At 68.5% G+C, this 57181-nt stretch carries 52 protein-coding genes, 2 tRNA genes and 1 pseudogene; 18 read left to right on the top strand and 37 right to left on the bottom strand.

The genetic code is table 11. From position 1 onward, the window contains the following. Positions 1–183: 183 nt before the first annotated feature. The gene (locus NS283_RS01155) at positions 184–1134 is read right to left on the bottom strand and encodes a DUF2726 domain-containing protein (protein WP_081317185.1); all 951 of its coding nucleotides are present in this window, start codon (positions 1132–1134) and stop codon (positions 184–186) included. A gap of 292 nt (positions 1135–1426) precedes the next feature. Here NS283_RS01155 and NS283_RS01150 point away from each other — a divergent pair, with 292 nt between their 5' ends. Further along, a complete protein-coding gene (locus NS283_RS01150) occupies positions 1427–3163 on the top strand; it encodes a DUF4209 domain-containing protein (protein ID WP_058595045.1) in 1737 nt (578 codons plus the stop codon). 154 nt (positions 3164–3317) lie between these two features. On the opposite strand, the gene NS283_RS01145 is transcribed toward NS283_RS01150, so the two are convergent. Together NS283_RS01145 and NS283_RS01135 are read right to left on the bottom strand one after the other, a co-directional pair. Further along, on the bottom strand, positions 3318–4259 hold the full coding sequence (locus NS283_RS01145; RefSeq protein ID WP_081317184.1) for a DUF4238 domain-containing protein: 942 nt from the start codon (positions 4257–4259) through the stop codon (positions 3318–3320). Positions 4260–5719: 1460 nt separating this feature from the next. After that, positions 5720–8809 (bottom strand): class I SAM-dependent methyltransferase, encoded by a 3090-nt coding sequence (locus tag NS283_RS01135; protein WP_153003242.1) that lies wholly within the window; start codon positions 8807–8809, stop codon positions 5720–5722. Between the two features lie 190 nt (positions 8810–8999). On the opposite strand from NS283_RS01135, the gene NS283_RS01130 reads away from it, so the two are divergent. The 4 genes and pseudogenes from NS283_RS01130 to NS283_RS19410 all read left to right on the top strand — a co-directional run. After that, positions 9000–9578: a hypothetical protein gene (locus NS283_RS01130; protein ID WP_193752606.1), complete on the top strand. Its 579-nt coding sequence runs from the start codon at positions 9000–9002 to the stop codon at positions 9576–9578. A gap of 166 nt (positions 9579–9744) precedes the next feature. After that, positions 9745–10599: a replication-relaxation family protein gene (locus tag NS283_RS01125; protein WP_058595041.1), complete on the top strand. Its 855-nt coding sequence runs from the start codon at positions 9745–9747 to the stop codon at positions 10597–10599. Then, complete coding sequence (locus NS283_RS01120) at positions 10596–11048, top strand: hypothetical protein (RefSeq protein WP_058595040.1); 453 nt, start codon at positions 10596–10598, stop codon at positions 11046–11048. The genes NS283_RS01125 and NS283_RS01120 overlap by 4 nt, the downstream gene beginning before the upstream one ends. Further along, positions 11024–12328, top strand: a pseudogene (locus NS283_RS19410) (recombinase family protein); the annotation flags it as partial. The gene NS283_RS01120 and the pseudogene NS283_RS19410, both read left to right, overlap by 25 nt. Before the next feature lie 601 nt (positions 12329–12929). Here NS283_RS19410 and NS283_RS01115 read toward each other — a convergent pair. The 4 genes from NS283_RS01115 to galU form a co-directional block, all read right to left on the bottom strand. After that, positions 12930–13005 (bottom strand) — tRNA-Ala (locus NS283_RS01115). A 91-nt stretch (positions 13006–13096) separates the two neighbouring features. Further along, positions 13097–14146, bottom strand: coding sequence for a hypothetical protein (locus tag NS283_RS01110; protein ID WP_058595104.1), 1050 nt, complete (start codon positions 14144–14146; stop codon positions 13097–13099). Between the two features lie 191 nt (positions 14147–14337). After that, positions 14338–14961 (bottom strand): GNAT family N-acetyltransferase, encoded by a 624-nt coding sequence (locus NS283_RS01105; RefSeq protein WP_058595039.1) that lies wholly within the window; start codon positions 14959–14961, stop codon positions 14338–14340. 4 nt (positions 14962–14965) lie between these two features. After that, on the bottom strand, positions 14966–15856 hold the full coding sequence (gene galU, locus NS283_RS01100) for a UTP--glucose-1-phosphate uridylyltransferase GalU (RefSeq protein WP_058595103.1): 891 nt from the start codon (positions 15854–15856) through the stop codon (positions 14966–14968). Positions 15857–15918: 62 nt separating this feature from the next. On the opposite strand from galU, the gene NS283_RS01095 reads away from it, so the two are divergent. From NS283_RS01095 to mscL, 3 genes are read left to right on the top strand one after another with little or no spacing between them, the layout of a single operon-like run. Then, positions 15919–16515 (top strand): 5-formyltetrahydrofolate cyclo-ligase, encoded by a 597-nt coding sequence (locus NS283_RS01095; RefSeq protein ID WP_058595038.1) that lies wholly within the window; start codon positions 15919–15921, stop codon positions 16513–16515. 17 nt (positions 16516–16532) lie between these two features. Next, positions 16533–16832 carry an FmdB family zinc ribbon protein gene (locus NS283_RS01090; RefSeq protein ID WP_058595037.1) on the top strand — a complete coding sequence of 100 codons (300 nt, stop codon included), beginning with the start codon at positions 16533–16535 and terminating at the stop codon, positions 16830–16832. Positions 16833–16878: 46 nt separating this feature from the next. Next, positions 16879–17298 (top strand): large conductance mechanosensitive channel protein MscL, encoded by a 420-nt coding sequence (gene mscL / locus NS283_RS01085; protein ID WP_058595036.1) that lies wholly within the window; start codon positions 16879–16881, stop codon positions 17296–17298. A 46-nt stretch (positions 17299–17344) separates the two neighbouring features. Here mscL and NS283_RS01080 read toward each other — a convergent pair whose 3' ends face one another. Next, positions 17345–17602, bottom strand: a complete 258-nt coding sequence (locus tag NS283_RS01080; protein WP_058595035.1) for a hypothetical protein — start codon at positions 17600–17602, stop codon at positions 17345–17347. 5 nt (positions 17603–17607) lie between these two features. After that, complete coding sequence (locus NS283_RS01075; protein ID WP_153003241.1) at positions 17608–21315, bottom strand: AAA family ATPase; 3708 nt, start codon at positions 21313–21315, stop codon at positions 17608–17610. Between the two features lie 199 nt (positions 21316–21514). On the opposite strand from NS283_RS01075, the gene NS283_RS01070 reads away from it, so the two are divergent. Further along, positions 21515–22048, top strand: a complete 534-nt coding sequence (locus tag NS283_RS01070; RefSeq protein WP_058595033.1) for a methylated-DNA--[protein]-cysteine S-methyltransferase — start codon at positions 21515–21517, stop codon at positions 22046–22048. Between the two features lie 143 nt (positions 22049–22191). On the opposite strand, the gene NS283_RS01065 is transcribed toward NS283_RS01070, so the two are convergent. Both NS283_RS01065 and NS283_RS01060 read right to left on the bottom strand, forming a co-directional pair. Beyond that, entirely contained in the window at positions 22192–23808 is a 1617-nt protein-coding gene (locus tag NS283_RS01065; protein WP_058595032.1) for a solute symporter family protein, read from the bottom strand. After that, on the bottom strand, positions 23805–24158 hold the full coding sequence (locus NS283_RS01060) for a DUF485 domain-containing protein (protein WP_058595031.1): 354 nt from the start codon (positions 24156–24158) through the stop codon (positions 23805–23807). Before NS283_RS01060 ends, NS283_RS01065 begins: the two co-directional genes overlap by 4 nt. Positions 24159–24302: 144 nt before the next feature. On the opposite strand from NS283_RS01060, the gene NS283_RS01055 reads away from it, so the two are divergent. Continuing rightward, positions 24303–25154: a helix-turn-helix transcriptional regulator gene (locus NS283_RS01055; protein ID WP_058595030.1), complete on the top strand. Its 852-nt coding sequence runs from the start codon at positions 24303–24305 to the stop codon at positions 25152–25154. A 136-nt stretch (positions 25155–25290) separates the two neighbouring features. After that, positions 25291–25575, top strand: a complete 285-nt coding sequence (locus NS283_RS01050) for a Fe-S cluster assembly protein HesB (protein ID WP_058595029.1) — start codon at positions 25291–25293, stop codon at positions 25573–25575. 57 nt (positions 25576–25632) lie between these two features. Here NS283_RS01050 and NS283_RS01045 read toward each other — a convergent pair whose 3' ends face one another. The 7 genes from NS283_RS01045 to paaA are packed head-to-tail and all read right to left on the bottom strand — an operon-like array spanning position 25633 to position 30996. Further along, positions 25633–26367, bottom strand: coding sequence for a hypothetical protein (locus tag NS283_RS01045; protein ID WP_058595028.1), 735 nt, complete (start codon positions 26365–26367; stop codon positions 25633–25635). 33 nt (positions 26368–26400) lie between these two features. After that, on the bottom strand, positions 26401–27171 hold the full coding sequence (locus tag NS283_RS01040; RefSeq protein WP_058595027.1) for an enoyl-CoA hydratase/isomerase family protein: 771 nt from the start codon (positions 27169–27171) through the stop codon (positions 26401–26403). 7 nt (positions 27172–27178) lie between these two features. Next, entirely contained in the window at positions 27179–28318 is a 1140-nt protein-coding gene (paaE, locus tag NS283_RS01035) for a 1,2-phenylacetyl-CoA epoxidase subunit PaaE (RefSeq protein ID WP_058595026.1), read from the bottom strand. After that, complete coding sequence (gene paaD / locus NS283_RS01030) at positions 28318–28803, bottom strand: 1,2-phenylacetyl-CoA epoxidase subunit PaaD (RefSeq protein WP_058595025.1); 486 nt, start codon at positions 28801–28803, stop codon at positions 28318–28320. Before paaD ends, paaE begins: the two co-directional genes overlap by 1 nt. Beyond that, positions 28797–29669: a 1,2-phenylacetyl-CoA epoxidase subunit PaaC gene (gene paaC, locus NS283_RS01025; protein ID WP_058595102.1), complete on the bottom strand. Its 873-nt coding sequence runs from the start codon at positions 29667–29669 to the stop codon at positions 28797–28799. The genes paaD and paaC overlap by 7 nt, the downstream gene beginning before the upstream one ends. A gap of 50 nt (positions 29670–29719) precedes the next feature. Continuing rightward, positions 29720–30025, bottom strand: a complete 306-nt coding sequence (paaB, locus tag NS283_RS01020; protein WP_058595024.1) for a 1,2-phenylacetyl-CoA epoxidase subunit PaaB — start codon at positions 30023–30025, stop codon at positions 29720–29722. Beyond that, positions 30025–30996 (bottom strand): 1,2-phenylacetyl-CoA epoxidase subunit PaaA, encoded by a 972-nt coding sequence (gene paaA / locus NS283_RS01015; protein ID WP_058595023.1) that lies wholly within the window; start codon positions 30994–30996, stop codon positions 30025–30027. The genes paaB and paaA overlap by 1 nt, the downstream gene beginning before the upstream one ends. Before the next feature lie 103 nt (positions 30997–31099). Here paaA and NS283_RS01010 point away from each other — a divergent pair, with 103 nt between their 5' ends. Next, positions 31100–31762 carry an HAD family hydrolase gene (locus tag NS283_RS01010; RefSeq protein ID WP_058595022.1) on the top strand — a complete coding sequence of 221 codons (663 nt, stop codon included), beginning with the start codon at positions 31100–31102 and terminating at the stop codon, positions 31760–31762. A gap of 37 nt (positions 31763–31799) precedes the next feature. On the opposite strand, the gene paaK is transcribed toward NS283_RS01010, so the two are convergent. From paaK to NS283_RS00975, 7 genes are all read right to left on the bottom strand, one after another. Further along, positions 31800–33110, bottom strand: coding sequence for a phenylacetate--CoA ligase PaaK (gene paaK / locus NS283_RS01005; protein WP_058595021.1), 1311 nt, complete (start codon positions 33108–33110; stop codon positions 31800–31802). After that, positions 33107–33622, bottom strand: a complete 516-nt coding sequence (paaI, locus tag NS283_RS01000; protein ID WP_342632869.1) for a hydroxyphenylacetyl-CoA thioesterase PaaI — start codon at positions 33620–33622, stop codon at positions 33107–33109. Before paaI ends, paaK begins: the two co-directional genes overlap by 4 nt. Further along, on the bottom strand, positions 33619–35670 hold the full coding sequence (gene paaZ, locus NS283_RS00995; protein ID WP_058595020.1) for a phenylacetic acid degradation bifunctional protein PaaZ: 2052 nt from the start codon (positions 35668–35670) through the stop codon (positions 33619–33621). Before paaZ ends, paaI begins: the two co-directional genes overlap by 4 nt. Continuing rightward, on the bottom strand, positions 35667–36512 hold the full coding sequence (locus NS283_RS00990; RefSeq protein ID WP_058595019.1) for a 3-hydroxyacyl-CoA dehydrogenase family protein: 846 nt from the start codon (positions 36510–36512) through the stop codon (positions 35667–35669). Before NS283_RS00990 ends, paaZ begins: the two co-directional genes overlap by 4 nt. Beyond that, positions 36509–37303: an enoyl-CoA hydratase/isomerase family protein gene (locus NS283_RS00985; protein WP_081317183.1), complete on the bottom strand. Its 795-nt coding sequence runs from the start codon at positions 37301–37303 to the stop codon at positions 36509–36511. Before NS283_RS00985 ends, NS283_RS00990 begins: the two co-directional genes overlap by 4 nt. Continuing rightward, positions 37296–38486, bottom strand: coding sequence for a thiolase family protein (locus tag NS283_RS00980; protein WP_058595018.1), 1191 nt, complete (start codon positions 38484–38486; stop codon positions 37296–37298). Before NS283_RS00980 ends, NS283_RS00985 begins: the two co-directional genes overlap by 8 nt. A gap of 148 nt (positions 38487–38634) precedes the next feature. Beyond that, a complete protein-coding gene (locus NS283_RS00975) occupies positions 38635–39498 on the bottom strand; it encodes a DUF4436 family protein (RefSeq protein ID WP_058595017.1) in 864 nt (287 codons plus the stop codon). 153 nt (positions 39499–39651) lie between these two features. Here NS283_RS00975 and NS283_RS00970 point away from each other — a divergent pair, with 153 nt between their 5' ends. Further along, the gene (locus NS283_RS00970) at positions 39652–40617 is read left to right on the top strand and encodes an NAD-dependent epimerase/dehydratase family protein (protein ID WP_058595016.1); all 966 of its coding nucleotides are present in this window, start codon (positions 39652–39654) and stop codon (positions 40615–40617) included. A 56-nt stretch (positions 40618–40673) separates the two neighbouring features. Here the strand turns inward: NS283_RS00970 and NS283_RS00965 are convergent, their stop codons facing one another. Genes NS283_RS00965 through NS283_RS00930 form a run of 8 tightly spaced genes read right to left on the bottom strand, consistent with a single transcriptional unit; the run spans position 40674 to position 50670 of the window. After that, positions 40674–41930, bottom strand: a complete 1257-nt coding sequence (locus NS283_RS00965) for a ribulose-bisphosphate carboxylase large subunit family protein (RefSeq protein ID WP_058595015.1) — start codon at positions 41928–41930, stop codon at positions 40674–40676. Then, positions 41927–43678 (bottom strand): hypothetical protein, encoded by a 1752-nt coding sequence (locus NS283_RS00960; RefSeq protein WP_058595014.1) that lies wholly within the window; start codon positions 43676–43678, stop codon positions 41927–41929. Before NS283_RS00960 ends, NS283_RS00965 begins: the two co-directional genes overlap by 4 nt. 19 nt (positions 43679–43697) lie before the next feature. Further along, a complete protein-coding gene (locus tag NS283_RS00955; RefSeq protein WP_058595013.1) occupies positions 43698–44531 on the bottom strand; it encodes a phosphogluconate dehydrogenase C-terminal domain-containing protein in 834 nt (277 codons plus the stop codon). A gap of 29 nt (positions 44532–44560) precedes the next feature. Further along, complete coding sequence (locus NS283_RS00950) at positions 44561–45928, bottom strand: four-carbon acid sugar kinase family protein (RefSeq protein WP_058595012.1); 1368 nt, start codon at positions 45926–45928, stop codon at positions 44561–44563. Beyond that, positions 45925–46911, bottom strand: a complete 987-nt coding sequence (locus NS283_RS00945; RefSeq protein WP_058595011.1) for an ABC transporter permease — start codon at positions 46909–46911, stop codon at positions 45925–45927. Before NS283_RS00945 ends, NS283_RS00950 begins: the two co-directional genes overlap by 4 nt. Beyond that, positions 46908–48464, bottom strand: coding sequence for a sugar ABC transporter ATP-binding protein (locus NS283_RS00940; protein WP_058595010.1), 1557 nt, complete (start codon positions 48462–48464; stop codon positions 46908–46910). The genes NS283_RS00945 and NS283_RS00940 overlap by 4 nt, the downstream gene beginning before the upstream one ends. Continuing rightward, positions 48461–49570 (bottom strand): ABC transporter permease, encoded by a 1110-nt coding sequence (locus tag NS283_RS00935; protein ID WP_058595009.1) that lies wholly within the window; start codon positions 49568–49570, stop codon positions 48461–48463. Before NS283_RS00935 ends, NS283_RS00940 begins: the two co-directional genes overlap by 4 nt. 32 nt (positions 49571–49602) lie before the next feature. Then, a complete protein-coding gene (locus NS283_RS00930; RefSeq protein WP_206542527.1) occupies positions 49603–50670 on the bottom strand; it encodes a sugar ABC transporter substrate-binding protein in 1068 nt (355 codons plus the stop codon). A 187-nt stretch (positions 50671–50857) separates the two neighbouring features. Here NS283_RS00930 and NS283_RS00925 point away from each other — a divergent pair, with 187 nt between their 5' ends. Together NS283_RS00925 and NS283_RS00920 are read left to right on the top strand one after the other, a co-directional pair. Further along, the gene (locus tag NS283_RS00925; protein WP_058595008.1) at positions 50858–51577 is read left to right on the top strand and encodes a FadR/GntR family transcriptional regulator; all 720 of its coding nucleotides are present in this window, start codon (positions 50858–50860) and stop codon (positions 51575–51577) included. Beyond that, on the top strand, positions 51574–52320 hold the full coding sequence (locus tag NS283_RS00920; RefSeq protein ID WP_058595007.1) for an SDR family NAD(P)-dependent oxidoreductase: 747 nt from the start codon (positions 51574–51576) through the stop codon (positions 52318–52320). Before NS283_RS00925 ends, NS283_RS00920 begins: the two co-directional genes overlap by 4 nt. 27 nt (positions 52321–52347) lie before the next feature. Here the strand turns inward: NS283_RS00920 and NS283_RS00915 are convergent, their stop codons facing one another. Further along, positions 52348–52842, bottom strand: a complete 495-nt coding sequence (locus NS283_RS00915) for a MarR family winged helix-turn-helix transcriptional regulator (RefSeq protein ID WP_058595006.1) — start codon at positions 52840–52842, stop codon at positions 52348–52350. Positions 52843–52959: 117 nt separating this feature from the next. On the opposite strand from NS283_RS00915, the gene NS283_RS00910 reads away from it, so the two are divergent. Both NS283_RS00910 and NS283_RS00905 read left to right on the top strand, forming a co-directional pair. Further along, entirely contained in the window at positions 52960–53766 is an 807-nt protein-coding gene (locus NS283_RS00910) for an MBL fold metallo-hydrolase (RefSeq protein ID WP_058595005.1), read from the top strand. Further along, positions 53757–54170 (top strand): nuclear transport factor 2 family protein, encoded by a 414-nt coding sequence (locus NS283_RS00905; RefSeq protein ID WP_058595004.1) that lies wholly within the window; start codon positions 53757–53759, stop codon positions 54168–54170. Before NS283_RS00910 ends, NS283_RS00905 begins: the two co-directional genes overlap by 10 nt. A gap of 83 nt (positions 54171–54253) precedes the next feature. Here the strand turns inward: NS283_RS00905 and NS283_RS00900 are convergent. After that, positions 54254–54329 (bottom strand) — tRNA-Arg (locus tag NS283_RS00900). A 14-nt stretch (positions 54330–54343) separates the two neighbouring features. Next, positions 54344–55078, bottom strand: a complete 735-nt coding sequence (locus NS283_RS00895) for an NRDE family protein (RefSeq protein WP_058595003.1) — start codon at positions 55076–55078, stop codon at positions 54344–54346. 132 nt (positions 55079–55210) lie between these two features. Here NS283_RS00895 and coaBC point away from each other — a divergent pair, with 132 nt between their 5' ends. Continuing rightward, positions 55211–56413, top strand: a complete 1203-nt coding sequence (coaBC, locus tag NS283_RS00890) for a bifunctional phosphopantothenoylcysteine decarboxylase/phosphopantothenate--cysteine ligase CoaBC (RefSeq protein WP_058595002.1) — start codon at positions 55211–55213, stop codon at positions 56411–56413. A gap of 13 nt (positions 56414–56426) precedes the next feature. Here coaBC and NS283_RS18800 read toward each other — a convergent pair. Then, positions 56427–57181, bottom strand: a 755-nt coding sequence (locus NS283_RS18800) for a hypothetical protein (RefSeq protein WP_058595001.1), incomplete at its 5' end; no start/stop codon positions are given.

Here is a 57181-nt window from a genome sequence, read left to right as displayed (position 1 = left end):
CCAAGCGAGCCAGTTCACCGGTGCACTTGCCCGTTGGCTCCCGTCCGCCGAACGACTGTATCAGCCCACCTCCATCGCACGGGTGTCGAAAGGATAGTCCATGGGCGAGTAGCGACGAAAAGCAATCGGACGTGACGATGTCTTCGCTGTGCTGGCAGAGCCGCTCGTGAAGCTGTGCAATGTTCAGTGTGATTCAAGAAACTCGATCTTCAGGCCCTCCGCTCGGAACGGTGGATACGGAATCCGCGCCAGTCCATTCGGGTTTGATGAAGACGTGTAGCAGCGAGCCGAGTGTTCGCGGACAAACGCCCGGAAGTGAGATTGGAACTCGGGGCGTCCCCACGCCACACCCTCGCCAGCGAGCCAGCGGTCGACCTCCTGGCGAAGCTCCAAAATCGCCAGCTCCTCGGAAAGTTCAGCCGCCGAGATCCCGAACCCGCCGAAGTCCCGAACGGTCGCCGATCCGACGAGGGTCAGCTCCTTCCCCACGCCAAGGTAGACATCGGTACGCAGGTCGCCCCACCCGTCAACTTCGCCGCCCCAGGTGTCCGGAACGAAGTGCGGGATGCGCTTCTGGCGATAGAGCAACTCAAGCTCTGCGCGGGCCTTCATGTCCAGCCCGCTAAGAGAGATGCAGCCCGAATCGGGATCCGTTTCCATGTAGGCCCAGTGGATGAACACCTCATCCATCGGAATATGCCCGGCCTCTTGCGCCGCCTCGAACGCGATGCTGCGGTAGTACGCCTCGCAGAGGTAGTCGAGCAGCACCACACGACCTTCGCGCCGGGCGAAGTCGCTACCGACTCTAAGCAAAGGCAAGCCTGCCTCTTTGCAGAGTTTGTCCTTCAGCACGTCGCGCCGGCGCTGGGTTCGGCCGCTCCTGTGACGAGCACCATCGATCTCGACGGCAAACAACGGCTCCGACGTCGCGACGCTGATCATGAGGAAATCGAGGTGCGCGCGCATCGCGAACTCCTGGTACGGCGCGCCCCAGTTTCCGACGTCGACCGCATCGGCGAGACGGACCTTCGCGAGCAGGCGGTCACCGTTCGCCGCCGCGGTGCGCTGAAGCAGCTCATCGGCCTGATGTTCAACACGATTCACCAAAACACGAACGCGATGCGGTCCATCCATCGTCCCCCCTGTCTCGCAGCGTCCGCCGAGCTACGGTGACGATATCGGTAGAGGGCCCGCCCCACTGCTTCAGGCGTCAACTTCGAGGCGATGATCGGCGCGGAGGCAGCCTGTGAGATGCCCGCTGCGCACCCGCCGGAGTCCCAGCGTCACGCCCTATAGCCGGTTGCGCAAGACAGACCCGTGGGGCAGACCGCCCGCGATCCCGAGATCATCGCGTCATCTCGTCGCACCTCGACAAACCGAGATGCAATCAACTCCGGTGACGAGACCGTGCCGCTAATCTCACGGGATGGGCGATGACCAAGGCGTTGACGAGCGGGGCGGTGCCGTCCACCGAGTGCGGGCGTCGGAGGTCAACGCCGAACACCCCGCCGCGCAGCGCGCGAAGAAGATTGCCACCTCGGTGGAGGACTATATCTTCGACCCGTCTGATCGCTCCGTGCCCTACAAACCGTGGTTCCCCGGCGACATTGGCCCCGCAGATCTCACCGAGGACGATATGCAAATCGTCGCCAATCTCGCCGACATGACCGACAATTGGCGGCTGCGGGCCCGCTGCTTGGATCTGATCGCGCTGCGAAGCTCGGGTCGTGCACGTGCGAACGCCGCACTCATCATGCTCGAGAGCCTGCGAGAAGCTATAGCGGACCCGACCTTCAAGCCGCGCGACATGGACTTCCTGACCCGCGCCCTGGAGCTGGGTGGCTTTGGTCCCGCGCATCGCGCGGTGGTGGAGCAACTTGAGGACCGGGTGGTAGAGCTCATCCTCGCTCCCCTCCCGGATCTGCACTACATCTCATTCAGTCGACGCCTACGTGAGGACAAACGCACCCACCGCCATGCGAAACGGCTAGCCTGCCAGTTCTCATTCACCGCACAAAGCAGCCGGTCCGCCATCGAGCTTGAGGAGGCAGCGGGATGGGCTGCCATCGCAGGAGATCGCAATCGTTCAGACGACCTGCTGCTCGATCTTGCATTGACGCTCCAGGAGGAAGCACGAGGGCACATCGCAGATGCTCGTGTCGACAGCGCTTTCTACGCGTCGGAACTTCTCCACCGTGCACACAGAAACTACCTGCGGACCTCAATCCGCGCCCGCACCGCCCGGGATCTCGTAGACCTAGGCAATGAACTCGCTGCCGACATCCGCGGCGCCGGGAAGATCATCGTGTCCCACAGCACTCGTAGAAGCACCCCGCTCCCCGACCTGAGCACCGCGCGGGATCATGCGCTCTCTCAGATCGCCAACGCCAAGGACGACGATGCCCAAGCGATATTCCTGCGCCTCATAGACCTCACGGACTACGCAGCAGAGCTCGCCGACGCGGAGAACATCCGCAAGAACTTCGCGCTTCTCACCGACGCACCCCGCCGGACCATCGAAAAGGACGGCCGGGTGAGCGCAGTCACCGGCGACACCAAGAGACAGGTCTTCGGGGTCCCCTCCCCTGTGTGGCACCAGATGATGCGCAGCCATGAATTTCGCGTCCACACGACCGTGCCCCAGCTTCTGCACCCGGTCTGGCAGCACCTCCACGAAACACAGCACTGGTCCCACTCGGACTTCGTCGACATCGCCTCCCAGAGCGACATGACTCCCAAGGACAGGACGACATCCGTCGGAACAGCACTGTTCTACGGGTTCACAGGCGACTTCTTCACCGCCTTCCAGCTCCTGATCCCACAAACCGAGCACCTCGTCCGCGAACAGCTGAAGACCATCGACGATCGAACCAGCCGCTACGCCGACGGAGTGGAAGACGAGACCAGCCTGCCTTCGCTTCTCAAATCCGGGAAGCTCGAACAGGTCTTCGGGGTCTCGTTGGCCTTCGAGCTTCGCGCTCTTTTCGGCGATGTGGGGGGTCCCAACCTTCGCCATCGCGTAGCCCATGGCCAGGTTTCCGACGAAGAAGAGCGCTCTCCGTACCCCTTTTACGTGTGGTGGCTGGTTTGGCGAATCGTTGCAACCCCTACTAGCGGCTGGGCGGATCCCGCGTCCGGCTGGAATGGCAAACTGATTGAGTAAACTCACGCGGCGTCAGGTAGGCGATACGCCACTGTACGTGAGCGGGGGCGCTGGGAGATTCGTTTCACCGGCTGCATGGCGTCCGTTTGGCAGCGGGGTAAGGGGATTCGGCGCGCCGGCGAAGCGTTTGGGCAACCGCAGACGCGAGACCGTTCTACTTCTCCCGAAAATCGAACGGGACAAACTGAGAGTCGTCGGGATGATGATAGATGTTGCTCGCTGCGCGGGCCGCCGTACACGCATTCATCGTCCTTTCGATTTCTATGGTCCCGAATGAGCGATCGTCGAGAAGACCCGAGCGAGTATTCTCTACGAGCGCGCTAAGGTCGTCCTGGGTTGGGTAGCGGCCGTCGAACGGGTTCCGCATGATGAGACCGATTCTCCGAGTCATCGGGTACAGCACAAGCCGGGCATCCCGGACACCAACGCCCATCCACGGACCGGCCTGCTCGTGAGCGACCAGCGATACGGGAGCGTCGCTGGTGATGAGCGCGCGGTCCGTGAACCGCACTAATGTCCACGGACGACACGCAAGGAACCCAGCGATCTCGCCGGTAGCCTCGCCCATCAATTGGATGTGGTCGCGGGCTGTCTGCGGCAGCCGGAAGCCACCGGGGTTAGTGACAGCAGACCACATCTCGTCGACATCTGCCTCGCTGAGTGGTCGCCCAACGATATCCGACGCCAACTCTCCAAATTTCTCTCGACCCAATTGGCCCGCCGCTTTGGAGAACAGCCCTCCCGCGACCGACTCCATCTGTCGGCGCCGCTCGGGTCCGCGCAACATCTGCAATGCGACGAACTCCGCGAGAGTGTCGCGGTCGGTCTCAGGCAGCGGCCACTCACCCCCGTCAACGCGTTCGAACAGGAGCGCAGTCTCGGACTCGATACCCTCACCCAGTCGTTTCTCAAACACATCGGAGCCACTCGGATGGCCAGGTATCGAGTTCAGGTGGTTCTCGCCGCCTGTCTTCTCAACCAGCGAGGTGCGGCCCTTCCGTTCAGGTAGTCGAATGGTCCTGATTCGCTCGTTCTCGTCCGCGAAGCCGCGAAGTACGAACTGTGGGTTGATGTGGTGATACTTCGCAACGCTCACTCCGACAACCTACTGCGAACCGGTGAGCGGAATCTCCCTCGCAAGCGGTACACAGAACCGCCTGACTCATCCGCTTGGGCGCTTCGGACATGGACCGACACCCCTATGGGCAGCGCGTGTCTGATGAACTGTAGGCGCGACGTGAGATAGGCGCGACACGCCGGGCATCACTCGTAGGCGTACGGAGCCAAGGGGCTGAAAAGCTGGGCCCGAGCACCGGGTGCGTTCATGCATCACGTCAAGCCAGAGAGCGGGGTCGGGTGGGGTACCAAGTTGCAATACACGCGCAAGATGTCTCGAGCGGGCGAGTTGAGGCTGTACTGAGAGCGCTGACGCGTGCCGCCTCAGCTGCGGACGATTACACAATCGTCGATGTCGCGGTCGCCTACGCGAGCACGGCCGGAGTTCGACTGCTGGACGGCGCGCTCACCGACCCACGATGGGACCGCGCCTCGAAAAGATTCCTGGTCAGCGTCGACTTCGGGATCACTCAGCCCCAGGCATTGGACCGGATCGCGCAGCTGTCCAACTCCGAAGTCCGGATACCCAATGCGTCTCAGGTTCTAGCGTCTCCGGGTTTATTGCCCCAGTCGACCTTCCATGCCAAAGCATTCATCTTCCGAGGCACGTCGTGGAGCGAGTCTTGCGCGTCAGTAATGGGCTCAGCCAACCTCACCGCCAGTGCGCTCGCGACCGGATCAGAGATCGTCGTTGGACAGTCTTGGTCGAGCCGTCCCTCACGATCAGAGCGTCGCCAGCTCCAGACATTGAGGAACACCATTGCCTGGTTCGATGACGCGTGGGCGACCGCTGTACCTTGGTGCGATATCCGCGATGCGTACCGTGACGCCTACCGCGGGAAGCCGCGGCCCCGAAAACCGCCAGAGGAACGCACCGCCGCCACAAGACAGTACCTCAGGCCTACGGCGGGTCCGGACGTGTCGAGCTCACTGACGATTCAGCTTGCTAACGCGAGACACCTCTGGATTGATACCGGCGCCATATCGAAGAACCGGGGGCCGCAAAAGCCGGGGAACCAGCTAGACACCCCAAGAGGTACACGCGTCTTTTTCGGGTTCGAATCCATGCGTGTCCCCAAGAACCACAATTTCGGGAAAGTTCAGATGCGAGTGCGACGGCCCGGCACGCAATTCGTGGAACGATCAGTGCGCTTCGGCAACAACGAGATGGATAAGATCAACCTTCCAATCCCCGAGCAGAACGGTCTTGACTCGTACGATCACTCGTATCTACTCTTCACTCGCCTGGCACCGGACGCCGAGGCCGCAGATAGGTTCGAGTTAGATGCGACAGATGAAAGAGCAGTTCGCGACTTGAAAAGCGCCGCCGTCAACTCACTCGACCTGACGATGGCGTCCGGGAGAAGGTACGGACTAATTTTCTAACCCACAGCCAAGTACCGGCAGATTACGTGCAAACAATTGCTGGCTGGGTCACAACTACGCAAGCGATGATGACTTGGCAGGGGCCTCGGGAACCACTTGCAGAACGAGATCCTCAATGTCCCGAAGTATCTCCTGACGCTCAAGTTCGGACCGGACCAGTTTTCGAGCCGTCTGAAACGTCTTAGCACTCGAGATATCGACCGTACTTGCTACACCCTCAGCGCTACCGACTGCTTTTACCAGGTCGACGTGCAAGGTGTCCGTCGGGTCGTAGGGCATTATCAGCGCCCGGAAGACATTCTTGTCGAAGTGTCGCGGGCCGAAAAGACCGACGGCCATAAACGGTTTGACTCTCTCAAGCACGGCCGCCGAGTTGAGTATGCCAACCAGGTACCGCGCTTCGTCTACCGAGCTTGCGGCCGCCCAGTACAACATGTGATCAATGACCGCGTCGGGGTCGGCGACTCGTGCGGCGGCGATCGAGTTCCCCGCCTTTGTGTACACCACACGCTGGCTCGCAGCAGGAAGCTGGGCGCTGAGCTGCCCGATGTAGTCGATTCGATCGAGGAATCCGCCAGAATCGTTCGCCGACTTGTTCTCAGCCCATATCTCTTCGGCAGCAGACCACCAACGCGAGAGGCCCTCATGCTCCGCGATCTCGCCGGATGTGAGAAGCTTCCCGGTCTTCGGTGAGATCGGCAGTACTGCCTTGAGTGGCACCGTCGTCCGGAACGGAAGTGTGGTCTCACCCAGATGGACAGGGCGGACAAACGTCTTCTCGACTACGTCTGAGATCGCCGGCAGCGACTTCCACGGCGGCTTGTCCTGGTTCGTCTTCCGGGAGACGACGGGAACACGCCCAGCGCCAGCTCCTAGCGGGCTCGACTTTCCTTCCTCGACGAACGTCAGCATTCGAGGAGCGAGCACCGCCCCCTGACGGAACCTCTTCCGATAGATCGAGAACGTAACTGCTGCGTCTTCTTCGCTTGTCACCCCGACCGTGGTCACATCTCGTGTTAAACGCGGGAGCATTTCATCCCAGGTGACGTTGGACTTTGCGCCCTTCGTCGACCATGACTCCACCTCTGCGGTCATCGCCTTGGAGGTCGTTCCGCGGTTGCCGACGACGACGGCTGCGTGGTTGGGGAACCCGGTGGCAGCATGCTGCAGGTCCCACGCGCGGTCAAACTGCACGCGCAGGTCAAGAATCGTGCTCCCCCACCGCCCCGACCGGAACTCAGCGTGGGGTTGGCGGGTGAGAATGCCGTGGGGAACGATCATGGCGAACCTGCCGCCTGCCCGAAGGTATAGCTCGGTGGCCCGCACAACGAACAGCGGAGCGAGGTCCCTGCCGGTCGCGCCGGCTCTGCCGGTGATAAGGCCGCGAGCTCTAAGCATGGCGGTGAAGCGCGTCTGCATCGGGCCGGTCATCGCTCCGTACCGAAGCCAGGGCGGATTGCCGACTAGGACATCGACCTTATTGTCGTCCGCGGCCAGCCACGTGGGACGAACGAGATTTCGGACGTAGTAGCCCCAGATGCTGTCGCGTCCATCGGCATGCAGTCTGCGCATGGTGTCGTAGGTGGCGACGAGGACATCCATGTCCCGCTCGGGGATGCCGAACTGCCGTAGTGTCGGCGAGATCACCGTCTTGCTGGTCCGATTGCTTGTGTCCGACGCCTTGTCTGACATCGCGTTGACGAGCCGATCGAAGTTCGCCGCGTCCTGCAGGACCGACTTCGGGAAGACGAGATCGTCGTGGAAGAGCGCCGCACCAGCCTCCACAAGGTCGGCACCTGATGTTGCGATGGTGAGCTGCTCTTCTGACGCGAAGATATCCGTCTGCTGCTCCCATTGCAGGGAGTCGCCGAGGTAGACAGGAACGACGAGTGGACCACGGTCGTCGGCGGTGAGCCGTTCCACGCCAATGGCGAGCAGGTACGTGACACGGGCAATGGTGACCGCCACCGGGTGGACGTCCATACCCGTGACGTGCGACGTGACCCCGCTGATTGCGTCGCCGTTCGACATGCCGGCTTGCTCCGCTGCGGTGAGATACCGGCGGATGGCGTGGAACAGGAAGGTGCCCGAGCCGCAGGCCACGTCCGCAACGCGTTGAGTCAGAGGCTCCTCTACGTTCGCGTCAACGATGGCCTGAGCCAGCCAGTCAGGCGTGTAGTACTCGCCCAGTGCCTTTCGGTCACGCGTGTCGATCACCGATTCATAAAGGAGCTTCAGCACGTCGTGCTCGACATGAGCCCAGTTGAACTGGGCTATCCGTCGGGCGACGTTCGCGATGAGCTCCTCGCCGCCGTCAACGTCGAGGAGCCAGTCGAAGAAGTCCGCTTGAACGACACCAACGATCTGTGCGTTCGAGAACTCAGTTCCAAGACTGAGTTGCTTAGCGCTGATTCCGCCCTTAGCGCTGACATCGAACCCCAGGGCGGCGTGAGCGATGATCTCCGCAGTGAGAACGAGCAGGGTGTGATTGATGAAGAGGGTCTCGTCATCCTCGAACGCGGACCCGAAAGCGGTGCGAAGGAGCTTGGCCCATAGTTCGCGCTTGAGTGCGACTTCCGTGTTGCCTGCATTCGCTTGATACAGGTCTCGGAATGCCGCGACATCAACGAGGTGGGCTGGGGAGCTGGCTCCAAGTCGCCGCACGATCTCGGCTGGGGTGGGCTTCACCTGCGTCTGCGTCGACAGGACAGCTTCGAGCCATCCCACGAGAACAGACGGTTCCTTGCCCGTCATGTCCAGTTCGGCGACGAGTCGACGCCCCTCGGCACCGACATTGAATAGCAGCCACAGAACGCCGTCGGTGAGGACACCGGAATAGTGGGCGCCTGACTGTTCGGTTCGGGTCGAGATGTATCCCTCCAGCTGAGACTCGCCATCAGCCCGCACCGTCTGGTTGCGCAGATCCTTCTTGACCTCGATCGCTACTTGCCCGACCTCGACATCAATACGACGCCGAGTGCCGTCCGCGGAGGGAGCCTCCATGTGCGCCTGATCAAGACCAATGTTCAGGTCTCCGACAGTCAGCAGCCCGTAGATGTCAGCCTGGATGTCCGCTTCCGTGCGAACCGGATCGCGTTTGATGAGCTGGCCGATCAACACTTCGCGGGCAGGTATCGAGGTCACACCCCCACGCTACCCAAGCCCCGCGCCGTAGACTCGGACTTCCGCGCGGCGGGAGTTTTGAAGCCCACGCACGTTCCAATGGTCCGCGCGAGTTGACCCGCGGTCCGCGGCTAGCGACCCCCGTCGTACCGAGAGCGGGCCCGCAGCCGGGTCCGCGAGTGGCGACGTGAAGGGGCGGCAGTCATCGATGATGACCACCGCCCTTCGTCAAGGCTGGTTGCTCTCGTCTTCCACACCTCCGACGTGGTCGATTCGGACCTCCAAGGTGGGCGACATCTCCTGCAAGAGTGCCGACCTCGGTGAAGCGCTCGAACAGTCCAGATCGCTGGGCGCGGCGTGGCACATCGCTCACCAGCACCGCAGCCAGATGCCCGCCAAGCTCCTCTACACAATCGACGCGAATGCGAGGAACAAAATTCTGTTCGGCCAAGAAGATGCCGAAGCGAGGCTCGCCGCCCGGACCACTGGGCTCGACCCAGAAGACTTCACTCGGCTCCCGCCCTACGAGATCTACACCAGCCTCCAGAACAGCGGTGCTCGCACAGGCTGGTTCTCCGGCAGCGTTCTCCCACCGCCGAAGGCCGTCTCCTCGGTGGAGGCCGTCACCGCTGAGGCCGAGGCCCGTTATGGCGCGCGCCACATCCCTGACACCTCTGACTCGCCGAGGGTGACGACGGAGGGTGACGGATGCGATGACTCCCAGGGTGACGGGCAGGGTGACGAGGGTGATGACGAGCCCATCGGGCGTACGAAACGGAGCCCGAAATGAGCGGGCGCGAAGAAGGGAACGGCTGTCCGGTCGACCGACCCGTCCGATGCAGAACCACCGCCCCTAAAGCCCGTCCTAACGGCGATCCCCAGCCGTATTGGGGATCGACTGTCCCGCCTACGGCGGGAACCAACACCGCCAACCCGGCCAGCGGAAGGGGGACCGTATGACCCCCACGATCCGACCCTCCAGCTACGTCACCTCCGTCCAACTTCGGCAGCTCCGCAGCGATCTGTCGGAGCGGGACTGGGCGCTGCTGCGGTTCCTGAGCCGTCACTGCTACGCCACCACTAAGCAGCTCCAGCGCCAGTTCTTCACCGGCCACGCCACTCCGAGTGCCGCTACCCGCGCGACCGTTCGTGTCCTTGACCGGCTCCTGCAGCAGCGGCTGATTACCCGCCTGGAGCGAAAGATTGGCGGGCACACCCGCGGCTCAGCGTCCTATATCTGGCACCTTGACGCGGCCGGCGAACGCATCACCCGAAGGGACGGCGGACCACGCCGACGCTTCATTGACCCCAGCCTCCCGTTCCTCGAACACTGCCTCCAGATCACCGAGACCGCCGTCATCCTCCACGAGCTCACCCAGGGCACCAACCTGCGGCTCACGAAGCTGGAGATCGAGACCGAGGCCTGGCGCAGCTTCCTCACCGGGCAAGGCACCACGACGATCCTGAAGCCCGATCTGTTCGCCACGCTCTCCACGCCCGAGTTCGACGACCACTGGTACGTCGAAGTGGACCTCGGCACCGAAAGCGTCGTCCCAGTGCTGCGCGACAAGTGCGCCGCCTACGCCGCCTACAGAGCCACCGGCCGCGCCCAAGCCGAACACGGCGTGTTCCCGAGAGTGCTGTGGATCGTGCCCACCCAGCGGCGCGCCGACCGGCTCACCGCCACCATCCACGCCGACAAGCACCTGCCCGACCGGCTGTTCACGGTCATCACACCGCAGCAGCTCCCCGCCACTATCGCGGACCCCGACAGTGCCACACCGACTGAATCCAGAGAGGAGGAATCATGAGCCCCGAAACACCACCGCCTGCACACCCCGAGAACGAACCGTCACGTCCCGGAGGACAGGTACCGTTCGGCCCGGAAGCCGCCGCCTCCGCCGAACACTCCCTCTCCACCCTGCGTGACCCCGACGACGCACTCCGCATACTGCACGGCATTGAAGAAGCAGGTGCCTCGTTCGCCGCCTACCTGCTCCTGCCTGATACCAACGTTGCTGCCCCCGACGTCCTGGAGAACTTCTACAACAGCTACGCCGACGCCTGGGAAACCTTCGCCGAGTTCCGCCACGACGTCCTCGAAGGACTCGGCTGGCTCCAAGCGCTGAAGAAGGTCATGCGCGAGCAGGGCATCCCCGACGACCACATCACCTTGAATCACGCTGTCATCGACAAGCGCGTTCTCGAAACCTACGACGTCGTCCACCTCGACGGATGGTGGCACGTCTTCAACAAGTAGCTCCGATATCAGACTTCGTCCCGCCCGGCTCGTGGCGGGGCGGCACCGGCCCCACCTCCGTCACCGTGTGGGGCCAGACACGCAGCCAGCCGCCTGGCCCCACACCCGCAACGCCTGCGGGACCGGAAAGTTTTCCCCAGGTGGTGATGCAAATTCCACATCACATCCACGTCGCAAAACATCTCGACTTAAGAGGTGAAGTGAGCGTAAATCAAGGAGCTAAGTCCGCCCGAACCATGGGCAGAAAGGAGGACTACATGAACGCAACGACGACCCTCGCACCTCCAATTGGGACTCGCTTGACCGCGGTGTCCTATCTCCGAGTGTCGACCAAGGAACAGGCCGAGCGCGACGGCGATCCGGAGGGCTACAGCCTTCCCGCGCAACGTGAAGCTAATCGCCGAAAAGCCGAATCGCTCGGTGCCGACATCATTGAAGAGTTCGTCGACCGCGGCGAATCAGCTCGGTCCGCTGATCGACCTGACCTGCAGCGCATGCTCAAGTTCATCGCAGAGAACCCCGTGAACTTCGTCATCGTGCACAAAGTCGACCGCTTGGCGCGAAGCCGTGCGGACGACGTCACTATCAACTTGGCTATCCAGCACGCGAATGCGCGTCTCGTCTCTGTGAGCGAGAACATCGATGAGACGCCGTCCGGCATGCTGCTGCACGGCATTATGAGCTCGATCGCGGAGTTCTACTCGCGCAATCTCGCCAACGAAGTCGTCAAGGGCATGAGTCAGAAAGCGAAGACCGGCGGCACGCCTGGGCGAGCACCCATCGGCTACCGCAATCGCGCCGCTGTGAACGACGAGGGCCGTGAGGTTCGAACCGTCGTGCTCGACGACGTGCGTGCGCCTCAGATCTGCTGGGCTTTTGAGGCGTATGTCTCCGGCGAGTACACCCTCACTCAGCTGCGAACGGAGCTGACCGCGCGAGGCCTGACGACTCCGCCGACGCCGAAACGGGCCTCACGGCCGTTGACGGTGAGCCAGCTGCATCATGTCCTCAACAATCCGTACTACCTCGGCATCGTCACCTTCCAGGGCACGAGCTACCCGGGGCGGCATACGCCTCTTGTGGATCAAGCGACGTGGCAGAAGTGCCAACAAATGTTCGCATCACGATCGACTGGAGAGAAGGCCCGTATCCACAATAACTATCTGAAAAGCTCCGTCTTCTGCGGACGATGCAAGAGTCGACTCATCATTCACCACTCCCAGAATGCGGCGGGAGTGATCTATCCGTACTTCGTCTGCGTCGGGCGCCATCAGAAGCGAACGAACTGCACGATGTCCGCCATCAACATCCACGATGTTGAGAGACAGGTTGAGAACCTGTACAAGCTGGTCGCGCTCACGCCCGACGGCGCGGCCATGACAAAGTCTCGTTTGAAGACCGCCGTGGAGGCTGGTGCGGCGGAGGCAAAACGCACGCAGCAGATGCTCCTGACCCAGCAGGCCGGCCTTATGGACCGAAGCAGGAAACTGCTCGACGCACACCTCGACGGCACCATCCCTGGCCAGCTGTACCCCGAGGAACAAGAACGAGTGAATCGGGAGATGACCGTCGTCAGCGACCGGCTCGGCGCCCTCAAAACCGAGTTCGAAGTGCTCGAACAGAACTTGGACGACGCGATCGCTCTCGCCGAGAACTGCTACGAGGCTTACCGACGCGCACCCGACGCGCTTCGCCGCGCGTACAACCAGGCCTTCTTCAGGAGAATCCTCGTCACGCGCGACGAGACAGTCGAGGGTGTGCTGGCCGAACCGTTCGCCAGCATCGTCACCGTCTCTGAAACAGCAAACGGCGCCTCTCCTGAGGGAGAAGCGCCGCATGCGGATGGCTCTTACAACGTCATTTGTTCTAAAGAGAACGATTTGGTGGACCTGAGGGGATTCGAACCCCTGACCTCCTCGATGCGAACGAGGCGCGCTACCAACTGCGCCACAGGCCCGGACAACTCCACAACACTATCACGCTGCGAGCCCGACACCCGCTCTGGGCGACCTCCCGGGCGCGTCATGCCGCGAACGGCATGCGGTCCATCACTGACCCGACGCGCGACGCTCGAGCAGCCGGCGGACGTGGTCCTCGATCTCGGTGTCGTCGACGTACCCCATCGCCGCGTACGGCGAGGGAGCGGCCGCCGGACGCGCGGTCTCGATCGGGGTCGGAGCCTGGGCAGCGGCGATCTCGCGGGCGGCCTCTTCGCGGGCGGCGGCACGCAGGGCCTCGCGGGCGAGCTGTTCGTCGACGACAGCCGCAGCGCGCGAGCCGGCCGAGGCGACGAGCGGCCGCGGGAGCTCGCGCGGCGTCCAGGTCTGGCGGGGCGCGGGAGCCGCCGGAGCGAAGTCCTGCACCACCGGTGCCACGCGTTCCTCGGCGACGACCGCCGGGCGAGCGACGCCCCGAGAGGCCACAACCGCGAGACGACGGAGGAGGAGAACGGATGCCACGACCCCGGTCGAACCCGCGATAAGGAGAACAGGTCCCCCACCGGCGACGACCATCACGGTTCCGGCAACGGCCGCGATCAGGCCGGCGAGGGCGAGTACCGACGTGGCGAGGCGGAAGCGGCGGCGCGCCTTGGCACGACGCGCTTCGGGGTGGGCGACCGCCGCGGCGCGCTCGGCGCGGGCCCGCTCGATGGCCACCTCGCGCTCGGCACGGGCCTTCTCGAGAGCCGCGGCGCGCTCGGCACGAGCGACGTGCACGGCGGCGGCGCGTTCCGCCCGCGCGAGTTCGAGGGCGGCAGCGCGCTGCTCTTTCACGAGATCACGGTCGCGGGCGTTCTCGAGGCGGGCGACCTCGAGTCGGGCCTTCGCCTCGGCGAGCTCGATCTCGGCCTTCTTGGCCTGCACCTGACGCGCGATCTTCTGCTGCTGGTGCGCCGTCCGCGCGGTGAGTTCGAGGTGGACCTCACGGGGCGTCTCCGCCGTCTCGGCGAGTACGCGGAGCGCCTGGTTGAGGCGGACGGCGTTGCGCTCGGCCGAGGTGAACCGGTGTCGGCTCTGCCATGACGGCAGAAGATAGACGAGCCACAGCGCGACCGCCACGAAGACGATCACCCCGCCACCGAGAACCTGTCCACCCATGTGAACACGGTAGGTCACGGGAGGGTCACAGCTCGGCATCCCCGCGCGTGTCGTCGCTGACCGCGCGATCTCCCTGACCAGCCCAGACTGCATCCAGCTGACATCTCCATTGCAGCCTGCAGTGGGAATGTCAGCGCGATGCAGTCTCGCCACGCGGGCGCGGGCGCGAGTGGTCGGGAGCGACCGAAAGACTAGAGCCGGTCGGCGGGCGGGACGCGAGCGGCGTCCGGCGGCACCTGGCCGCGCTCGTAACGGTCGAGCACGCCGTGCGGGACCTCCTCGCGCACGAGAGCGAAGGCGTAGTGGTCGCGCCAGTCGCCGTCGATGTGGATGTACCGGCGGCGCAGCCCCTCGTAGCGGAACCCGAGCTTCTCGACGACGCGGAGGCTCGCGTGATTCTCCGGACGGATGCAGATCTCGACGCGGTGCAGGTTGAGCGAGGTGAAGCAGATGTCGGTGGCCATCGCGACGCTGATCGTGGTGATGTTGCGTCCCGCGTAGGGCTCCGCCACCCAGTACCCGATGGTCGCGGACGCGAGCGAGCCGCGCGAGACACCCCACACGTTCAGCTGACCGGCGACCTCGTCGTTCCACTCCATGACGAAGGGAACGCCGACGCCGTCGCGGTACTGCTGCATGAGCCTTCGGATGCCGAGGCGCATGTCGAACGACACCGGGCCATCGGGGCTCGTGGCCTCCCACGGCCGCAACCACGAGCGGTTGTCGATCAGCTGCTGCTGAAGGACGCGCGCATCGCGGTTGCGGATGAGACGGATCGACACCTCGCCGTGCCGTCGTGGGACGGAGAGATCCATGGGGTCAGAGACCCGCCGCGAACTCCTTGAACCACGGACGCAGCGCCGGGCCCAGGTCGTCGCGGTCCGCGGCGAGCTGGACGATCGCCTTGATGTAGTCGACGCGGTCGCCGGTGTCGTAACGACGGCCGCGGAACACCACGCCGTACACGCCCCCACCGTCGCCGCCGCCGTTGGCGAGCTCTTCGAGCGCGTCGGTCAGCTGGATCTCGCCGCCCTTGCCGGGTTCGGTGTGCTCCAGGATGTCGAACACGTCGGGTCCGAGCACGTAGCGGCCGATGATGGCCAGGTTGGACGGAGCGTCCTCGGCCTTCGGCTTCTCGACGAGCTGGGTGACCTTGACCACACCGTCTTCTTCGGTGGGCTCGACCGCGGCGACACCGTAGAGGTGGATGTGCTCGGGGTCGACCTCCATCAGAGCGATGACGGTCGCGTTGCGCTTGTCATACTGCTCCATCATCGTCGTGAGCAGCGGGTCGCGCTCGTCGATGAGGTCGTCGCCGAGAAGGACCGCGAAGGGGTGGTCGCCCACGTGGCTGCGCGCGCGGAGAACGGCGTGACCGAGGCCCTTGGGCTCGCCCTGGCGCACCATGTGCACGTCGGCGAGGTCGGAGGAGTGCTCGACCTTGGCGAGCTTGTCGCTGTCGCCTTTTTCGCGAAGCTTCGCTTCGAGCTCGGGCATCGAGTCGAAGTGATTGGCGATGTTGTTCTTGTTGCGGCCGATGATGATCAGGACATCGTCGATACCGGCACCGGTGGCCTCTTCGACGACGTACTGAATGGCCGGCTTGTCGACGACCGGCAGCATCTCCTTCGGCATGGCCTTGGTGGCCGGGAGGAAGCGCGTACCGAGTCCTGCGGCCGGAATGACGGCCTTGAAGGGCTTATGAGGCATGGGCATACCCTACTGGTCTCCTGTGACGGCGGCGTGACGGGACGCGCACTTACACTTACTGCATGCCCGACAGCATCGAGCAGGCCAAGCGCGCATTACGCGCCGATCTTCGCGAACGACGACAGACCATTTCTGCGCACGCGCGCGAAATCGCCGAGGACGGCGTCAAAGAACAGCTCGACGCCCTGGTCGAAAGCCTCGGCGCACGCAGCATTTCGTGTTTCCTGTCCACGACCACCGAACCCGGCACGCACGCCTTCGTCGCCGCCGCGGTGGCGCGCGGCATCCGGGTCCTCCTGCCGATCACGCGCGAAGACGGGCTGCTCGACTGGGCGGTCGCCACGCCCGACGCCGACATCACCGAGGGGCTGTTCGGCCTCCCCGAACCCGTCGGCGACGTGCTCGGACCGATCGCCGTGAACGACGTCGATCTTCTCGTCATCCCCGCGGCGGCGGTCGACCGGCGCGGCATGCGCCTCGGCTGGGGCCGCGGCTACTTCGACAAGACCCTCGGCTCGATGGAGAAGTGCCCTCCCGTCTACGCCGTCATCTTCGACTCCGAATTCGTCGACGACGTTCCGCGCGACGTGCACGACCAGCCCGTCTCGGGCATCGTGACCCCGACGCGCACGGTACGTATCGCCGCCTCCCCCGCCTGACACCCGAAAGAAGCACCATGCCCACGTACTCGTATGCCTGCAAGCAGTGCGGACACCGTTTCGACGCCGTCCAGTCGTTCTCTGACGCGGCCCTCACCGAATGCCCCGAGTGCGGCGGAGACCTCCGCAAGCAGTACGGCTCGATCGGCGTGACGTTCAACGGGTCGGGCTTCTACCGCACCGACTCCCGGAGCTCGTCGAGCAGCTCGTCCGGCAGCGCGTCGTCGAGCGGATCGTCGAGCTCAGCCGGCGCAAGCGGTGGCGGATCGTCGTCGACGTCGTCATCATCGACTTCGACGGCTTCGTCGTCGTCCTGACGCGTCGCCCCTCGCCAGTAGACCCTCGACCCCCCAGGAGACCAACGTGATCAAGGGATTCAAAGAGTTCATCCTCCGCGGCAACGTGATCGATCTCGCGGTCGCCGTTGTCATCGGTGCAGCCTTCACAGCGATCGTGAATGCGATCGTCCAGGGTTTCATCAATCCCCTCATCGGATTCGTGTTCCAGATCGGCGACCTGACGAACCTCAACCTCTCGGTTCCGACGATCTTCGGCGGCATCGCGACGTTCGAGTTCGGGTCGATCCTCGTCGCGGTCATCAACTTCCTCGCGGTCGCCGCGATCGTTTACTTCGTGTTCGTCTTCCCGATGAACCGCTGGAAGGAGCGCGCCGCCGCCCGCGCCGGCGTCACCGACGCGGCTTCCGAAGAGCCCAAGCTCCCCACCGAGCAGGAGCTCCTCGTGCAGATCCGTGACCTCCTGGAGCGTCAGAACAAGGCCTGAACGCTTCGCTGAACGGGTCCGCGCTGGCGCAGCGCGGGCCCGTTCGTCAGTAGTGCGGGGGAACGTCGCGCAGCATGCGGTCGTCATTCGGACCGGATGCCACCGGCCCCGACCCTCCGCCCCGGTGCGGGTCGTCCGCGGGCGCGGGTTCCGCCGTCGTGCCCGGCGCCGGCAGCAGCCGCGCACGGCGCGCCCCGCGGACCCGGACCACCGGCTGTCGTTCCTCGTGCGATGAGGCGTCGTCGCGCGCGAGCTCCGCGTCCGGATCGCCCGCGGCACCCGTGGCATCCGGGGTCGTGCTCATCGCACTCAACCGGGCAGGTCGAGGGGCTCGGTGGTCGTCCCGGAGTCGGCGGGGTCGTCGGGCGCGACGCCGAGCAGTTCGGCGATCCGGGATGCCACCCCCGCGGGGTCGCTGTACAGATCGAACGCGTGCACGCGCACGTAGTGCCAGCCGAGGCGACGCAGGATCTGCGGACGCAGGCGGAGCGTCTCGCGGAGCGATTCGCCGATGGTCTCGGGGTCGCTCTCGGCGACGACGGCCTTTCCGCCGTGGCGGGCCACGAGCGGGAGGAGTCCACGGTAGTCGAGGTCGACCTCGATGCCGAGGGCGCGCAGCTCGCGCGCCAGGGCGCGCGTGAGGGGGTCGGCGAGGTCTTCGAGGCGGCTCTCGCGGCCGCGCGACGCGACCGACCCGAGGATGCCCATCAGCGTCGCGGCCCCATGCTCGAGGCGCCCGTCATCGAAAGCCGAGGGGCGGATCGACGACACGATGACCATCGAGCGCCGCGCGCGCGTCATGCCGACCGTCAGGAGGCGTTCGCCGTCGGGGGTCGACAGATCACCGAAGTCGCTCAGGACTCGGCCGTGGCGGGTGAGACCGAAACCGAGCGAGAACACCACGCGATCGCGGCTCTCGGCCACAGACTCCTCGAGAGTGAGCACCGCGAAGGGCTCGGCGGCATCCCGAGACACGAAAGCCGCGACATCGGAACGGCCGGCGAGCGCCGCCTCGACGGACGCGCGCACGCGCTCCGCATGGGTACGGCTCGCGGTGACGACCATGAGCGACTCGGACGCGCGGTTGACCGCATGCTCGATGACGATGCTGACGACGCGGGCGACCTCGGCATCCGGGCTCTCGACCGCACCGCTGACGGGATGGGGCGCGCCCACGCCGTTCTCGACGTAGTCGACGCTGAGGCTGCCGCGTCCGAGGTACGAGCCCGCCCACGGGAGCGAGACGATCTCGCCGCCGTAGAACGCGTCGTTGACGAGCTGCGCGAGGTCTTCGCCGCCCGCGCGGTAGCTGCGGGTCAGCGTCTCGACGGGGAGGAGCTCGGCGATGCGCTCGAAGACCGAGACCTCGTCGAAGGGCACGTCGTCGGCCTCGTCGGGCGCCGGCGCGATCGACGCGCTGACGCGGAAGGGGGTGGGCTTCTGCACCACCGGGTCGCCGAAGAGCACGACCTGGCGGGCCCGGCGCAGGGCGGGCGCGGCCTCGGCGAGACACAGGGCCGCGGCGTCCGCGATGATCACGACGTCGAAGGCGAGGTCGGTCGGCACGTCCGGAACCTCGTACGGCGAGGCGAGCCACACGGGCGCGAGGGTACGCAGCAGGGTGGGCGCGGCATCCGAGATCTCCGTCGCGGTGTGCAGCCCGTCCTTCAGCGAGCGCTTCAGCGCCGCGGCCTCGTCGGGGTGATCGACGATGCCGATGCGCCACTGCTTCGCGAGCTCGGCGGCCAGCAGCGGACCCGCGGCGGCAGCGTGCGCCTCGTCGACGAGACGGAAGTCGCGTTCCAGACGATCGACCACGGCGGTGTTCGCGCCCAGCAGCGCGCGGTCGGTGCGCAGCAGGTGCTCGAGCGCCGACTGCCACCACGCGAACTCGAGCTCGTTGCCCACCCGCTCTTCGGGAACGTGGCGGACCGACAGCTCGACCAGCAGCGGCTCGAGCCCCAGACGGGCGAGCTCGGAGCGCAGCTGCGCACGCTCGACGAGGTTGTCGAAGAACGTCGACTCAGCGGCGAGACCGGCGAGCGTGCGGACGAGCTCGTGCACCGGCAGGGTCGCGAGGCGCTCCGACCCCTGACGGCCGAGGATCTGGTCGAGTTCGCCGAGCAGGGCGTCGACGCGCTGCCAGGCGACGTGCACATCAGCGAGTCCGAGGGGCACTTCGGGCGTGACGCCTGCCTCGACGACGCGCTGCCACTCGGTGCGCTGCTGCTGGATCCGCACGAGCGCTTCGTACATGTCGGTGACGTGGACACCGGGGCGCACGTACTCCTTCGACAGGCGCTTGAGGCGGCGGCGGTTCGGGCCGCTCATCGGCGACGCGTCACGACGCGGCGAGTGGGCGTCGATGAGCTCGCCGAGCGGACGTTCGAACACGCTCGGGCTGAAGCGGTCGAGCGACTCGCGAATGCCCTGAAGGAGCTTCAGGTACGCGCCGAGCTCGGACACCGTCTGGAACGGGCGCATGCGCGTCTGCGCGATGAGCTCGTATCCGCGCTCGAGGAGGCGCGGGACGTCGTGCGTGTGGAGCTTGCCGGCGAGGTCGTGCGCCGCTCTCGCGTCTTCGGTGCGCGTGAAGCTCACGCCGTACCACGGGGAGTCGTCGGGCCCGAAACGGAACTCGCCCAGACGCGCGGCCATCGCCAGCGCCCGCGCGGCCGCGTCGCGGCGCCCGGCGAGTCGTTCCATGGTCGCCAGATCGAAGCGGGCGGCGGTCGACGGCGGCGGGGAGGTGGATGCCAGAGCCGTGAGCGCGCGCAGAACGTCGAGGGCCGAGACTCCCAACGCCAGGTGCGGCTCCGTTACGGCCGAGCGGTAGTCGCGAAGGACGGTGCGCAGACGGAGCAACGCGTCGTCGATCTCGGCGACCTTGGGCTGTTCGGCTTTCTCGTTGCGGCCGATCGCGCGGATGAGGTCGCGGCGCACGTGGTTCGGCGAGACCGCGAGCCCCGTGAGACCGACCCCGGCGAGGCGGTGACGGATGCCGTCGAGCGTGGAGCGGCGGGCGCTGACGACGAGAACACGCTTTCCGGCGTGCACCAGTTGTCCCACGGCGTTGATCACGGTCTGGGTACCACCCGTGCCCGGAAGCGTGTGGACGGCGAGCGAGTGGCCCGCGGCGATCCGGGCGAGGACGCGTTCCTGCTCGGCATCCGCGTCGAGCAGGAGGGTGTCGGACGCCGGCGGGCGCTCGTCGGGGCTGACGATGACGGGGTCCTCGCGGCGCACGGTGATCCGCGCCCGGTCGTCGGGGTGCCCAGCGAGGGCGTTCAGGAGCGTGTCGTCGAGGTGCTGGGTGTCGCGGGCCATGCCCGACCCCACGTCGGCGAACGACGAGATGACCAGGCGCGGGTGCACCACGAACGTCGGGACGTGCGTGGTCAGGCGACGGATGTGGTCGATCACCGGCTGCGGCTTGAACACGCCCTGGTCGTAGGCGAGGCCGGCGAGAGCGGCACTGTCGATGTGGATGCCGAGGTGGCTGCGGAACGCGCGGGCCAGCTCGGGGTTCATCACGAAAGCACCGTGCAGCTTCAGCTCGAAATCCCCGTTGTGGCGACGGATCGCGAGGGGCCGGAGCAGGACGGGCGAGGACCACTCCACTCCCCCGATCTTCCACGCGGCGAGACCGACGGCCAGATGAACGGGCTCGAGGCCGCGCGCGGTGCGCAGCTCGACGTTCTTCGCCGTGATGCGCTCGGCCGCCAGTCGCGCGGTGCGCAGCGCCACCTCGTCGCGGAAGAGGTTGGAGAGCAGCGTCGCCCGGCCGGTGATGAACTGCGGCAGCGACCCGGGATGAGCCTTCGTGATGTCGATGCCGGCGTCGAGCGTGTCATCGAACCGCAGCAGCGTGGATCGGCCGCCCAGGGCGGCCGCCTCGGCACGGATGCGATCGCGCTCGGGGTCGGCGACGTGGCGGACCACGATGCCGGGCTCCGACAGTCGCAGCTCGCCCGGATCGACGGTCGACGAGGGAACGTCTCCGTCGGCACCGCTCACGGTGTCCTCCTCAGCTCGCCACACACCTGCCAGACTAAGCCGGGCATTCCCGGATGGGGCGCAGCCGGGGCGGGTTTTGCGGGAATCCGCGACACGCCGTCGGATCGGCTCTTCCTCCCCAGGATGCCGAATCGCCGGGCTGTCCCCCTTTCGCGATGCCGCCCCGACGGACGGTCCGCCCGGTCACGAGGATGAGCACATGAACACAGTCACCAGCACGGAATACGACAGCCCCGTCGGCCCGATCCTGCTCACGTTCGTCGACGAGGCCCTGGTGCGGCTCGACGTCGCGCACGACGGGATGAACCTCGCGCGCGCCGACATCGCGCAGCGATTGGGGGTCATGCCCGACAGCGATCCCGAGGGCGCCGCCGCCCTGCGCACGCAGCTCGATGAGTACTTCGACGGCGCGCGCCGACACTTCGACGTCGCGCTCGACTGGCGACTGGTGCAGGGGTTCACACGAACCGCCCTTCAGGCCACCGTCGACATCCCCTATGGCGAGATGGCGTCGTACGGAGAGGTCGCGATCCTGGCGGGCGCTCCCGGGGCCGCGCGGGCCGTAGGGACGGCGTGCGCGAAGAGCCCGTTCTCGATCGTCGTCCCCGTCCACCGCGTGGTGCGCGCCGACGGATCGATCGGCGAGTACGGCGGTCACCCCGAGGTCAAGGAGTACCTACTGTCACTGGAGAACGACGTCGTGCTCCGCGAAGGACTGCGCGGGGCCGGGTGACGTAGCCGCGTGCGGCGCGGTGGACCGGCGCGGCGTCGGCTCGGGAGACACGACACGCGCGAGCGTTCGCCGGTGAACCGGGAAGCGCCCGGCCCGACGGCTGGTGCCGACGAGACCGGGCGCTCCCGCTCCGAACGGGATTCTCAGTGGCTGGACGCCTTCTCGGCGCCGAAGCCGGTGAGCGAGCGGACATCCATCTCGGCCGCCTTGCGCGCGTCCTCGGCGCGACGCGAAGTGATCGACCCGAGCCATCCGAGGAGGAACCCCAGCGGGATCGAGACGATGCCCGGGTTGTTCAGCGGCCAGATCGCCACGCCGGTGTTGACGAACACGCTGGTGGGCGTGCCCCAGAACACCGGAGACAGGACGATCAGCACGAGCGCGGACCCGAGGCCGCCGTACATGCTCCACACCGCGCCGCGGGTGGTGAAACGGCGCCAGAAGAGTGAGTAGAGGATGGTCGGGAGGTTCGCTGACGCCGCGACGGCGAAGGCCAGGGCGACCAGGAAGGCGACGTTCTGCCCCTGCACCCCGATGCCCCCGACGATCGCGAGGACGCCGATGACGATCACCGTACGCCGCGCGACCTTCACCTCTCCGTCGGGCGGAACGTTTCCTTTCTTCACGACGCTCGCGTAGATGTCGTGGGCGAAAGAGGCAGCCGCCGTGATGGTCAGACCGGCGACCACCGCGAGGATCGTCGCGAAGGCGACGGCCGAGATGAACCCGAGCAGGATCGGTCCGCCGAGGGCGAGAGCCAGCAGCGGAGCCGCCGCGTTGACGCCTCCCGGTGCCGCGAGGATGGCATCCGGTCCGACGAGGGCACCCGCACCGTAACCGAGCACGAGGGTGAGGATGTAGAACAGCCCGATGAGCCAGATGGCCCAGACCACCGAACGGCGTGCCTCTTTCGCCGTGGGCACCGTGTAGAAGCGCATCAAGACGTGCGGCAGACCCGCGGTGCCGAGAACGAGCGCCAGGGCGAGGGAGATGAAGTCCCACGGGTTCTTGCCGTACTGCAGACCGGGAGCCAGCACCGCCTCTCCCTTCGGCGACGCCGCGACGGCGGCCTCGAGGAGCGTGTTGAGGTTGAACCCGTTGATCGCGAGCACCCAGATCGTCATGACGACGGCGCCGCCGATGAGCAGGAACGCCTTGACGATCTGCACCCACGTGGTGCCCTTCATCCCACCGATGAGCACGTAGACGATCATGAGGAGGCCCACGACCGCGACCACGATGGACTGTCCGAGACGCTCGGTGATGCCGAGGAGCAGCGAGACGAGTCCGCCGGCTCCGGCCATCTGCGCCAGCAGATAGAAGAAGCACACCGCGAGGGTCGTGATCGCCGCGGCCATCCGCACCGGACGCTCCCGCAAGCGGAAGGAGAGCACGTCGGCCATCGTGAACTTGCCGGTGTTGCGCATGAGTTCCGCGACCAGCAGCAGCGCCACCAGCCACGCGACGAGGAAGCCGATGGAGTAGAGGAATCCGTCGTACCCGTTGATCGCGATCGCACCGACGATCCCCAGGAACGAGGCCGCCGACAGGTAGTCCCCCGCGATCGCGAAGCCGTTCTGCGGCCCCGTGAAGGAGCGCCCCGCGGCGTAGTAGTCCGCGGCCGTCTTGCTGTTGCGGCTGGCACGGATGACGATGAACAGCGTCACCGCGACGAACGCCCCGAAGATCGAGATGTTGAGGACCGGGTTGTTCTCGACCGTCTGAACGGCGGCGTGGACGGTACCGAAGACCTCGTTCACTTCGACCCCCGCTCCGTGCGCTCGAGCTCGTCACGCAATTCTTCGGCGATGGGATCGAGCCGCCGGTTCGCGTAGGCGACATATCCCATCGTGATCGCGAAGGTCGTGACGAACTGCCCGAGGCCGAACAGCAGCCCGACCGTCACCGCGCCGAACACGGGCTGCGCCATGAACGCCGGAGCGAACGACGACAGCAGCACGTAGACGAAGTACCAGACGAGGAACGCGACCGCGAGCGGGAAGATGAAGCTGCGTTGGCGCTTCTTCAACTCGCGGAAGCGGGGCGACTCCTCAACCGTGATGTAGTCGACGCCGCCCCCGCGAGCGGAGTCGATCCTTCTGTCCGTCATGTGGCCTCCTTGCCTCATGGGACCGGTGCAACCTCGCACCGATGGGGGGATGGTGACCCGGGATCGTGGTAGCGCTCCCGGTGGTAGGGTCGACGCTACGAAAGGCGGCGACGCAGCCGTCACCCCCGGAAGTAGGTAGTTCTCGTGGGAGCACCGACTCTTCTTCGCGACGACGCGACGCTGGTCTCGCACGCTGTCACCGAACTCGCGCGTCGCACCCACTTCCCCCTCGCGTTCGGCGGCCTGGAGCACGACGGAGCCGTCCATGTGTCGACCATCGTCGGTGCGCGCACGCGCAGCATCGAGGGCCTGGTCGTCCGCGCCGAGCGCGGCCTCGGCGGACGGGCCCTCGTCGAACGGCGGCCGAGGATGACCCTCGACTACCGCACCGCGCGGTCCATCACCCACGACTACGACCGGGCCATCCTGGGCGAGGGAATCGCGACGCTGTTCGCCGTGCCCGTTCTCGTCCGCGGCCATGCGCGCGGGGTGCTGTATTGCGGATCGTGGGCGCAGGCCCCGGTCGGTGAGCTCGAGGCGCGACCGGCCTTCGACGTCGCCGGAGAGCTGGGCACCGAACTGCGCGTCCGCGAAGAAGTGGATCGGCGCCTCTCGAGCATGCCGGTGGGCGACACCGGACTGAGCGTCGGCGTGCGTGAGGAGATCCGCGAGAGCTACGCGCAGTTGCGCAGCATCGCCGCGACGGTCGGGGACGACGACGTGCGCCGGAGACTCGAGGAGCTCGAGTCGCGGTTGGCCGCGCTCACCGGCGACGCTCCCCGCTCCGGCGAGGACGCCGACATCCACCTGTCGCGCCGCGAGATCGACGTCTTGGCGTGCGCGGCCGTGGGCTCGACGAACGGCGAGATCGCGGCATCCCTCCACCTCCGTGAGACCACGGTGAAGTCGTACCTCGCATCGGCGATGGCCAAGCTCGACGCCTCGACGCGGCACGCCGCCGTCGCACGGGCGCGGCGGGCGGGTCTGCTGCCCTGACCCCGGCGAATGTGCCGTGAGCGCTCTCTGGACGCTCCGTGGGAATCCCCTGGAAATGGATGCCGGGGGTTGAGAGCCGCGGGGATTCTCGGCATCGTGGCTGGCTCCTGTCGTCGACAAAGAAGGAGAGCCACGAATGCTGACGCTCACCGAAGAGGCCACGACCGCCGTCAAGACCATCACCGCGCAGTACCCGGACGCCGTTCAGGGCGGAGTGCGCATCGAAGGCGCGGGCTCGCCCGAGTCGCAATTCACGCTGTCGGTCGTCGACGGCCCGGAGCCCCAGGACGCCGTCGTCGAGAACGCCGGTGCGCGGGTCTTCCTCGACACCGATGCCGCCGCAGTGCTCGATGACCGCGTCCTCGACGCGAAGATCGACCCCCAGGGCTCGGTGCAGTTCGCGGTGACCACCGCGGCCTGACGACCGCTCCGTTCGACGATGCCCCGGCCGCGTGCCGGGGCATCGTCGTTTCCGATCTCAGCCGCGGAAGACGACGATCTCGTTGTTCGTCGCGTCGTACACGAACTGCAGGGCGGTTCCCGCGGGGAAGTCGGTCTGCGCGCGCTCCGGGGTGGCCTCTCGCAGCAGCATGGTCATGTTCGCGGGGAAAGAGCCGGCGCCGCAGGTGCTCATGAAGAACTCGCCGTCATAGGAGAACCCGCCGCCGCCCGCCGTGTCGAGCAGTTCCGGCTGCCACACCGTCATGCAGCGCGCAGCGCCCTCCGCGTCGTAGTACGACGGCTGAGAGATCACGCGAAAGCCCTCGAACTCCTCGAAGGCCGTGACGTTGCCCGTGATCCCCATCGTGAGCGAGCTCGGCACCTCGAAAACGGGATCCGGAGCAAGGCGCGCGATCTGCGTCGCCCCGGCCTGGAGGGGATCGGTCTGCACACGTTGCACGACCACGAGCAGCGTGGCGAGCGTCGCCACCACCAGCGCAGCCGCCCCCAGCATGATCACCGTCGACCGGCGCAAGCGCGGCAGAGTGAACCGCGGCCGCTCGGGGATGGCATCCGGAATCTCGTCCTCGGTGGGAGCGAGATGTTCTTCGGGCGCTGCCGGGGCTCGTTCGGGCGTCGGCCCGGTCGGGGTCGCCCGGGCCTCGAGCTCCATCAGACGACGGAGCGCATCGGGGTCGGAGGCGATGTCGGCGGAAGGCGAGTACGCCCGGCGACGCAACTGCGCGAGTTCGTCTTCTTCGTCGATCGACATGAGCCGATTCAACCAGCCGCGGCCGTCCGGGCGTCAGCGGCCCGTGAACTCCGGGGCGCGCTTCGCCTGGAACGCGGCGAAGCCCTCGCGGTAGTCGTTTGTCGCGGCGAGGGCGGCCTGCGCGCGATTCTCGAGCGCCATCGCCTCCCACAGTCCCAGCCGCTCGTCGCGGATCGCCGCGACGATGCGCTTGCTGGCGCGGAACGCCTCGGTCGGGCCGGCCGCTGCCCGGCGGGCGGCGAGCTCGGTGGCATCCTGGACCTCGGATGCCGGGACCACCCGCGAGAAGACCCCGGCGCGCACGGCTTCGTCGCCCGTCAGCATGCGGCCCGTGTAGATGAGGTCGAGCGTGGCGTGGGTGCCGAGGCGCTCGACGAAGAGGGCGTGACCGCCCGAGTCGAGGGTCGCGCCGAGGGCGGCGAAGGGCGAGCCGATTCTCGCGTCGTCGGCGACGAACACGACGTCGGTGGCGATGAGCAGACCGAGGCCCACGCCGAGGCACGCACCGTGAGCGGCGGCGAACGTCGGCGCGGGAAAAGACGCCATGCGACGCAGGAGGGGCGCGAGCGTGGCGTCGAGGTATCCGGCGACGTCGTCGGTCACCGGGTCGACGCCGGAGATGTCTCGTCCCGCGCAGAACGACGGCCCTTCACCGCGGAGGAGCACGGCGCGGGCGCCGTCCGCCTCGGCGCGCTCGTACGCCTCGGCGAGCGCGCGCAGCGCATCGAGACCGAGAGCGTTGCGCCTCGCGGGCGCGTCGAGGGTGATGATCGCGAGGTCGTCGGCGAAGGAGTAGTCGATCACGGCATCCTCATCCGTCGTAGTCGACGCGCACGGCGTCGGAGGTCGGGTGCGACTGGCAGGTCAGCACGTACCCGCGTTCGATCTCGTCGGGCTCGAGCGCGTAGTTCTCGGTCATCGAGACGGACCCCTCGATCACCCGAGCGCGGCACGTGCCGCACACCCCTCCCGCGCACGCGAACGGCACGTCCGGGCGCACGCGGAGGGCGGCGGCGAGGATCGTCTCGTTCGCGGCGACCGGGCTGTCGACGTGCGCCGACTGACCGTCGAGCGTGAAGTCGATGGAGCGCACGGGTTCGTCGGCGCGGACGCGCACGGGCCGCGCTCCCCCGGTCTGCGCGGGGGCGTCGCCGTCACCGGCGGTGAACAGCTCGAACCGCACGCGGTCGCGCGGAACGCCCGCCTCGGCGAGCGTCTCGCGACACACCTCGACCAGGGCGAACGGCCCGCAGAGGAACCACTCGTCGACGGATGCCGGGTCGATGAGTCGCGACAGGATCAGGCGCAGCCGCTCCTCGTCGAGCCGACCCGAGAACACCGGGGCTGCACGCTGCTCGCGCGAGAGCACGTGGTGGAGCGTGAGGCGGGACGGGTAGCGGTCCTTGAGGTCGGCGAGCTCGTCGACGAACATGACGTCGGTGGACGAGCGATTGGCGTAGACGATCGTCATGCGGCTGTCGGCGGAGCGCTCGAGGACACCCGCGGCGAGCGCCATGATCGGGGTGATGCCCGACCCCGCGGCGATCGCGACCACGTGACCGGTGGCGATGGACGCCTTCGACACGAACGTGCCCTGCGGGCTCATGACGTCGATCTCGTCGCCCGGCCGCAGGCCCTCGTGCGCCCACGACGAGAAGCGTCCGTCGGGGTCGCGCTTGATGCCGACGCTGATCGCGCCACGAGCGGGCGGACGGCACAGCGAGTACGAGCGGCGGAGCTCTTCCCCTTCGACCGTGGCCCGCAGGGCGACGTACTGGCCGGGCGCGTAATCGAAGGCGTCGGCGATCTCGTCGGGAACCGCGAACGTCACCTCGATCGCGGTCGGGGTGAGGGGCCGCACGTCCGCGACGCGCAGGGTGTGGAAGCGCGCGCGGGCACGCGGGGCGGAAGTGGTCGGAACGCGCGAGGGCGTGGCATCCGTCATCGTCATCAGAGGGCCTTGAAGTGGTCGAAGGGCTCGAGGCAGGCGCGGCATTCCCACAGCGACTTGCACGAGGTGGAGCCGAAGCGCGAGAGCTCGTGGGTGTCGAGCGAGCCGCAGCGGGGGCACGCGACGCTGAGCTTCAGTCGGATGGGGCCGGCGGGAGCACGCCCGGTCGGCGGGGCGATGCCGTACTCGGTGAGCTTTCGCCTGCCCTCGTCGCTCATCCACTCCGTGGTCCAGGCCGGGGTGAGGGTGGTCTGCACGACCGCACGGTTGAAACCGGCCGAGGTGAGGGCGAGGACGATGTCGTCGCGGATCGCCTCGACCGCGGGGCAGCCCGAGTACGTGGGGGTGATCGTGACGGTCACCGTGTCGCCGTCGACCCGCACGTCGCGGAGCACGCCGAGGTCGTCGATCGTGAGCACCGGGACTTCGGGGTCGACCACGGCGGCGGCGACCTCGCGCGCGTACTCGACGGTCGCGGTCACCATGTCGCCCCCGGGTGGCGGCGGGCCAGCATCTGCATCTCGGCGATCAGGGGTCCGAACGACGGGTGATGGATGCCACGGCGACCTCCGGCGGACGAGAACGGGATGCCGGGAACCTCGACGTCTTCTTCGGCGAACACCGTCGCGACGACCTCGTCGACCCGCGCGCGCAGCGTCGAGGGACGCACAGCGACCCCGTCGAGTCGGTCGTGGACCGGTTCGTCGCGGAACAGCTCGTCGAGGTACGGCCAGGTGTCGTCGAGGGCGACGAGGAAGCGGCGCCGCGACTGGTCGGTGCCGCCGGCGAGGCGGAGTGTCCACTGCACGGCGTGGTCGCGGTGGTAGTCGACCTCTTTCTCGGCCTTCGCGGCGACGGCGGAGAGCACCGGATCAGTGGATGCCGTGAGGTCGCGGTACAGCTCGACGAGGTACGCGGATGCCAGGAGCTGGCGGACGATCGTGTGGGCGAAGTCGCCGTTCGGCAGTTCGAAGAGCCAGGCGCTGCGGAACTCCTGCTCGTCGCGCCAGTAGGCGAGGTCGTCTTCGGTCCGTCCGTCGTAGCTGCCGGCGTAACGCAACAGGGAGCGGGCGTGGCCGAGCAGGTCGAGGGCGATGTTGCCGAGGGCGACGTCCTCCTCGATCTCGGGGGCGCGGGCGATCCAGCCGCAGAGGTTCTGGGCGAGGATCAGCGCGTCGTCACCGAGGCGCAGCGCGTAGGCGGCGACGTCGGGATCGGTGGCGCGGCCCTCTCCCCCGGCGAGTTCGGCCGCGAGCTCGCGGGCGTCGAGCGAGACGTCTCCGTGCGGGTCGTCGCCGTGCGGGTCGTCGCCGTGGTGTCCCGCGTCGGGGGCTTCGACAGGCTCAGCCACCGACGCTGCGTGCTCGGCCACCGACGCTCCGCCGTGATCGGTCGAGGTGCTCACAGGTGCGGCACCCCCTCGGACGCGGTGTAGTACACCGCGTGCCGGTAGTTCTTGCCCGCCGGCGACTCGAAGAACGCGCCCTTCGCTCCCGGATCGCTCGTGGTCACGGCATCCGAGGGCACGACCCACACCGAGACACCCTCGCCCCGACGGGTGTACAGGTCGCGCGCGTTGCGCACGGCGAGCTCGGCGTCGGGCGCGTGCAACGAGCCGACGTGCACGTGACTCAGACCGCGGTTCGCGCGCACGAACACTTCCCAGAGGGGCCAGGTCTCGGTGGAGCTCCCACCCGGCGTCGCCATCAGGCCGCCGCCGTTTCGGTGCGGGCGGCGCTCTTCTTCGCGGCGTACGCCGCTGCGGCCTCGCGCACCCATGCGCCCTCTTCGTGCGCGTCGCGACGGTGCTGACGCCGCATCGTGTTGAGCGGTCCACGTCCGGCGAGCACCTCGTGGAACTCGCTCCAGTCGATCTCGCCCATCTCGTACTCCCCCGTCTCGTCGTTGAAGCGCAAGTCGGGGTCGGGCAGCGTCACGCCGAGCACAGCGGCCTGCGGCACGAGCATCGAGACGAAGCGCTGGCGCAGCACGTCGTTGCTGAAGCGCTTGATGTTCCACGCCGTCGACTGCGCCGAGTTGGGCGAGTCGTCGTCCGGGGGCCCGAACATCATCAAGCTCGGCCAGTACCAGCGGTTCACGGCATCCTGAGCCATCTCGCGCTGCGCGTCGGTGCCCTGCATGAGGGTGAGCAGGATCTCGAACCCCTGCCGCTGGTGGAACGACTCCTCTTTGCAGATGCGCACCATCGCGCGACCGTAGGGCCCGTACGAGGCGCGGCACAGCGGCACCTGGTTGCAGATCGCGGCACCGTCGACGAGCCAGCCGATCGCGCCCATGTCGGCCCACGTGGGCGTGGGGTAGTTGAAGATCGACGAATAACGGGCTTTCCCGTCGACGAGTTGCTGCGTCATCTCGTCGCGTGTGATGCCGAGGGTCTGCGCCGCGGAGTAGAGATAGAGGCCGTGCCCCGCTTCGTCCTGCACCTTCGCGAGCAGGATCGACTTGCGCTTGAGGCTCGGCGCGCGCGTGATCCACGCCCCCTCCGGCTGCATGCCGATGATCTCGGAGTGCGCGTGCTGGGAGATCTGACGGATCAGGGTGCGGCGGTAGCCCTCCGGCATCCAGTCGCGTGGTTCGATGCGGCCGTCGGCCTCGATGAGCGCGTCGAACATCGCCTCGCCATCCAGGGCATCCGGGGTGGATGCGGTCATGGTCATCGTCGACTCCTTTACAGACCGATCGTTCAGTAAAACTGTACCCGAGGGCGCGGGGTGCCGCAACGGTGCTGCGGATTCCCGCGCGGACGGGTGAAGTGGGGGCATGGCAGACACCGCGATCTTCGACGTCGACGGCACCCTCGTCGACACGAACTACCAGCACGCACTCGCGTGGTACCGCGCGTTCCTGCGCTTCGACATCGTTCTGCCCATCTGGCGCATCCATCGCTCAATCGGGATGGGCGGAGATCAGCTCGTCCCCTCCCTCACGAGCGACGAGGTCGAGGAGCGCCACGGCGACGCCCTGCGCGAGGCGTGGACCGAGGAGTTCGAGCCGATGATCGACGAGGTGCAGCCGTTCGACGGGGCGCACGACCTTCTCGCCGAGGTGACGCGGCGAGGCTTCCAGGTCGTGCTCGCCAGCTCCGGCAAGAGCGAGCACGTCGAGCACTTCCTCGACCTCGTCGATGCGCGCGGTCTCGCCGACGCGTGGACCTCGTCCGACGACGTCGAGGCCAGCAAGCCCGCTCCCGATCTCGTGCAGACGGCGCTCGATCGCGTGCCCGGCTCGAGCGGGATCATGATCGGGGATTCCCCGTGGGATGCCATCGCCGCCGCCCGCGCGGAGGTCCCCACGATCGCGGTGCGCACCGGCGGCTTCTCACCCGAGGAACTGCGGGACGCCGGCGCCGCGCACGTGTTCGACAGCCTCCGCGACCTGATCGACGGCCTCGACGACACGCCGCTCGCGCGCGCCCGCGCCTGAAGCGGCGGGAGCACGGGCGGGACGCCGGCGCGCGCGGTCAGCGCAGGTCGTACACGCGCTTGTACTTGCCCTCGCTGCGCGGGAGCGAGCCGGGCTCCTCGACACGGACATCGACGCTGGTGCCGATGTGCACCTTGATCCGCTGCTGCAGCACGACGCCCGCCGCCTCGCACACCTCCCGTTCCAGGGCCGGGTGCCTCTCGATGCGGACGGTCATGGCATCCATTCGTCCCTCGCGACGCAGCTCGAGGACGAAATGCGGGGTGAGGGTCTCGATGCCGAGCACGATCTCTTCGATCTGCGTCGGGAAGAGATTGACGCCGCGGAGGATGATCATGTCGTCGTTGCGGCCGGTGATCTTCTCGATGCGTCGCATCGAGGGGAACGCCGTGCCGGGCTGCAGCCGGGTGAGGTCACGGGTGCGGTAGCGGATGACCGGGAACGCCTCCTTGGTGAGCGAGGTGAAGACCAGCTCGCCCAGCTCCCCGTCGGCCACGGGCTCGCCGGTGTCGCCGTCGATCGTCTCGGGGAGGAAGTGGTCCTCCCAGATGTGGGGACCGTCCTTGGTGAGGGCGCTCTCGGATGCCACACCCGGACCCATCACCTCGCTCAGGCCGTAGATGTCGACGGCGGTGAGGTCGAGGCGACGCTCGATCTCACGGCGCATCTCGTTGGTCCAGGGCTCGGCTCCCAGCACGGCGACTCTCAGCGACGTCGACCGGGGATCGACCCCGGTGGCTTCGAGCGCGTCGGCGATCGTGAGGAGGTAGCTCGGGGTGCAGAGGATGGCATCCGGCGCGAAGTCCTGGATGAGCTGCGCCTGCCGCGCGGTCTGCCCGCCCGACATGGGGATGACGGTCGCCCCGAGCCGCTCGATCCCGGCGTGGGCGCCGAGGCCGCCGGTGAAGAGGCCGTAGCCGTACGCGTTGTGCACACGATCACCGGGACCGATGCCGGCGGCGCTCAGCGAGCGGGCGACGAGGTCGGCCCAGCGGTCGAGGTCTCCGGCGGTGTACCCGACGACGGTGGGACGACCGGTGGTCCCGGAGGAGGCGTGGATGCGGCGGACGTCGGGCATCGGGACGGCGAACATGCCGAAGGGGTAGGTCTCGCGCAGGTCGGCCTTCGTCGTGAAGGGCAGCAGCCGGATGTCGTCGAGGCTGCGGATGTCGTCGGGGTGGACGCCGGCCTCGTCGAAGGTACGGCGGTACAACGCGACGTTCTCGTAGGCGTGCCGCACCGTCCACTTCAGGCGCTCGAGCTGCAGGGCACGCAGACTCGCGAGCGGGATGCCGGTCGGATCCACGGATGCCGAGAGGTCGGGGCGCGAGGGAACGGTCATGGTCATCGAGACACCTCCGTGGTGGAGAGCGCGGCGTTGCGCTCGTGGGCGTGTGATTCGGTCGCGGCGGAGGTCCCTGCCGCGGTGGAGGTCCCTGAGCTCGTCGAAGGGACCGGGGGCATCGCAGGCGGACGCCGGTCGGTCGTGATGCTGCGGCCGCGCACCTCGGCGACGAGGTCACCCGTCTCATCGGTCACGCGGATGTCGTAGAGGCCGGTGCGCCCGCTGCGCGCTCGGCGGGCGGCGGTCGCCGTGAGCGTCTGACCCGCCGTCGTGGACTTCAGGAACGTGATGTCGGCGCCGCCGGCGACGGTCACCCGCTCGTCCTCGTTGCAGGCGATCGCGAACGCGGTGTCGGCGAGCGTGAAGACGAGTCCGCCATGGGTGATGGCGAAGCCGTTGAGCATGTCGTCGCGCACGGTCATCGACACCCGCGACTCCCCCGGCGCGTCGTGTTCGACGACCATGCCGAGCATCGCCGACGCCCGGTCGTTCCGCATCATCGGGCGCAGGGTCACGCGGGCACCGCCACGGGCGCGGGCGCCCACGTCTTCGCCACGAGCGTGAGCACGTCGTACTGCGCGACGATCTCGTCGTGCTGGTTGCGGATGACGGCATCCCAGCGAACCTCGCCGTACTCGTCGGTCTCGCGCGGGGTGATCTGCTTGGCCGTCAGCGCGACGCGGATACGGTCGCCGGGTGAGACGGGGGTGACGAAGCGCAGGTTCTCGAGCCCCGAGTTGGCGAGCACCGGACCGGGCGCGGGGTCGACGAAGAGTCCCGCCGCCCACGACACCAGCAGGTAGCCGTGGGCCACACGCCCCGGGAAGAAGGGGTTCGCAGCTGCCGACTCCTCGTCCATGTGCGCGTAGAAGGTGTCGCCGGTGAATCTCGCGAACACCTCGATGTCGTCGAGGGTGACCTCGCGTTCGGCCGACTCCACGGCATCCCCGATCCGGAGGTCCGAGAGGGGCTTGCGGAACGGGTGCGTCCCCGCGGAGTCGGTCTCGGCTCCCGGATGCCACACCCCGGTCAGCGCGGTCAGCATACGCGGCGAGCCCTGAATCGCCGTGCGCTGCATGTAGTGCAGGACGGAGCGGATGCCGCCGAGCTCTTCACCGCCGCCCGCGCGCCCCGGGCCGCCGTGTACGAGGTGCGGCACGGGAGCACCGTGCCCGGTCGAGGTGCGCGCGTCGTCGCGGTCGAGGAAGAGCACCCGGCCGTTCATCGCACCCATACGGGTGAGCAGCTCGGTCGCGACTCCGGGGTCGTGGGTCGCGACGCTCGTGACGAGCGAGCCGCCGCCGCGCGCCACGATGGCCGCCGCCTCCGCGACATCGGCGTACTCGACGATGCTCGCGACCGGGCCGAACGCCTCGATGTCGTTGACGGCCGGGGTCGCGGCATCCGCGAAGGCCAGCAGCATGGGCTGCAGGAACGCACCGTCCTCGGACACACCCGAAGGCGCCTCGGCCGCGCCGACGACGAAACGTCCCCCGGCGTCGGTGAGCCTGCGCACCTGCCGCAGCACCTCGTCGCGCTGCTCGATCGAGACGACCGGACCCATCGTCACGCCCTCGGTGCGCGGATCTCCGATGACGACACGTTCGGCGATCTTGGCACGCAACGCCTCGGCCACGGCATCCGTCATCCCCGCCGGCACGATCGCGCGACGGATGGCCGTGCACTTCTGGCCGGCCTTGGTCGTCATCTCGACGAGCAGCTGCTTGACGTACGCGTCGAACTCGGGGGTGCCGGGCACGGCGTCGGGGCCGAGGATCGAGGCATTGATCGAGTCGGTCTCGCTCGTGAAGCGCACGCCCGGCTTGGCCTGAGCGCGCAGGCGCTCGGCGGTCGTGGCGCTGCCGGTGAAACCGACGGTGTCGCCGAGATCGAGCAGATCGAACAGACCCGGGACGCTGCCGCTCACCAGCTGCAGCGAGCCCTCGGGCAGGAGCCCGGTCTCGACGACCATGCGCACCCACGCCTCGGCGATGTAGGCCGTGGGGGTGGCGGGCTTGACGATCGTGGGGAGCCCCGCGAGGAAGGCGGGCGCGAACTTCTCCAGCGCACCCCACATCGGGAAGTTGAAGGCGTTGATCTGTACGGCCACACCGGGAAGGCGCGTGTACACGTGCCGCCCGAGGAACGAGCCATCCTTCGACAGCGGCTCGATGGGCCCGTCGAGCACGACCTTCCCCGCGGGCAACTCGCGGCGCGCCTTCGACGAGAAGGTGAAGAGCACGCCGATGCCGCCGTCGACGTCGCTGAGCGAATCGCGTCGGGTCGAGCCGGAGCGCTCCGAAAGGGCGTACAGCTCGTCGCGGCGCTCGTTCAGCGCGATGGCGAGGTTCTTCAGCACCATCGCGCGCTGGGGAAAGGTGAGGGAACCGAGACTCTTCTGGCCCTCTCGGCGGGCGTAGGCGACAGCGCGCGCGAGATCGAGCCCGCGCGTGCTGACGCGTACGATCTCGTCGCCCGTCGACGCGTCTCGGACGATCGCCGCATCGGGATCGTCGACGGGTGTCCACCACGCGCCGTTCACGTAGCTCGGCAGAAACGTCATCGTTCGCTCCATTCATAGAATCCGCGGCCGGTCTTGCGGCCCAGGTGCCCCTGGGCGACGAGATCGCGTAGCAGCGCGGGCGGGGTGAAGCGCGCTCCGAACGCGCGCTCGAGTTCTTCCGCGATCCCCAGACGCACGTCGAGTCCGACGATGTCGGTCGTGCGCAGCGGGCCCATCGGATGCCGGTACCCGAGCTCCATCGCCGTGTCGATGTCGTGCGCACTCGCCACTCCCTCTTCGAGCATGCGGATGGCTTCGAGTCCGAGTGCGACACCGAGACGGCTGGAGGCGAAGCCCGGGGCGTCGCGCACGACGACGGCGGTCTTGCCGATGGCCTCGACCCAGCCGGTCGCCGCGCGCACGACCTCGGGAGTCGTGGCGACGCCGGTCACCACCTCGACGAGGGCCGATGCGGGCACGGGGTTGAAGAAGTGCAGACCGAGGAAGCGCTGCGGACGCCGCATCGCTCCGGCGAGCGCGTCGATCGAGATGGAGGAGGTATTGGATGCCACGACCGCGTCGTCGCGCACCGCTCCCTCGATCCGCGCGAGCGCGTCGAGCTTGAACGCGCGGTCTTCGGGGACGGCCTCGATCACCAGACCGGCGTCGGCGAACGCGTCGGTTCCGACTCCGGTCGTGAGGTCGTCGGCATCCGGGATCTCGATGCCCTTCTGCGCCGAGCGGGCCAGAGCAGTCTGGACCCGCTCGCGGGCGGCATCGGCTGACTCGGCGTCGCGTTCGACGACATGGACGCGGGCACCGGCGAGCAGGAAGGCGTGGGCGATACCGGCGCCCATGCGACCCCCACCCAGCACGCCGACGGTCTCGGGGAGCGTGGTCACTTCTTCTTCCTCTCGAGGAACGCGGTCATGCGTGCGCGCTTGTCGGCGCTGTCGAACAGCTCGGCCTGCAGCTCGCCGTCGATCGCGGGATGTTCCGCGCGCGGGGCGAGCAGCGCACGCTTGGTGAGGATCGTCGCCCGCACGGAGTTCGCGGCGACGCGGTCGACGATCGCGTGGGCGGCGGCGAGCAGGGCGTCGGGCTCGTGGACGCTCGACAGCAGACCCCAGGCGAGGGCTTCGTCGGCGTCGATCACGCGGGTCGTGAGGAGCAGTTCGTTCGCGCGCGCGTGGCCCACGATCTCGGGCAGGCGCCACGCGGCGCCCGCCGCGGCGATGATGCCGAGGCCGGGTTCGGGATTGCCGAAGCGCACGCGCGGCGTGCCGATCCGGATGTCCGCCGCGTATGCGAGCTCGGCTCCCCCGCCGAGCGCGTACCCGTCGACGGCGGCGATGACCGGCATCGGCAGATGGCGGATGCGGGAGAAGACGGTCGCGTTGATGCCGCGGCGGGCGTCGTCGCCGGTGCGCTCGCGCAACTGCGCGATGTCGGCGCCGGCCGCGAAGATACCGCCCGCTCCGGCGAGGATCAGCGTGCGCGGGCGCTCCTCGAGCTCGCTGCACAGCGCGTGCAGCTCGTCGACCATGACCTGGTCGATCGCGTTGCGACGTTCGGGGCGGTCGAGGGTCGCGACGACGCGGTCGTCACGGGCGTCGATGCGGAGGGTGGGGGCTGCGGGAGCCCCTCCTCCGGGCTCGAGGACGTCGGTCGCTGCGGGCGTCGTCTCAGCCATCGACCCGCTCCACGATCATCGCGGTGCCCTGGCCCACGCCGACGCACATCGTCGCGAGGCCGTACCGCACGTCCTCCCGCTCGAGCCGGCCGAGCAGAGTGACGAGCAACCGCGACCCGCTCGAGCCGAGCGGATGCCCGAGTGCGATCGCCCCGCCGTCCGCGTTGACGATCTCGGGATCGAGGCCGAGCCGCCGCATGCACGCGAGCGACTGCGACGCGAACGCCTCGTTGAGTTCGACCGCCCCCAGATCGGATGCCGAGAGCCCGGCCTTCGCGAGCGCCTTCTCGGTCGCGGGCACCGGACCGAGTCCCATGACCTCGGGAGCCACTCCCGCCGAGGCGTGTGCGACGATCCGCGCGCGCGGCCGCAGCCCGTACCGCTCGACCGCCTCGGCGCTCGCCACCACGATCGCGGAGGCGCCGTCGTTGAGGGAGCTCGCGTTGCCCGCGGTGACCACCTCCCCTCCCTTCACGACGGGCCGGAGTCCCGCGAGCACCTCCAGCGAGGTGTCACGACGCGGCCCCTCGTCGGTGTCCACCGATCCGCGAGGGGTCTCGACGGCGACGATCTCGTCGCGGAAGCGTCCGGCATCCTGAGCCCGGATCGCCCTCTCGTGGCTGCGGAGAGCGAACGCGTCGGCGTCGGCACGCGAGATCCCGTCGACCCGGGCCACCTCTTCGGCGGTCTCGGGCATGGTGAACGTGGCCTTGTCGCGAGCGACGACGCGCGGGTTGGTGAAGCGCCAGCCGATCGAGGTGTCGAACGCCTCACCCGGCTTCGCCCACGCTTTCGACGGCTTCGCCTGCACCCAGGGTGCGCGCGTCATCGACTCCACGCCTCCCGCGACGACGATGTCGGCGTCGCCCGCACGCACCGCCTGGGCGGCGAGCGCGATCGCGCTCATCCCGGAGGCGCACAAGCGGTTCACGGTGAGGGCGGGAACGGCATCCGGAAGCCCGGCGAGCAGCACGGCCATGCGCGCGACGTTGCGGTTGTCTTCGCCGGCCTGGTTCGCCGCTCCGAGGATCACCTCGTCGATCGCGGTGACCGGAACGCCCGCGCGGGCCACGGCTTCGCCGACGACGAGGGCAGCGAGATCGTCGGGACGGACGGATGCCAGAGCCCCGCCGTACCGGCCGACCGGGGTGCGCGCACCGCCGATGAGAAACGCCTGCGACATCGCCATCCTCTCCCCCGCCGGCTCTGGCGGGGTCGTCTCCACCTCGTCCGCGAGGTTTTCCGACCGATCGTTCAGTAATCATGTCAGAGGATGCCGCCGAGGGCAACGCCACGGCGCCGCCGCCGGTGCGTCGGGAGGAACCGAGGGGTCAGGCCGGGCCGCGCCGCCACCAGGCGATCACGAACACCACGAGCCCGGCCACGAGGGCGGCCAGGACCCACAGCACGATGAGGTAGTCGATCCACGACCCGATGGGCGGCGATCCGGGGAGGAAGTTGCGCAGCGGGATCGTCGCGAAGAGCATCGCGCCCATCCACCCCAGGGCGGTGACCTCGACCTTGCGCCGGCCCCGCAGCACGGCGATCGCGACGACGAGCACGAGCGTCGGGATGATCACCATGAGCGTCAGCAGCACGATCCCGAACGCGACCGTGGCTCCCGACCGAGAGGCCGTGAACTCGACCGTGACGAAGCCGTCCGGCCCGTCCCGCTCGGTCATCGCGATGTCCCACCCCGAGATCCCTCGACCGCTGAGGTGCACCGTCGACGGGAGGGGGACGGACTCCCCCTGGGCGTCGTCCACCACGGGGACCAGGAACGATCGCACCAAGTACCGGTCGAAGGGCCACTGCTCGACGGCCCCGTCCATGACGAAGGACAGCTCCGTCGGGGCGACCAGGGTGTCAGCCTCGTAATGCACGGCGCGTGATCCCGCGATGGCCGAGACCAGGACGGAGAAGGGCTTCTCGACCACGATGCCGTCGGTGTAGTCGTTCACCCCCGTCTGACCGGGCAGCAGCGACAGGGTGAGGCGATTCGTCGCGGCATCCATCTTCTCGGGGCTCAGCACGAGCGAGACCGCCCCGTCGGCGACGTTCTCCTCGCCGCTGGACACCACCTCGCTGCCGCTCGCGTAGAGCACCACCACCGTGACGTAAAGCGCCACGATCGCGACGATGAGACCGCCGAGGCCGACGACGGTGCGGCGCCGGGGCCGCGCAGGGGAGGTCACCGTGTCAGTGTGGCAGAGCCGGCGCCGCGGCACCCTCGGGCGTGGCGCGAGCCGCGAGTCGCGCGGCGGCGAGACTCGGTCGCACCCGCCGATAGCCTGGAAGGGCGCGCGCGGGGAGTCCGCCAGGCGTCGGACACTCGACGAGGAGGGGCGATGATCCTCATCACCGGGGCGACCGGTTTCATCGGGTCGCACACCGCGCGAGCGGTGCGCGACCGCGGCCACGAGGTGCTCGCGGTGAGCCGGTACGACTGGCGCGACGAGGCACGGTTCGTCCTCGGAGCCGAGCTTCCGGAACTCGCCCGCGTGCACACCGGCGACCCCGCAGCGCTCGAGACCCTGGTGGAGGAACGGCGGCCCGACGCGATCATCCACCTCGACGCCTTCGTGAACCCGGTGGCCCTCCGCGACGACCCCGCTCGGGCGGTCGAGGCGAATGTCGAACCGACGCTCGCACTTCTCGAGCTGAGTCGGCGGTACGGGGTCGGACGGTTCGTCCTCGCGTCGACCGTGGCGGTCCTGCCATCCATCCGCTACGAGCCGATCGATGCGGCCCATCCCCTCGTCACCCCGCGCGAAGGACCCGCGGGCGGCTTCTACGGTGTCTCGAAGGCCGTGTCCGAGATCCTGGCACTCGGCTACGCGGATGCCTTCCCCCTCGACGTGCGGATCGTTCGGCCGAGCGCGGTCTACGGGTTCGGGATGCAGTGGCCCATCGGCGTCAAACCGGTCGTCGAGGGCATCGTGGAAGGGCGCGAGGTCGAGATTCCCACGAGCGGTCCGCCCCGCGACTTCACGCCGGTCGAGGACGTCGCCGCGATCTTCGCGGCCGCAGCCGACTGCCCCGCTGACGCCGACCGCGTGTTCTTCGCCGCCACCGGGCTCCCGCTCACGACCCCGGCGGAGTACCTCGACGTCGTGCGGACGACGTTCCCCGGCGCGCGGATCCGGACCGTCGACGAGAACACGGACCCCGCGGGGGTCGAGAGTCGGTACCGGGGGGTCGTCGACATGTCCCCCGCGCGCGACCAGCTGGGCGTGGAACCCGCCTTCGCCACGCTCGGGGACGGGCTGCGGCACTACGCCGAGCAGTACCGGCGCTTCCGCGGCGCGCCCTGAGGCCCGCGAGGCCCGCGCGGCCCGGGCGGCGGCCCGCGTGGCCTCCCGTGACCGTCTCAGCCGCCGGTCGCCCCGCGGAACGTCCGCAGTGCCGCCTCGAGATCCGGATGATCCGCGGCGTACGTGTCGAGGTCGATGCCCGCGAGAGCGGCATCCCAGGCCTGTCGAATACTGCGCACGCCGGCAGCGGGGCCGTCGGGGTGCGCCATGATCCCCCCGCCGCAGACGTACATCAGATCGTCCGTGCCGACGGCCGCGTACGTGTCGGCGGCCTGCTCGGCCGATTGCGCCGACGAGAAGACGGGCATGGCCGCGGGCCCGCCGTTGATCGGCTCGAGCACGGCGCGAGCCGAGGCGACGACCGAATCGTCCGGCTCCCAGAACTTGTTGCGCAGACCGTTGACGTGCAGGTGGTCGGCGCCCGCGAGGCGCCACAGCTGCTGCCATACCCGGTAGGAATAGCCGAGAAGCGGGAAGCGCGTCATCGCGCCCCAGCCGTTGCGGTGCGCGTGGATCGGCAGAGAGCTGTGCAGCCGCAGGTCGCGGAGGCCGGCGATGCCGACCGCGTTGACGCTCACCATGAGACAGTTGCCACCGCGCTCGGCGACGAGATCGGCCCGCCGACGCATCTCGTCGATGTCGCCGCTCAGGTTGACCGCGTACAGGGGACGCCGTCCCGTGACCTCCGCCGCACGGTCGAGGCCCCGCAGCACCGCGTCGAGGCGCTCCTCGAACGGCGAGTGCGGCGAGTCGGCCATCAGCTCGTCGTCCTTGATGAAGTCGAGGCCTGCGCGCGCGAGGTCTTCCGCGAGCACGCCGGTCTGCTCCGGCGTGAGGCCCACGCTCGGTTTGATGATCGTTCCGATGATCGGACCGGTGCGCACATCGGCGACCTCCCGCGTTCCCGCGGCGCCGAACTGCGGTCCCGGGTGCGCCCGTCCGAACGCCTCGGGAAGCTCGAGATCGGTCAGACGGATGCCGGAGAGCTGCTGCAGCTCGAAGAGGTTGCCCGCCACGGTGGCCAAGAGGTTGGGAAGGGCGGTGCCGACGTTCTCGAGGGGGAAGGACAGTTCGACCTCGCCGCGCTGCACAGGACCGGGGCCCCGAGAGCCTGACAGCGACGGCTCGCCGCCCTCCTCCGCGAGCACCACGCTCTCGACGCGCGCCGCGTGCCGGCGGTGCAGTTCGGGCGTCTCACCGGGAAGCGTGATGAACGTCCCCGTGGACTGCTCGCCGGCCATGGCGGCGGCAGCACGCTCGAGGCCGATCGAGGTCTCGATGACGTAGTGGGCGTGGATACGGTCGGAGCTCATGATGACGCTTTCGGATCGGGGGCGGAGAAGGGGGTGACCAGACGCACCGCGTACGGGGAGAGGTCGATGTCGACGCCGTCGACCTCGCCGTGCCGGGCACGGCCCGAGAGATCGCCGACGAGCGTCCCGGACTCCACGGGCAGCGCGACGAGACCGGCCCGGAGATCGAGGATCGGCGTCCCGATCGTCGCGGACGCAGCCACGGCGGCGATGACCTCGCCGGACGGGGTCAGGCGGGCGGTGCCGGCATCCGTCACTCCCCGGGGACCGCTCACCTCGAGCGTCGTCACACGCGAGACGTCCTCGGCGGCGAGGGTCGCGAGGGTGGCAAGCAGCCAGCTGGCGGCGAAGTCGTCGTGCTGACGCGGATCCACGGACTCCGGGTCGCGGTCGAGACGGTCGATGCGGTGCCCCTGACGGTACAGCGAACGCCGGGGCCGGAGGGTGAGGGCACCGATCCCGACAGGTCGACCCCCGCCCAGCCGCCGGGCGGTGTCGATCATCGCGGGCACCGCCTCGGTCGTCTCGATGATCGAGCGTTCGAAGCCGTCGTGCACCTGCGGAGTGAGGCTGAAGGTCACCTCGTCGGCGTCGACCGGATCGGGTTCGCCGCGGTTTAGTTCGGCGAGGTTGTCGTCCGTGCCCACGATGACGACAGCGCCCACGAGCTCGTCGGAGAGGGCGCGACGCACGAGCACGGCCGCGCCGCTCGGGGTCACCGGAGCTCCGAGCGAGAACACCAGCACCGCACGCAGCGCGGCGTGTCGCCGTGCGAGGCGCTCGCGGACCGCGCGGAGCGCAGCGTCCGAGTCGTCCCCGAGATGCAGGGCGAGCTCCAGCGGAAGGTCCTCGCACGCGTCCAACTGGTCGAGACCCCGGGCACCGCCGTTCTGACACACGACGTCGACCCGTACGTGGTCCACGCCGAGCCGTTCGACGCGCGAGCGCACCTCGTCGGCGCCGAGGTCGGCATCCCGGGGTCCGAGCTGAACGCCGAGGCTCGGGCGGGGACGCGGGGCAGAACGATCGGATCGAATCGCGAACGGTCCGAACGGATCCGCCGCCGCATCGACGGCCCCCGTCGCACGAGTGCAGGTGACGCGCAGATCGACCGCCTGGCGCACCCACTCCCCGGCCTCGAGCCGATACGGGTAGGGCAATGCCAGCGGGCGGCTGTAGGTCTTGAACGACGCGTCCGACCAGTTGCGCTGGTCTTCGGTCTCGAACACGTCTCCCTCGAGGGCGATGTGCAGCCGGCATCCGTCGGCGACGTCGAGGGCGAGTCCCGTGATCGCCGACCACGGCTGGTGCGGCGAGACGTGCTCGGGAAAGCGGGAACGGGAGCGGGTGCCCTCGGCGTGCGTCAGGTCGACCTCCGCACCGGCCTGTGTGAGCGGATGCAGGACGACCAGGCCGACGCGGTTCGTCTCGACCGCGCCGTCGACGACGGCATCGGCGGAGTACCGCAGGCGATCCCCGCCGACGCGGATGCGCGTGGTCGCCTCGACCGCCCCCGAGGGGAAGTCGTGCCGCGATCGCATCTCGACGACGACCTCCCGATCGGATCGTCGCGTCACACGGACGTCCCGATCGCCGACGATCGTTCCCCACGCGTCGTCCCGGACGACGAACTGGATGCCGCGCGCCACCTCGATGCCCGCGTAGGACACGTGGGCGAGGTCGCCCGTCGGGGTGAGATCGAACTCCCACGGCCCGACCGAGAAACGCTCCGCTGTCGCCTGCGTCATCCGTCCCGCTCCCCCGCCCTCAGTGGTTGACGATCTCGTCGACGCTGGCCGCGATGATCTCGTCGTCGAACACGCGCTTCCAGTCGTCCTTGAACAGGATGTCCTTCGCCGTGGCGATGGCTTTGAGCGCGCCGTCCGAGAACGGCGAGCCGATCTCCCCGAAGACGATGGCCAACTCGACGTTGACGTGACCGAGGATGAAGGCGCGCGCCGCCTCGGCGGGCACGCCCCGGCGGACGGCTTCGTCCATCGCCTCCTTGATGATCGTGACGCAGGTCGCAGCGGTGGTCTCGGCGAGCACCGGCTCGAGGAGCACCATGTTCTCGACGGTGATGCGGTGAGCCGTCAGCACGGGAGCGAAGAAGGCCCGGACGACCTCCTCGGCGCGAGCGTAGTCGGCCTCGTCCCCGGAGATGAGGGCGATCACCACGTCCTGCCGGGCGGCGACCCCGCCGAAGTAGTCGGTCTGCGCCACCGGGTCGGTCTCGGAATTGTTGAACACCGAGGGGTGGCACGGGTGGCACGCGACGAAGCTGACGTCGTCACGCTCGGGCAGGTGGCCGGCGTACGGCGCGGCGGCGTCGAGGACGATGAGCGTCGCGCCCGACTGCATGAGCGGAACGGCCTGCTCCGCGACGACGCCGATACGGTTGTCCGGCACGGCGAGGATCACGACGTCGGCGACCGAGACGGCATCCGCGAGACTCGTCGGTGTCGCACCGCGCTCGGCGAGGCGCGCGACGCCGGCCTCACTGGGCTCGACGAAGAGAAGGTCGTAGTCGGTGGAGAGGAGGTTGTCGGTGAGCCGCGAGCCCATCTTTCCTCCGGCGCCGACGAGGGCGATCGTGGTCATTTGTTCCCTTTCTGGTGGTTCTTTCGCCGTCACCGCGGGGCGTCCGCGACGAGGGCGTCGGCGCCCAGCTCGGCCAGCCGGACGAAGTAGTCGGGGCCGCCTACGCCCCCGCCTTTGAGGCACAGCTCGAGCCCGTCGATGCGCGGGTCGTCGCTGACGGCGGAGCACAGCGGCGCCCCGGGAGTGAGGCGTCGGGTCATGCGGAGAGCGCGGATGCCAAGGCCCCGCGCCACATGACCGGAGGTGTCGCCACCCGCGACGACGAGGCGAGACACATCGGCACGGGCGAGGACGCGCGCCGCGATGTCGGCGAGCGCCCGGGACAGATCTCCGCCCGCGACGGGGCGGGCACCGGGAGCGGGCGGTGGCGCGAAGACGAGGACGTGCTCGCCGTCGGTCACCGCGGAAGCCGCACGGGCGGCGACCTCCTCGCGGGCCCGTTCACCCGTGATCGGGTCGGTGACGGCGACCGGATCGAGGTCGACGCCCCGGAAGCCGGCGGCGAGCGCCGCCTCGGCCTGCCGCTGCGTCGCCGGAGCGCGAGAGCCCGAGACGACGAGCGTCGCACCGGGGGCACGGACGGCGCCCGCCGGCGCGAGGCCGCGTCGCTCCCACGCGGCGCCGAGTGCGTACTCGACACCGGAGGATCCCACCACCGCTGCCGTCGTCCCCCGCGCTGCGGCGCGGGTGAGGACACGATCAAGGGCACGCCCGACCTGGCGCTGCGTGGCCGCGCCGTCGACATCGAGCAGCACCACGCCGCGCTCCTCGCCGAGGACGGCGTCGACGCGATCGGCGACCTCGTCGTCGGCACCGTCGAGCGCCGCGACATCGAGGAGCGCGATCGGCAGCGCGGTCTGCGCGGCGAGATGCGCGCGCAGGTCGGCCTCGGTCATCGGGGTGATCGGGTGGACGGTCATCGCCGGGTGCCGATCCAGCCGGAACACCGTGCCCTCGAATGTCGCGAAGAGCGTGCCGAAGGCGGTCCAGCGGCCCAGCTGCGGCACGCCCACGACGAGCGGGACGGCGTCGTCCGAGCCGACCGCGGCGCGGAGGATCTCGGTCGCCCGGCCGATGCTGCCGATCGTCGGTGCCGAGTCGAACGTCGAGCACATCTTGTAGTGCAGGAGCGGGGCACCCAGTCGCGCGAGCGCTCCGAGAACCGGCGGGAGCTCGGCATCCATCTCCTCCGGCGACATCGTCCGGCCGATCCCGGCCACACCCACCGCGCGGACCCCGTCGTGTGCGGCGATCTCGTCGGGCGTCGGCGGGTCGAGGAACAGCAGCGTCGACAGTCCCAGATCCTCGAGGGTCTCCATCACGTCCGTGGATCCCGTGAAGTCGTCGCCGTAGAAGGTGAGCACGAGCCCGTCCGCGGGCGGCTGCGGCGCGGTCATCCCTCGGTCCTCTCCGACATGACGACCCGGCGGGTCAGCTTCTCGAGACGGCCGGTGCGCAGCGCGTCGATGAAGACGGCGAGCAGGATGATGCACGCCTGGATCATCGGCGTCACGTAAAGATCCACCTGCAGGAACTGCAGACCCGTCTGGATGAGCTGGATGAGGAGCGCGCCGACGACCGTCCCCGGGAAGACCGAGCCGCGTCCGCCGAACAGGCTCGTCCCGCCGAGCACCGCCGCCGCGATGGCGTCGAACTCGTCGCCCGAGCCGAAGCCGGGGGCGGCCGTGCGCAGTTGCGTCATCGCGACGAAGGCCGCGAGTCCGGACAGCGCGCCCGCGATGACGTAGACGGTGAACAGCACACGCCGTACCGGGATGCCGGCCCGCTCAGCCGCCGTGCGGTCCTCACCGGTGGCGAGGAGCTGGCGTCCGAACGGCGTCCGCGTGACCACCAGGTGGGCGATCAGCACGACGAGCGCGAAGATCCACACGGGAAGGGGGATGCCGAGGATCGGCTCCGAGCCCAGTCGCGTGATCACGTCGGGGTAGTTCACCTCGCGCGACTGGGACAGGCCGAGACCCGCTCCGCGGAACACCGTCAGCATCGCGAGCGTGACGATGAAGGGCACGAGCCGGAGGAACGAGATCGCGAAGCCGTTGACCGCGCCGAGGACCACGCCGACGCCGACCGCGAGGAGCGGGACGACGAACACGGGCAGGGCGGCGGCGTTGATCACCTGCCCCACGATGACGGCGGTGAGGTACAGCATCGAGCCCACCGAGAGATCGATTCCGGCCGTCATGAGCACGAGGGTCATGCCGACCGCGACGATGCCGATGTAGGCGGTGCTGCGGGCGACGTTCGCGAGCGTCTGCAGATCGAAGAAGCGCGGGTCCAGCAGGGAGAACACGACGAACACCACGATGAGCAGGATGATCGGCACGTTCGCCAGCGCGAGCTGGCGCAGTCTCTGCGTCATCGCGAGACCTCCTCGTCGAGCGGGGCATCGTCGGACGCCATCGGTGAAGCGGCGTTCTCGCCGAAGGCGGCGCCGAGGATGCGACGCGCGTCGAAGTCCCGACGGGCGAAGGAACCCACGAGCCGCCCCATCCGCATGACGAGGATGCGGTCGCAGATGCCGATCAGTTCGGGCAGCTCCGACGAGATCGCGAGCACCGCGGTGCCCGCGTCGGCGAGCTCGAGAGTGGTGCGATACACCTCGTACTGGGCACCCACGTCCACGCCCCGAGTGGGCTCGTCGAGGATGAACACGCGCGGCCTGGTCAACAACCACTTCGCGATGATGACCTTCTGCTGATTGCCGCCCGACAGCGACCGCACGGGCGCGCGATCGAGGTCGACGGACTTCAGGCGCAGGCCTTCGGTGACCTCGGCGACGTCGCGAGAGAGCGCTCGGCGCCGGACGGGCCCGAGCACTCCCCCGGCCCAACGTGTCAGCGAGGGCAGGGCCGCGTTGGTAAGCACCGGAGAGTCCATCAGGAGGCCCTCGCCGCGGCGGTCCTCGGTGACGAAAGCCAGTCCCCGGGCGATGCGTCCCCGCGTGGAATGCGCGGAGAGGTCTTCGCCGTCGACCCGCACGGTGCCGCGGTCGGCGGGGTCCAACCCGTAGATGATGCGTGCCAGCTCGGTGCGACCGGCGCCCATCAGGCCGAACAGTCCCACGACCTCCCCCTCGTGGACGGTCAGGTCGATGGCATCCACGACGCCCTTCGCCGAGAGGTCCCGCACCTCGAGGACCGGTGTGTCCGTCGCCGCGCCCCCGCGCCGGGGGAACCGGTCATCGAGGGTACGACCGACCATGAGCGTGATGACCTCGCTCACAGGGAGCTCGGATTGCGGACGCACGTCGACGAGTGCCCCGTCGCGCATGATCGCGATGCGGTCCGACAACCTCTCGATGTCCTCGAGGATGTGCGAGACGTAGATGATCGACGTTCCCGCGGCGGTGAGCGAGCCGATGAGCTCGAACAGGCGGGCGGTCTCGCGCGAGGTGAGCGAGGTCGTCGGCTCGTCGAGGATGACCAGCTTGGGCGACCCCACGGCGGCCTTCGCGATCTCGAGCATCTGGCGCTGCCCGGGGCTCAGATCCTCGACGAGGGTGGATGCCGAGAACGGCAGGTCCATGAGCGCGAGGGCTTCCTCGGCCCGGGCGCGAGCCGCGCGACGGTCGGTGAACACGCCGAGCCGGCGCGGCGAGTCGGTGAGGAACATGTTGTCGGCCACGGTGAGCGGGGCGAACAGATTGAGCTCCTGGTGCACGTGGGCGATGCCCGCACGCCGCGCCTCGGCCGGGCTGTGCGGCTCGTACAGGATGCCGTCGACGAAGAGCTCGCCCTCGTCGGGCCGGAAGACGCCGCCGACGATGTTCATGAGCGTGCTCTTGCCGGCACCGTTCTCGCCGACGAGGCCGAGGACCTCGCCGGGAGCGATTTCGAGAGAGATCCCCTTGTTCACGGGGACGCCGTAGAAGCCGTGCGACACCGCGTCGATGCGCAGGCGGGGCGCGGTCATCGGGCACCGCCCAGCAGTCGGGTCCGGGCGACGTCGAGAAGGGCGGCCGCCACGATCACGAGACCCTTCACGATGAAGACGACCGTGAACGGCAGGTTCAGCAGGTTCAGGCTGTTCGAGAGGACGACGAAGAACAGTGCCCCCAGAGCGGCCCCGAGGACCGATCCCTTCCCGCCGAAGAGCGACACCCCGCCGATCACGGCGGCGCCGATGACGTCGAGGAGCAGATCATCCGCGAGCGTCGGCCGCCCGGCCTCGAGACGGGCGGAGTAGAGGAGGCCGCCGACGGTGGCGAACACGCCGGACAGGGCATAGGCCGTGACCACGACGCGCTTGTACGGCACGCCCGAGATGATCGCCGCGTCCCGGTTGGTCCCGGCGGCGTAGATCCAGCCGCCGAAGGGCGTGCGCCCGAGGAGGTAGTGGGCCGCGACCCCCAGCGCGACGGCGATGAGGGCCGGAACCGTCAGGGCGCCCCAGAGCGACGTCTGTCCGATCGCGACGTAATCGTCGGGGAGGTTCGCGACGTTCTCGCTGCGGGTGAGCCACACGGCGACCGCGCTGAAGAGCAGCATCGTGCCGAGCGTCACCATGAACGGCGGCATCCGCAGTCGGGCAATGGCCAGCCCGTTCAGCGAACCGAGTAGTGCCCCGATGACCACGACGATGAGAAGAGCCGACAGGATGCCGGGCCATCCTCCCCCGAGCGGTCCGCCGTCCGGTCCGATCACCGTGTTCCACAGCACCGAGTTCTGGAACAGCGCGGGCTCGAGGGCTCGCGACACCAGGAGCGCGCCCACCGTGTTCGTGAGATTGATGATCGCCGTCTGCGCGAGGTCGATGCCTGCCAGCACGAGGACGAACGTCTGCCCGATCACGATGATCGCGAGGGGCCAGAAGTTGGACAGGACGTTGACCATGTTGCGCTCGGTCAGCAGGCCCCGAGCGAAGGGCGCCATGGCCAGGATGAAGACGACGATGAGGATCGCGACGAACCCCTCACCGGCGAGGAGCCGGCGAAGGAGCGCCCGATGCCGCGGCGGCGGTGCCGAGTCGCTCGACGACGAGGTCGTCGAGGCGGCCGGGGTGGGGGTGGTGGTCGACACGAGCGGGCGCTCCTTCCTGGTCGGTGTACGGGTCAGCTGGCGGGCGGGGTGATGACGCAACCCCACATGTCCTGCGAGCGGTCGGCGAAGTTGCTCGCCGTGAGGGCGAACCCGGGGTCGACGATCGTCTCGTCGGGGTCGGTCTCGCCCTTCTCGATCGCCGCACCCAGGGCGCCGAGCATCGCCGAGGCCTCCGAGAACAGGTCCTGCACGCCCGTGGCGTCGACGTAGCCCGATTCGATCAGGCCGCACGCGCGGTTGTCGCCGTCGAGGCCGCCCATGATCACGTGCCCCTCCTGGCCCACCGGCTTCCACTTGCCGAGCGGCTCGAGGACCGCCTGGATCTGCGGGAAGAGGAAGTCGCTCGAGGTGAAGAGCACATCGACGTTCGGGTTCGCCTGCATCGCTGCCTGCAGGTTGGACTGTCCGGTGGCGGCGTCCCAGTTGGTCTGCACCTCGATCGGTGCGAGGAACAGGTCGGGATTGGCCTCGATCACGTCCATGAACCCATTGCGCCGCTGGACGGCGTTCTGGTCGCTGAGGTTGCCGACCATGATGAGCGGCTGCACCTTGCGGCCGAGCTTGGTGGCCTCGTCGGCGAGGTACTGCACCGTCTGGGCCGCGACATCGCGGTTGTCGGCGACCGAGATGATCGCCGCGCCGTCCTCGGACGCCGGCGGTCGGTTGAAGATCCCGATCGGGATGTCGGCGTCGTTCGCCTCTTTGATGATGGTGTTCGCGCTGGACCCGTCCTCGGGGATGACGATGATGCCGTCGACGCCCTGCGTGATGCAGTCCCGCACCTGCTCCAGCTGGCGGTTGGGATCCTCGTTCGAGTTGTGCTCGATGACGGTCGCGTTCGCGGCGGCCAGCGAGTCGCCGATCGATTTGATGCCCGCTGCCCAGAACTCCGTCTCGCTGCCCGAGAAACCGAAGCAGATGCGCTTGCCGCTGAGGTCGGATCCGACCTCGACGCTGATGTCCTGCTCCGCAGCGGCGGAGTTGCCCCCCGCCCCTCCGCCGGTGGTTCCGCACGCGGTGAGAGCGCTGACGAGGGCGAGCGCTGCGGCGGCAGCGCCCAGTGCACGGTAACGGATCACGAGGCCTCCTTGACTCGGAATACGGCAAACCATTGCTGCCGTCGGTTCTCTCGAAACGTAGCCACGGTTCCTACAAATCGCAAGTTTTACGCGCCATTCGGCCTATTCGGTATTTGGTATACCAAAAACACTGCTACCGTTTGGCTCGCCCATCATCGATGATGGTTCGAAAGCGAAAGCGAGAGTCATGAGCGACTTCGGCCCCCTCACGCGGCAACCGTCCCTGGCAACCCGCGTGTCGGACGAGCTGTTGGAGGCGATCGCCTCCGGACGTTTCCGCGCGGGTGAGCGCCTGCCCAGCGAGCGCGAGATGAGCGAACGCTTCGGGGTGTCGCGCACGGTCATCCGAGAGGCGATCCGCACCCTCTACGCCAAGGGAGTGCTCGAGGTGTCCGAGGGCCGCGGGACGCAGATCGCCACCGTCTCGGCGAGCCGCGTCACCGAAGCCCTCGAGGTCTATCTGCGTGGAGCGCAGTCCCAGGACCTCCTCCGCCCCGAGCACATCGCCGAGGTCCGCGAGACGCTGGAGACCCGTCTCGTCGAGCTGGCGTGCGCGCGCGCGACCGACGACGACCTCGACGCCATCTCGGCCGCCCACGAGCGAATGGCGGCCGCACGCGACGCGGACACCGCCGCCGTCCACGACGCCGAGTTCCATCGACTTCTCGCGCGCTCGACGCACAACGCCCTCATGCTCACCCTCATCGAATCGATCAACGCCACGATGAAGGCCATCCGCTCGACGAGCCTGTCCACCGAGGGTCGCCTGCCGATCGCGCTGGCCGAACACGCCGCCGTCCTCGACGCGGTCCGCGCGCGTGATCCGGAGGCGGCGCGACGGGCGATGCGCCGTCACCTCGACGGGTCCGAGCGCTACTACGACGCCGCGACAGAGGCACCCGCATGACCGGCCGCCTGGAGGGCAAGGTGGCCCTCGTCACCGGCGCCGCGTCGGGAATCGGCCTCGCGACCGCCCAGCGCTTCGCACGGGAGGGGGCGCGGGTGTTCGGGCTCGACCGCGACGGCGACCGACTCTCTGCGGCACTCGACGGGACCGGGCGCGCGCTCGTCGCCGACATCACCGATGAACACTCCGTCGCCGCGGCCTTCCGGCAGGTGCACGATGCGCACGGTCGGCTCGACGTCGTCGTCGCCAACGCCGGAGTGCAGTTGTTCGGCGCGGACGCGCCCATCGCCGACCTCGATCTCGAGGTGTGGCAGCGCACCGTCGACATCAACCTCACCGGCACCTTCCTCACCGTGAAGCACGCCGTCCGGGCGATGCTCGCCACGGGCGGGGCGATCCTCGTCACCGGCAGCCCCACCGCCCTGACCGGCGAGGGTGCCCCGTATACGGCGTACTCCACGACGAAGGCCGGCGGGATGGGACTCGTGCGCACGGTCGCCGCGGCCTACGCCCCGGTCGGCATCCGCGTCAACAGTGTCGTGCCCGGCTTCACCGCCACGCCCCTCGTCGCCGCGCTGGCGGACGACGCGGCCTCGCGCGCCGACATCGTGTCGCGCGTGCCCCTCGGTCGCGCCGGAACCCCTGACGACGTGGCCGCGATGATGGTGTACCTCGCCTCCGACGAGGCGTCGTTCACGACCGGCAGCACGTACTTCGTCGATGGCGGCATGACTGTGCTCTGAGGCCCCGCGCGGTCTCCGACCGCCTAGTCAGGGCATGACGGGCAGGCTGGCCGACGCCGTCTTGCTCAGTGCGCGCACGCCCGCCGCAAACGCCTCGACGCTCCCCTCGGGGAGCGCATCGATCAGGAACGTCTGGATGTTCCGCGCGTGCACGGCGCTCGCCTCGCGCACGGTTCGCTCGCCGAGGGGCGTCAGGCGCACGAGTTGCACACGGCCGTCCTCCGCGGATGCATGCCGTTCGACCAGCCCCTGCTCGACGCCGCGGTGAACGAGGCGCGTGGCCCCGCCGGAGGTCACGACCTTGGCCTGGGCGATGTCCTTGAGCGAGACGCCGGTCTCGCCGCCGCGGGCGACGATGAGGAGCAGCTCGAAGATCGGATGCGTCAGGCCAGTGGCATCCTCGAGCTCTTTCGCGAGGAGGTACTCGAACCCGTTCGCCGCGGCCAGCAGACGCCCGAACAGCAGGATCCGGGGGTCGTGCGCGGCGTCGGTGGCGGAGTCGAAGGGGGTCGGGGCGGACATCCTCACAGGGTACGAGGCGGTCGCGCAAAAAACTTCGACAACACGGGAATAGCTGACTGCTCAGCTAATGTTCTTCCGGATACGCCGCGATCGCGGCACCACTCGGAAGGAAAAACCATGGCTCTGGACTTCACCGTTCTCGATCTCGACTTCCCCGCGGGGTCGAAGAACAAGACCGCCACCCTCGTCACCGGCGAGACCGAGGCCGTCCTCGTCGACGCCGGCTTCACGCGCGCCGACGGGCACCGCCTCGTCGCCGCCGTGCTCGACTCGGGCAAGAAGCTGACGACCGTCTTCGTCAGTCACGCCGACCCCGACTTCTACTTCGGCCTCGAGGCCATCGCCGACGCCTTCCCGGATGCCGAGATCGTGGCGACCCCGATCGTCATCGACCACATCCAGCACTCGTTCGAGGGCAAGCTGAAGGCCTGGGCCGCTCTCGGCACCAACCTCCCCACGCGTCTCGTGGAGATCTCGCCGCTGACGGCCGACGCCCTCGTCGTCGACGGGGAGCGCCTCGAACTGCGCGGCAGCTCGGAGATCCTGCCCGACCGCCAGTACCTGTGGAACGCGGAGCACCGCGCGATCCTTGGCGGCGTCCTCGTCTTCCAGCAGGAGCACGTGTGGACCGCCGACACCGCCACCCCCGAGAAGCGTGCCGCGTGGACCGCCCTGCTCGACGAGATGGATGCCTTGCACCCCACGTTCGTGGTTCCCGGTCACCGCCTGCCGGGCACCGCGACCGACGCGAGCGCGATCGCCTACACGCGCGACTACCTGCGGGCGTTCGAGCACATCCTCGACGAGTCCGCCGACGGCGCGGCCGTGACCGCGACCCTCATCGAGCGGTACCCTGCGGCGGGAATGCTGATCGCCGCTCAGATCGGTCCGAAGGTCGCCAAGGGAGAGATGTCATGGGGCTGAACGAACACACCGTCTCGGACGCGCCGCGCGACGTCGTCCGCCGCCAGTACCTCGCCTCCGCCGCGGGCGACCTCGACGCGCTGCGCGCCACCCTGGCGCCCGACGTCGAGTGGACCGAGATGGCCGGCTTCCCCCTCGCCGGCACCTACCGCACGCCCGAGGGCGTGACCTCGAACGTCATGGAGCGCCTCGGGCAGGAGTGGGAGGGGTGGACCGCCCACGATGACACCTACGTCGTCGACGGCGAGAACGTCGTCGTCCTGGCCCGCTACACCGCCACTCACTGCACGACGGGCAAGCCGCTCGCGGTCCGCGTCGCGCACCACTTCGTCGTCCGCGGCGGCCTCATCGTGCGCTTCGAGCAGTTCACCGACACCGCACTGGTCCGCGACGCCGCCGAGTGAGGTCGTGCGGCGACGCGCGGAACCGGGGCCGGCTTCGCGCGTCGCCGTTTCGCGTCGCCCGCAGCACGGTCGTCGTCATCGAGTGGTGCCCCCGACAGGATTCGAACCTGCGACGCCCGCGTTAGGAGTGCGGCGCTCTATCCCCTGAGCTACGGAGGCGGGATGCCACCAGCCTACCGTCGCGACAGGGGGTCGCCCGAGAACAGCCGCGTCGGCAGACCTTCGTCCCATCGCCCCGGTTCGGGAAGGGCCGCCTCCCTCACCTCGACACCGTCCGCTCCGATGCGGGCCGTGCACACGAGCAGCGATTCGAGCACGAGACCGTCATGCGCATCTCGCCGGAGGACCGACGATCCGGGATCGTGTGTCGAGTTCTCGACGACCGCGAGCCACGGCTCGAACCAGTTCGGTCCCGCGCCCACTCCGGCGCGACGGAACTCGTCGAGCCATCGGGCGATCCGCGGAGTTCCCGGGTCATCCGCCGCGTGGTGCGCGATCATGTGGGTCCCGGGTTCCAGCCGCGTGCGCTGCGTCCGCAGACCGTCCCACTCGACGAGGTATGCACCCGTGGCATCCACTTCGACGAGATTGAACCCCCGGGTCGGAGGATTCTCCGGAATCCCGTCGGCCAGCGCGTCGAGAGCGATCGCGCCGCGGCTGACCACCTCGTCGTCGCCGCGGGCCGAGAGGTCCTCGCGGTTGAGCAGCACCGCCAATCGACGGCGGTCGGGGTCGACCGCGAGCCACGCGCCACCGGCGCGGTCGTCGCGCACGCCGAGAACACGCGGTCGATCCGGCCACCAGGGCCCGATGCCGCGCCAGGGACGCTCACGATCCTCGTCCCGGACGGCGAGGAGCCGCACCGGCTCGCCCTCCACGGCGGGGACATCGATCACGACGGTGCACACCCGCTCCACGCTACCCGCGCCGCGCGGACGGGGGTCGCACCGCATGCCCGACCGCTCCCCTCGCCTTCCTTCCCGACCGGCATCTGAACGAGCCGGGCGCCGGGAAGAGCCCCCACCTGGAAGACTGGGGCGATGTTCATCGTCGTCGGGGTCACCGGGGGAATCGCCGCCTACAAGACCGTGGGGCTCGTGCGCCTCCTCGTGAAAGCGGGGCACGACGTGCACGTCATCCCGACCGACGACGCCCTGCGCTTCGTGGGGGCTCCGACGTGGGAGGCGATCAGCCGCAACCCCGTCACTACGTCGGTTCACGACGATGTCGCGCGGGTCCGCCACGTCGCGCTCGGGCAATCGGCCGAGCTCGTGATCGTCGCCCCCGCCACGGCGAACACCCTCGCCGCGATGACCGCGGGCTTGGCATCCGATCTCCTCGGCACGACCCTCCTCGCGACGACCGCGCCCGTGGTGGTCGCCCCGGCGATGCACACCGAGATGTGGCGGCACCCGGCGACCACCCACAACATGCGGGTGCTGAGGGAACGTGGGGTCCACGTCGTCGGCCCCGCGGACGGAGCCCTCACGGGCGGCGACTCGGGTCCGGGTCGCATGTCGGAGCCCGAGGACATCGCCGCCGCAGCTCTCGCCCTCGTCGAACGACCTCGCGATCTCGAGGGTGTATCGGTGGTCGTCAGCGCCGGCGGCACGCGCGAGCCCATCGACCCGGTCCGCTTCCTCGGCAACCGTTCGAGCGGTCGACAGGGCGTCGCGATTGCGCGAGCCGCCGCCGACCGCGGCGCCCTCGTGACCCTCGTCGCGGCGCACCTCGACGCCGACGTCGTCCCCGATCCGCGGGTCGAGGTCATCGCCGTCGCGACCGCCGATGAACTGGGCAGGGCGATGGATGCCACGGCCCCCGACGCCGACGTCGTCGTCATGGCCGCGGCGGTCGCCGACTACTCCGTGGCCTCTGTGTCGGAGAACAAGATCCGCAAGCAGGACGCCCCCGGAGGACTCACTCTCGAGCTCGTCGAGAACCGCGACATCGTGGCCGGTCTCGTCGCCGCGCGCCGTGACGGGCAGACGATCGTCGCATTCGCCGCCGAGACGGTCCGCGACGACGACGAACTGCTCGAACGCGCGCGAGCGAAAGCCGCGCGCAAGGGCGTCGACCTGCTGGCGGCGAACGCGGTCGGCTGGACGCAGGGGTTCGAGTCGACCGACAACGCGCTCGTGATCGTCGAACGCGAGGGCGAGGTCGTGGCGGTGGCATCCGGCTCGAAGGACGACACCGCCCACGCGCTACTCGATGCGATCGTCGCCCACCGACAGGGCTGATCGCGATGGGCGATCAGTAGCTGTAGTAGTACGCGACCTGCTCGATGAGGGCGAACACCTCGCGGAGGACGACCACGGCCCAGATCGTCGCGGCGATGAGCGACACGACGGTCACGGCGATGAAACCCCAGATCGGGCCGAGTCCCTTGCCGGTCTGCCGGCGCAGGACGATCCCGCGGCCGATGACGTAGACGCCGGACGAGATCAGGAAGACGAAGAACGCCCATGCCCAGTGGAACGGGTTCTGGATTCCGCGCGCACGGAGCTGACGCCAGTCGAGGAACGCGAAGAGGATGCTGAGACCCGCGATCACGAGCGAGAGGACGCTCACCCCCAGCGTGGCGAGGGTCGTTCCGAGCGACGCGCTCAGCATGGAAGACGAGTAGCCGCTGCTCTCGGAGAACGCCGCCGAGTAGATCGCCTGTTCCAGGATCGACCGCCAGTCGACCAGGAACAACGACAGCAACTGCACCAGGGGCAGGGCGACGATCAGCCACACCCAGACCGTGTCGGTGGGAACACCGCTCTTCGCGGGGCTCGCGGGGGCGGACGCTCCGGCGTAGCCCGGGGCGGCCGGGTATCCCGGCGCCGCGGGATACCCCGGCGCGGCACCGTAGCCCGGAGACGCAGGGAAACCCGGGGTCGAGGCGGCGGCCGCACCCGGGTAGCCCGGTGCGGTGGAGTAGGCCGGAGTGCCGGCGGGGGCCGCGGGAGCGGCGGGAGCCGCGGGCGCGACGGGAGCCGCGGGAGCGACGGGAGCCGCGGGAG

Origin of the sequence: Microbacterium testaceum, from assembly GCF_001476285.1 — a bacterium.
Lineage (GTDB): Bacteria > Actinomycetota > Actinomycetes > Actinomycetales > Microbacteriaceae > Microbacterium > Microbacterium testaceum_B.
This window is presented reverse-complemented; position numbering and strand designations above follow the sequence as displayed.

Excerpts from the sequence above, each read along its gene's own strand:
- NS283_RS01120 (WP_058595040.1), top strand. The coding sequence starts at position 10,596 with ATGAGCCCCGAAACACCACCGCCTGCACACCCCGAGAACGAACCGTCA.
- NS283_RS00945 (WP_058595011.1), bottom strand. The coding sequence starts at position 46,911 with ATGACGCAGAGACTGCGCCAGCTCGCGCTGGCGAACGTGCCGATCATC.
- NS283_RS01080 (WP_058595035.1), bottom strand. The coding sequence starts at position 17,602 with ATGAGCACGACCCCGGATGCCACGGGTGCCGCGGGCGATCCGGACGCG.
- NS283_RS01155 (WP_081317185.1), bottom strand. The coding sequence starts at position 1,134 with ATGGATGGACCGCATCGCGTTCGTGTTTTGGTGAATCGTGTTGAACAT.
- galU (WP_058595103.1), bottom strand. The coding sequence starts at position 15,856 with ATGCCTCATAAGCCCTTCAAGGCCGTCATTCCGGCCGCAGGACTCGGT.
- NS283_RS00955 (WP_058595013.1), bottom strand. The coding sequence starts at position 44,531 with ATGACCACGATCGCCCTCGTCGGCGCCGGAGGAAAGATGGGCTCGCGG.
- NS283_RS01090 (WP_058595037.1), top strand. The coding sequence starts at position 16,533 with ATGCCCACGTACTCGTATGCCTGCAAGCAGTGCGGACACCGTTTCGAC.
- coaBC (WP_058595002.1), top strand. The coding sequence starts at position 55,211 with ATGTTCATCGTCGTCGGGGTCACCGGGGGAATCGCCGCCTACAAGACC.
- NS283_RS01150 (WP_058595045.1), top strand. The coding sequence starts at position 1,427 with ATGGGCGATGACCAAGGCGTTGACGAGCGGGGCGGTGCCGTCCACCGA.
- NS283_RS00925 (WP_058595008.1), top strand. The coding sequence starts at position 50,858 with ATGAGCGACTTCGGCCCCCTCACGCGGCAACCGTCCCTGGCAACCCGC.
- NS283_RS00960 (WP_058595014.1), bottom strand. The coding sequence starts at position 43,678 with ATGACGCAGGCGACAGCGGAGCGTTTCTCGGTCGGGCCGTGGGAGTTC.
- paaE (WP_058595026.1), bottom strand. The coding sequence starts at position 28,318 with ATGACGATGACGGATGCCACGCCCTCGCGCGTTCCGACCACTTCCGCC.
- NS283_RS01095 (WP_058595038.1), top strand. The coding sequence starts at position 15,919 with ATGCCCGACAGCATCGAGCAGGCCAAGCGCGCATTACGCGCCGATCTT.
- NS283_RS01105 (WP_058595039.1), bottom strand. The coding sequence starts at position 14,961 with ATGGATCTCTCCGTCCCACGACGGCACGGCGAGGTGTCGATCCGTCTC.
- paaK (WP_058595021.1), bottom strand. The coding sequence starts at position 33,110 with ATGACCATGACCGTTCCCTCGCGCCCCGACCTCTCGGCATCCGTGGAT.
- NS283_RS01060 (WP_058595031.1), bottom strand. The coding sequence starts at position 24,158 with ATGACGGACAGAAGGATCGACTCCGCTCGCGGGGGCGGCGTCGACTAC.
- NS283_RS01130 (WP_193752606.1), top strand. The coding sequence starts at position 9,000 with ATGACCACCGCCCTTCGTCAAGGCTGGTTGCTCTCGTCTTCCACACCT.
- paaA (WP_058595023.1), bottom strand. The coding sequence starts at position 30,996 with ATGACCATGACCGCATCCACCCCGGATGCCCTGGATGGCGAGGCGATG.
- NS283_RS00985 (WP_081317183.1), bottom strand. The coding sequence starts at position 37,303 with ATGGCTGAGACGACGCCCGCAGCGACCGACGTCCTCGAGCCCGGAGGA.
- NS283_RS00970 (WP_058595016.1), top strand. The coding sequence starts at position 39,652 with ATGATCCTCATCACCGGGGCGACCGGTTTCATCGGGTCGCACACCGCG.
- NS283_RS00920 (WP_058595007.1), top strand. The coding sequence starts at position 51,574 with ATGACCGGCCGCCTGGAGGGCAAGGTGGCCCTCGTCACCGGCGCCGCG.
- NS283_RS01050 (WP_058595029.1), top strand. The coding sequence starts at position 25,291 with ATGCTGACGCTCACCGAAGAGGCCACGACCGCCGTCAAGACCATCACC.
- NS283_RS00965 (WP_058595015.1), bottom strand. The coding sequence starts at position 41,930 with ATGAGCTCCGACCGTATCCACGCCCACTACGTCATCGAGACCTCGATC.
- NS283_RS01070 (WP_058595033.1), top strand. The coding sequence starts at position 21,515 with ATGAACACAGTCACCAGCACGGAATACGACAGCCCCGTCGGCCCGATC.
- NS283_RS00910 (WP_058595005.1), top strand. The coding sequence starts at position 52,960 with ATGGCTCTGGACTTCACCGTTCTCGATCTCGACTTCCCCGCGGGGTCG.
- NS283_RS00980 (WP_058595018.1), bottom strand. The coding sequence starts at position 38,486 with ATGTCGCAGGCGTTTCTCATCGGCGGTGCGCGCACCCCGGTCGGCCGG.
- NS283_RS01110 (WP_058595104.1), bottom strand. The coding sequence starts at position 14,146 with ATGGGTGGACAGGTTCTCGGTGGCGGGGTGATCGTCTTCGTGGCGGTC.
- NS283_RS00915 (WP_058595006.1), bottom strand. The coding sequence starts at position 52,842 with ATGTCCGCCCCGACCCCCTTCGACTCCGCCACCGACGCCGCGCACGAC.
- NS283_RS01045 (WP_058595028.1), bottom strand. The coding sequence starts at position 26,367 with ATGTCGATCGACGAAGAAGACGAACTCGCGCAGTTGCGTCGCCGGGCG.
- NS283_RS00950 (WP_058595012.1), bottom strand. The coding sequence starts at position 45,928 with ATGACCGCGCCGCAGCCGCCCGCGGACGGGCTCGTGCTCACCTTCTAC.
- NS283_RS00905 (WP_058595004.1), top strand. The coding sequence starts at position 53,757 with ATGGGGCTGAACGAACACACCGTCTCGGACGCGCCGCGCGACGTCGTC.
- paaD (WP_058595025.1), bottom strand. The coding sequence starts at position 28,803 with ATGGTGACCGCGACCGTCGAGTACGCGCGCGAGGTCGCCGCCGCCGTG.
- paaB (WP_058595024.1), bottom strand. The coding sequence starts at position 30,025 with ATGGCGACGCCGGGTGGGAGCTCCACCGAGACCTGGCCCCTCTGGGAA.
- paaZ (WP_058595020.1), bottom strand. The coding sequence starts at position 35,670 with ATGACGTTTCTGCCGAGCTACGTGAACGGCGCGTGGTGGACACCCGTC.
- NS283_RS01125 (WP_058595041.1), top strand. The coding sequence starts at position 9,745 with ATGACCCCCACGATCCGACCCTCCAGCTACGTCACCTCCGTCCAACTT.
- NS283_RS01010 (WP_058595022.1), top strand. The coding sequence starts at position 31,100 with ATGGCAGACACCGCGATCTTCGACGTCGACGGCACCCTCGTCGACACG.
- NS283_RS00940 (WP_058595010.1), bottom strand. The coding sequence starts at position 48,464 with ATGACCGCGCCCCGCCTGCGCATCGACGCGGTGTCGCACGGCTTCTAC.